The sequence below is a fragment of the Haloarcula sp. H-GB4 genome, from assembly GCF_030848575.1.
Lineage (GTDB): Archaea > Halobacteriota > Halobacteria > Halobacteriales > Haloarculaceae > Haloarcula.
This window is the reverse complement of sequence record NZ_JAVDDX010000002.1, coordinates 1054467-1109151: the sequence shown is the minus strand read 5'-3', so window position 1 is coordinate 1109151 and position 54685 is coordinate 1054467. Positions and strand designations below refer to the sequence as shown.

General features: G+C 63.4%; 60 protein-coding genes and 3 tRNA genes (2 of these 63 only partly in view). 32 read left to right on the top strand and 31 right to left on the bottom strand.

The annotated features are described in order from the left end of the window. A protein-coding gene (locus tag RBH20_RS14290) for a glycoside hydrolase family 97 catalytic domain-containing protein (protein WP_306709724.1) crosses the window boundary here: on the top strand, positions 1-2856 show its 3' portion. The gene continues 843 nt to the left of window position 1, outside the view; the window shows 2856 of its 3699 coding nt (coding positions 844-3699); the start codon falls outside the window, past its left edge; the stop codon is at positions 2854-2856. On the opposite strand, the gene hisA is transcribed toward RBH20_RS14290, so the two are convergent. Further along, entirely contained in the window at positions 2853-3587 is a 735-nt protein-coding gene (hisA, locus tag RBH20_RS14285) for a 1-(5-phosphoribosyl)-5-[(5-phosphoribosylamino)methylideneamino]imidazole-4-carboxamide isomerase (protein WP_306709722.1), read from the bottom strand. The two genes, RBH20_RS14290 and hisA, sit on opposite strands and share 4 nt — an antisense overlap. 110 nt (positions 3588-3697) lie before the next feature. Here hisA and RBH20_RS14280 point away from each other — a divergent pair, with 110 nt between their 5' ends. The 7 genes from RBH20_RS14280 to RBH20_RS14250 all read left to right on the top strand — a co-directional run bounded on the left by RBH20_RS14280 (position 3698) and on the right by RBH20_RS14250 (position 10347). Then, positions 3698-4570, top strand: coding sequence for a hypothetical protein (locus tag RBH20_RS14280; RefSeq protein WP_306709719.1), 873 nt, complete (start codon positions 3698-3700; stop codon positions 4568-4570). Positions 4571-4722: 152 nt separating this feature from the next. Continuing rightward, positions 4723-5880 (top strand): inorganic phosphate transporter, encoded by a 1158-nt coding sequence (locus RBH20_RS14275; RefSeq protein WP_306709718.1) that lies wholly within the window; start codon positions 4723-4725, stop codon positions 5878-5880. Positions 5881-5934: 54 nt separating this feature from the next. Further along, positions 5935-7143 carry an inorganic phosphate transporter gene (locus RBH20_RS14270; protein ID WP_306709717.1) on the top strand — a complete coding sequence of 403 codons (1209 nt, stop codon included), beginning with the start codon at positions 5935-5937 and terminating at the stop codon, positions 7141-7143. 125 nt (positions 7144-7268) lie between these two features. Continuing rightward, positions 7269-7658, top strand: coding sequence for a ferredoxin Fer1 (gene fer1, locus RBH20_RS14265; RefSeq protein ID WP_306709715.1), 390 nt, complete (start codon positions 7269-7271; stop codon positions 7656-7658). Positions 7659-7760: 102 nt separating this feature from the next. Beyond that, entirely contained in the window at positions 7761-8786 is a 1026-nt protein-coding gene (locus tag RBH20_RS14260) for an A24 family peptidase (RefSeq protein ID WP_306709713.1), read from the top strand. Between the two features lie 47 nt (positions 8787-8833). Then, positions 8834-9196, top strand: coding sequence for a phosphoribosyl-AMP cyclohydrolase (gene hisI, locus RBH20_RS14255; protein WP_306709711.1), 363 nt, complete (start codon positions 8834-8836; stop codon positions 9194-9196). Then, the gene (locus tag RBH20_RS14250; RefSeq protein ID WP_306709709.1) at positions 9196-10347 is read left to right on the top strand and encodes a hypothetical protein; all 1152 of its coding nucleotides are present in this window, start codon (positions 9196-9198) and stop codon (positions 10345-10347) included. Before hisI ends, RBH20_RS14250 begins: the two co-directional genes overlap by 1 nt. Here the strand turns inward: RBH20_RS14250 and glmM are convergent. Next, positions 10332-11711, bottom strand: coding sequence for a phosphoglucosamine mutase (gene glmM, locus RBH20_RS14245; protein WP_306709707.1), 1380 nt, complete (start codon positions 11709-11711; stop codon positions 10332-10334). The two genes, RBH20_RS14250 and glmM, sit on opposite strands and share 16 nt — an antisense overlap. A gap of 86 nt (positions 11712-11797) precedes the next feature. On the opposite strand from glmM, the gene pyrE reads away from it, so the two are divergent. Next, positions 11798-12349, top strand: coding sequence for an orotate phosphoribosyltransferase (gene pyrE, locus RBH20_RS14240; protein WP_306709705.1), 552 nt, complete (start codon positions 11798-11800; stop codon positions 12347-12349). Between the two features lie 85 nt (positions 12350-12434). Then, entirely contained in the window at positions 12435-12683 is a 249-nt protein-coding gene (locus RBH20_RS14235) for a glutathione S-transferase N-terminal domain-containing protein (protein ID WP_306709703.1), read from the top strand. A 58-nt stretch (positions 12684-12741) separates the two neighbouring features. Here the strand turns inward: RBH20_RS14235 and RBH20_RS14230 are convergent, their stop codons facing one another. Beyond that, entirely contained in the window at positions 12742-13710 is a 969-nt protein-coding gene (locus RBH20_RS14230) for a transcriptional regulator (RefSeq protein ID WP_306709700.1), read from the bottom strand. Between the two features lie 129 nt (positions 13711-13839). Between RBH20_RS14230 and RBH20_RS14225 the strand changes: the two genes are divergently transcribed. The 3 genes from RBH20_RS14225 to RBH20_RS14215 all read left to right on the top strand — a co-directional run bounded on the left by RBH20_RS14225 (position 13840) and on the right by RBH20_RS14215 (position 15829). Then, positions 13840-15105 (top strand): tRNA(Ile)(2)-agmatinylcytidine synthase, encoded by a 1266-nt coding sequence (locus RBH20_RS14225; protein ID WP_306709698.1) that lies wholly within the window; start codon positions 13840-13842, stop codon positions 15103-15105. 257 nt (positions 15106-15362) lie between these two features. Continuing rightward, entirely contained in the window at positions 15363-15569 is a 207-nt protein-coding gene (locus RBH20_RS14220; RefSeq protein WP_306709696.1) for a hypothetical protein, read from the top strand. 56 nt (positions 15570-15625) lie between these two features. Beyond that, entirely contained in the window at positions 15626-15829 is a 204-nt protein-coding gene (locus RBH20_RS14215; protein ID WP_306709694.1) for a hypothetical protein, read from the top strand. Here the strand turns inward: RBH20_RS14215 and RBH20_RS14210 are convergent. Continuing rightward, complete coding sequence (locus RBH20_RS14210; RefSeq protein ID WP_306709692.1) at positions 15826-16890, bottom strand: pyridoxal-phosphate dependent enzyme; 1065 nt, start codon at positions 16888-16890, stop codon at positions 15826-15828. The two genes, RBH20_RS14215 and RBH20_RS14210, sit on opposite strands and share 4 nt — an antisense overlap. A gap of 195 nt (positions 16891-17085) precedes the next feature. Continuing rightward, positions 17086-18042: a succinylglutamate desuccinylase/aspartoacylase family protein gene (locus RBH20_RS14205; protein ID WP_306709690.1), complete on the bottom strand. Its 957-nt coding sequence runs from the start codon at positions 18040-18042 to the stop codon at positions 17086-17088. Between the two features lie 135 nt (positions 18043-18177). Between RBH20_RS14205 and RBH20_RS14200 the strand changes: the two genes are divergently transcribed. Next, complete coding sequence (locus tag RBH20_RS14200; protein WP_306710469.1) at positions 18178-18402, top strand: hypothetical protein; 225 nt, start codon at positions 18178-18180, stop codon at positions 18400-18402. On the opposite strand, the gene RBH20_RS14195 is transcribed toward RBH20_RS14200, so the two are convergent. Next, the gene (locus tag RBH20_RS14195; protein ID WP_306709688.1) at positions 18399-19622 is read right to left on the bottom strand and encodes a potassium channel family protein; all 1224 of its coding nucleotides are present in this window, start codon (positions 19620-19622) and stop codon (positions 18399-18401) included. The two genes, RBH20_RS14200 and RBH20_RS14195, sit on opposite strands and share 4 nt — an antisense overlap. 234 nt (positions 19623-19856) lie before the next feature. On the opposite strand from RBH20_RS14195, the gene citZ reads away from it, so the two are divergent. After that, positions 19857-21002 carry a citrate synthase gene (gene citZ, locus RBH20_RS14190; protein WP_306709686.1) on the top strand — a complete coding sequence of 382 codons (1146 nt, stop codon included), beginning with the start codon at positions 19857-19859 and terminating at the stop codon, positions 21000-21002. A gap of 193 nt (positions 21003-21195) precedes the next feature. Here the strand turns inward: citZ and RBH20_RS14185 are convergent, their stop codons facing one another. Further along, positions 21196-22830, bottom strand: a complete 1635-nt coding sequence (locus RBH20_RS14185; protein WP_306709682.1) for a TrkA family potassium uptake protein — start codon at positions 22828-22830, stop codon at positions 21196-21198. A gap of 287 nt (positions 22831-23117) precedes the next feature. Between RBH20_RS14185 and ilvA the strand changes: the two genes are divergently transcribed. The 5 genes from ilvA to RBH20_RS14160 all read left to right on the top strand — a co-directional run bounded on the left by ilvA (position 23118) and on the right by RBH20_RS14160 (position 27034). Next, positions 23118-24329, top strand: coding sequence for a threonine ammonia-lyase (gene ilvA, locus RBH20_RS14180; protein WP_306709680.1), 1212 nt, complete (start codon positions 23118-23120; stop codon positions 24327-24329). 253 nt (positions 24330-24582) lie between these two features. After that, complete coding sequence (locus tag RBH20_RS14175) at positions 24583-24792, top strand: DUF1328 family protein (protein ID WP_004590543.1); 210 nt, start codon at positions 24583-24585, stop codon at positions 24790-24792. A gap of 99 nt (positions 24793-24891) precedes the next feature. Continuing rightward, positions 24892-25095 (top strand): hypothetical protein, encoded by a 204-nt coding sequence (locus tag RBH20_RS14170; RefSeq protein WP_306709678.1) that lies wholly within the window; start codon positions 24892-24894, stop codon positions 25093-25095. A gap of 29 nt (positions 25096-25124) precedes the next feature. Continuing rightward, positions 25125-25206: transfer RNA gene (locus RBH20_RS14165), tRNA-Ser, on the top strand. A gap of 349 nt (positions 25207-25555) precedes the next feature. Further along, positions 25556-27034, top strand: a complete 1479-nt coding sequence (locus RBH20_RS14160) for a transporter (RefSeq protein WP_306709676.1) — start codon at positions 25556-25558, stop codon at positions 27032-27034. Between the two features lie 33 nt (positions 27035-27067). Here RBH20_RS14160 and RBH20_RS14155 read toward each other — a convergent pair whose 3' ends face one another. Both RBH20_RS14155 and RBH20_RS14150 read right to left on the bottom strand, forming a co-directional pair. Further along, on the bottom strand, positions 27068-27439 hold the full coding sequence (locus tag RBH20_RS14155; RefSeq protein ID WP_306709674.1) for a VOC family protein: 372 nt from the start codon (positions 27437-27439) through the stop codon (positions 27068-27070). A gap of 59 nt (positions 27440-27498) precedes the next feature. Further along, on the bottom strand, positions 27499-28377 hold the full coding sequence (locus tag RBH20_RS14150; protein ID WP_306709672.1) for a PhzF family phenazine biosynthesis protein: 879 nt from the start codon (positions 28375-28377) through the stop codon (positions 27499-27501). A 108-nt stretch (positions 28378-28485) separates the two neighbouring features. Here RBH20_RS14150 and RBH20_RS14145 point away from each other — a divergent pair, with 108 nt between their 5' ends. Next, positions 28486-29097: a DJ-1/PfpI family protein gene (locus RBH20_RS14145; protein ID WP_373567959.1), complete on the top strand. Its 612-nt coding sequence runs from the start codon at positions 28486-28488 to the stop codon at positions 29095-29097. Between the two features lie 9 nt (positions 29098-29106). Here the strand turns inward: RBH20_RS14145 and RBH20_RS14140 are convergent, their stop codons facing one another. After that, positions 29107-30180, bottom strand: coding sequence for a Gfo/Idh/MocA family protein (locus RBH20_RS14140; protein ID WP_306709667.1), 1074 nt, complete (start codon positions 30178-30180; stop codon positions 29107-29109). Between the two features lie 42 nt (positions 30181-30222). Then, positions 30223-31158: a ribonuclease Z gene (rnz, locus tag RBH20_RS14135; protein WP_306709665.1), complete on the bottom strand. Its 936-nt coding sequence runs from the start codon at positions 31156-31158 to the stop codon at positions 30223-30225. A gap of 379 nt (positions 31159-31537) precedes the next feature. On the opposite strand from rnz, the gene RBH20_RS14130 reads away from it, so the two are divergent. The 3 genes from RBH20_RS14130 to RBH20_RS14120 all read left to right on the top strand — a co-directional run bounded on the left by RBH20_RS14130 (position 31538) and on the right by RBH20_RS14120 (position 34261). Continuing rightward, positions 31538-32677, top strand: coding sequence for a hypothetical protein (locus tag RBH20_RS14130; RefSeq protein ID WP_306709663.1), 1140 nt, complete (start codon positions 31538-31540; stop codon positions 32675-32677). Between the two features lie 57 nt (positions 32678-32734). Then, complete coding sequence (locus tag RBH20_RS14125) at positions 32735-33400, top strand: TrkA family potassium uptake protein (protein ID WP_306709661.1); 666 nt, start codon at positions 32735-32737, stop codon at positions 33398-33400. 384 nt (positions 33401-33784) lie between these two features. Further along, positions 33785-34261: a hypothetical protein gene (locus RBH20_RS14120; RefSeq protein ID WP_306709659.1), complete on the top strand. Its 477-nt coding sequence runs from the start codon at positions 33785-33787 to the stop codon at positions 34259-34261. Positions 34262-34277: 16 nt separating this feature from the next. Here the strand turns inward: RBH20_RS14120 and RBH20_RS14115 are convergent, their stop codons facing one another. From RBH20_RS14115 to RBH20_RS14070, 10 genes are all read right to left on the bottom strand, one after another. Next, a complete protein-coding gene (locus RBH20_RS14115; RefSeq protein WP_306709657.1) occupies positions 34278-35981 on the bottom strand; it encodes a methyl-accepting chemotaxis protein in 1704 nt (567 codons plus the stop codon). 132 nt (positions 35982-36113) lie between these two features. Beyond that, positions 36114-36911 (bottom strand): SDR family oxidoreductase, encoded by a 798-nt coding sequence (locus tag RBH20_RS14110; protein ID WP_306709655.1) that lies wholly within the window; start codon positions 36909-36911, stop codon positions 36114-36116. Beyond that, positions 36901-37023 carry a hypothetical protein gene (locus RBH20_RS14105; protein ID WP_306709653.1) on the bottom strand — a complete coding sequence of 41 codons (123 nt, stop codon included), beginning with the start codon at positions 37021-37023 and terminating at the stop codon, positions 36901-36903. Before RBH20_RS14105 ends, RBH20_RS14110 begins: the two co-directional genes overlap by 11 nt. Continuing rightward, complete coding sequence (locus RBH20_RS14100) at positions 37013-37684, bottom strand: non-canonical purine NTP pyrophosphatase (RefSeq protein WP_306709651.1); 672 nt, start codon at positions 37682-37684, stop codon at positions 37013-37015. Before RBH20_RS14100 ends, RBH20_RS14105 begins: the two co-directional genes overlap by 11 nt. A 114-nt stretch (positions 37685-37798) precedes the next feature. Further along, positions 37799-38074: a DUF5808 domain-containing protein gene (locus RBH20_RS14095; RefSeq protein WP_004590574.1), complete on the bottom strand. Its 276-nt coding sequence runs from the start codon at positions 38072-38074 to the stop codon at positions 37799-37801. A 198-nt stretch (positions 38075-38272) separates the two neighbouring features. Further along, complete coding sequence (locus RBH20_RS14090) at positions 38273-39934, bottom strand: bifunctional N(6)-L-threonylcarbamoyladenine synthase/serine/threonine protein kinase (protein WP_306709648.1); 1662 nt, start codon at positions 39932-39934, stop codon at positions 38273-38275. A 9-nt stretch (positions 39935-39943) separates the two neighbouring features. After that, positions 39944-40078: a 30S ribosomal protein S27ae gene (locus RBH20_RS14085; protein ID WP_004590578.1), complete on the bottom strand. Its 135-nt coding sequence runs from the start codon at positions 40076-40078 to the stop codon at positions 39944-39946. Beyond that, on the bottom strand, positions 40079-40387 hold the full coding sequence (locus tag RBH20_RS14080; protein WP_004516108.1) for a 30S ribosomal protein S24e: 309 nt from the start codon (positions 40385-40387) through the stop codon (positions 40079-40081). Between the two features lie 185 nt (positions 40388-40572). Then, positions 40573-41580: an AAA family ATPase gene (locus tag RBH20_RS14075; RefSeq protein WP_306709642.1), complete on the bottom strand. Its 1008-nt coding sequence runs from the start codon at positions 41578-41580 to the stop codon at positions 40573-40575. Between the two features lie 151 nt (positions 41581-41731). Beyond that, a tRNA-Gly gene (locus tag RBH20_RS14070) sits at positions 41732-41802 on the bottom strand. Positions 41803-42008: 206 nt separating this feature from the next. Between RBH20_RS14070 and RBH20_RS14065 the strand changes: the two genes are divergently transcribed. Continuing rightward, positions 42009-42842, top strand: a complete 834-nt coding sequence (locus RBH20_RS14065) for an NAD+ synthase (protein WP_306709640.1) — start codon at positions 42009-42011, stop codon at positions 42840-42842. 22 nt (positions 42843-42864) lie between these two features. Here the strand turns inward: RBH20_RS14065 and RBH20_RS14060 are convergent, their stop codons facing one another. Beyond that, positions 42865-43635 (bottom strand): DUF3105 domain-containing protein, encoded by a 771-nt coding sequence (locus RBH20_RS14060; protein ID WP_306709638.1) that lies wholly within the window; start codon positions 43633-43635, stop codon positions 42865-42867. 38 nt (positions 43636-43673) lie between these two features. Continuing rightward, positions 43674-44348 (bottom strand): enoyl-CoA hydratase/isomerase family protein, encoded by a 675-nt coding sequence (locus RBH20_RS14055; RefSeq protein WP_306709636.1) that lies wholly within the window; start codon positions 44346-44348, stop codon positions 43674-43676. 60 nt (positions 44349-44408) lie between these two features. Between RBH20_RS14055 and RBH20_RS14050 the strand changes: the two genes are divergently transcribed. The 5 genes from RBH20_RS14050 to RBH20_RS14030 all read left to right on the top strand — a co-directional run bounded on the left by RBH20_RS14050 (position 44409) and on the right by RBH20_RS14030 (position 46319). Continuing rightward, positions 44409-45065 (top strand): hypothetical protein, encoded by a 657-nt coding sequence (locus RBH20_RS14050; RefSeq protein WP_306709634.1) that lies wholly within the window; start codon positions 44409-44411, stop codon positions 45063-45065. 67 nt (positions 45066-45132) lie between these two features. After that, positions 45133-45204 (top strand) — tRNA-Thr (locus RBH20_RS14045). 340 nt (positions 45205-45544) lie between these two features. Then, entirely contained in the window at positions 45545-45742 is a 198-nt protein-coding gene (locus tag RBH20_RS14040) for a hypothetical protein (protein ID WP_306709632.1), read from the top strand. Positions 45743-45822: 80 nt separating this feature from the next. After that, positions 45823-46059 (top strand): hypothetical protein, encoded by a 237-nt coding sequence (locus RBH20_RS14035; protein WP_306709630.1) that lies wholly within the window; start codon positions 45823-45825, stop codon positions 46057-46059. Beyond that, a complete protein-coding gene (locus RBH20_RS14030; protein WP_004959237.1) occupies positions 46056-46319 on the top strand; it encodes a hypothetical protein in 264 nt (87 codons plus the stop codon). The genes RBH20_RS14035 and RBH20_RS14030 overlap by 4 nt, the downstream gene beginning before the upstream one ends. Positions 46320-46391: 72 nt before the next feature. Here the strand turns inward: RBH20_RS14030 and RBH20_RS14025 are convergent, their stop codons facing one another. The 8 genes from RBH20_RS14025 to RBH20_RS13990 form a co-directional block, all read right to left on the bottom strand. Then, positions 46392-46832 (bottom strand): acyl-CoA thioesterase, encoded by a 441-nt coding sequence (locus RBH20_RS14025; RefSeq protein ID WP_306709627.1) that lies wholly within the window; start codon positions 46830-46832, stop codon positions 46392-46394. Between the two features lie 127 nt (positions 46833-46959). After that, positions 46960-47508 (bottom strand): KH domain-containing protein, encoded by a 549-nt coding sequence (locus RBH20_RS14020; protein WP_005537076.1) that lies wholly within the window; start codon positions 47506-47508, stop codon positions 46960-46962. 118 nt (positions 47509-47626) lie between these two features. Beyond that, a complete protein-coding gene (locus RBH20_RS14015) occupies positions 47627-48760 on the bottom strand; it encodes a hypothetical protein (protein ID WP_306709622.1) in 1134 nt (377 codons plus the stop codon). Between the two features lie 231 nt (positions 48761-48991). Then, positions 48992-50041 (bottom strand): nitrogen regulation protein NR(II), encoded by a 1050-nt coding sequence (locus RBH20_RS14010; RefSeq protein ID WP_306709620.1) that lies wholly within the window; start codon positions 50039-50041, stop codon positions 48992-48994. A gap of 275 nt (positions 50042-50316) precedes the next feature. After that, positions 50317-51252, bottom strand: coding sequence for a serine/threonine-protein kinase Rio1 (rio1, locus tag RBH20_RS14005; protein WP_306709618.1), 936 nt, complete (start codon positions 51250-51252; stop codon positions 50317-50319). Positions 51253-51294: 42 nt separating this feature from the next. After that, positions 51295-51582, bottom strand: a complete 288-nt coding sequence (gene eif1A / locus RBH20_RS14000; protein WP_004516096.1) for a translation initiation factor eIF-1A — start codon at positions 51580-51582, stop codon at positions 51295-51297. Positions 51583-51704: 122 nt separating this feature from the next. Then, positions 51705-51833, bottom strand: a complete 129-nt coding sequence (locus RBH20_RS13995) for a hypothetical protein (protein WP_306709614.1) — start codon at positions 51831-51833, stop codon at positions 51705-51707. Next, entirely contained in the window at positions 51826-53349 is a 1524-nt protein-coding gene (locus RBH20_RS13990) for an aldehyde dehydrogenase family protein (protein ID WP_306709613.1), read from the bottom strand. Before RBH20_RS13990 ends, RBH20_RS13995 begins: the two co-directional genes overlap by 8 nt. A 190-nt stretch (positions 53350-53539) precedes the next feature. On the opposite strand from RBH20_RS13990, the gene RBH20_RS13985 reads away from it, so the two are divergent. Next, positions 53540-54256: a helix-turn-helix domain-containing protein gene (locus tag RBH20_RS13985; RefSeq protein WP_005537081.1), complete on the top strand. Its 717-nt coding sequence runs from the start codon at positions 53540-53542 to the stop codon at positions 54254-54256. Between the two features lie 220 nt (positions 54257-54476). Further along, positions 54477-54685, top strand: partial view of a hypothetical protein gene (locus tag RBH20_RS13980; RefSeq protein ID WP_306709612.1) — the start only. Its footprint extends 439 nt past the window's final position; only the first 209 of its 648 coding nucleotides appear in the window; it begins with the start codon at positions 54477-54479; its stop codon lies beyond the right edge, outside the window.

The following is a 54685-nucleotide window of genomic DNA, read 5'->3' as shown; positions in this document are numbered from 1 at the left end:
GTTACCCCGTGGCGAACGGTACAGGTCGGGACCAGCGCCGGCGACCTCATCGAGTCGAACCTCGTCGTCAATCTCAACGAGGACTACGACGAGGCGGTGTTCACGCAGGGTGTCGACTGGATTGAGCCGCAAAAGTTCATTGGCGTCTGGTGGCTGATGATTACCGGCCGAGCACAGTGGGAGTATCAGGGTCCACAGACCGGCAACCACGGCGCACAGACCGGGCGCGCCACGCAGTACATGGACTTCGCCAGCGAGCACGACATCCCCGGCGTCCTCGTCGAGGGCTGGAACGAGGGCTGGTCGAGCTATCCGGGCGATGGCAGCAGTTTCGATTTCTCCACACCGTATCCGGACTTCGATCTGGCGGCAGTGACCGACTACGGCGCGAGCCTCGACCCGCCGACCCAGATGACGATGCACAACGAGACGGCCGGTGACTTCCGGAACTACGAATCACAGCTCGACGAGGCATTTTCGTTGTACGACGAGCTGGGCATCCGAACGATCAAGAGCGGCTACGTCTCCGACAGCGGCGACCTTGCGGGCGAGAGTTACAGCCACCACAACCAGATACTGGTCAACCACCACACGCTGGTCGCCGAGACGGCGGCGGCCAACCGACAGATGCTCGATATACACGAGCCGATTCATCCGACCGGCCGCCGGCGAACCTACCCGAACCTGATGACCCGCGAGGGCGTCAAGGGCCAGGAGTACGACGCCTTTGGCGACGTGAGCCCCGAACACCACGTCACGTTCCCCTTCACACGGATGCTGGGCGGGCCGGTGGAGTACACGCCGGGCATCTTCGACATGGATTCCGGTTCTGGCGGCATCGAGACCACCCGTGCCAAGCAACTGGCGATGTATCCGACGTACTTCAGCGGCCTCCAGATGGCCGCCGACCTGCCCAGTTCCTACCTGGCCGACCAGCCGTCGATGACCGCTGTCGGCGAGGTCGCCCAGGCCGAATGGGGGGACCTCGACGGGTTCTCGACGGCCGCCCGCTGGGCCAACGCCCAGGGCGAGCAGTACGTCGCCATCGATCCCAACAGCGCCGCGCCCGGCGCGACCGTCTCATGGACCGTCGAGGACGCCAGCGAGGACGAGTACGACATCCACTTCCGGTACGCCAGCGATGCCGAGGAGAACGCCGTCGGTCCGGATACTGACCGCACCGCAACGGTGCTGGTCGACGGCAGCGAGGCCGGCCAGCTAACGTTCCCACCCACCGAGTACTGGGACATCTGGGAGAGCGTCTCGACGACCGTCTCGCTGTCCGGCGACGAGGACGAAATCGCGCTCTCGCTGACCGCCGAGGACACCGGTGGTTTCAATCTCGACTCGGTGGCCGTCACCGAGTCCGGCGAATCGACGCCCGAACCCGAGACCGCTCCCATCCGCGGTGAGACCGTCGACGCGTTCCAGTTCATCGAGGACGTGCCGGCCGCCGGCTGGGACGACACGCGCGTCATCGACGCCGAGATCGGCGACTACATGCTCACTGCACGGCAGAAAGACGACGAGTGGTACCTCGGCGCCATGACCGACGAAGGTGGCCGTGCTATCGACGTGCCTCTGTCGTTTCTCTCGCCCGCGTCAGACAGCAACGGGCGGGGGCCGGGGAACGACAACGGCGAGAAGAACGGCACGGGCAACGGGAACGGATCCAACGGCCCGAAGTACGTCGCCGAAATCTATGCCGACGGCATCGACGCGGCCTACGACGAGAACCTGACCGACGTTCGCGTCGACGAGACCATCGTCACACCGGGCACGACCCTGCTCGCGTCGATGGTCGGCAGCGGCGGGACGGCTGTCCGCTTCCGGCGCGCAACAGGTCAGGAGATCAACGACCTGCCCGAGTACGAGCGGCCCGAACAGGATATCGATGTCCATATCAGCGACGAAGTGTTCATTCAGGAGCCGTTCATCCGAGCCACCGGGCGCAACGACGGGGCGTTCATTGGCGGGACCACGGTGACGCTCCGCGTCGACGGCGAGGCCGTCGGGACAGAGAACGTCCGCTTCCCGCCCAACGCCAGCGACGCCACCTACGACTTCGGCTACAGCATCGACACGGCCGGCGACTACGACGTGGCGGTCACGCTCCCCGACGGCACGACGCTCGCAAGCGGGACAGTGACGGTCAAACCGCCGGCGACGGTGGCCGAACTCGCCGACCCGTCCGGCGACGACACCGGTCCCGGCGGGTACACGTATCCGACCAGCGGTGACTTCGAGGACGGCGCGTTCGACTTGGAGTCGCTGACTATCGAGCAGACGCCGAGCCTCCACCGCTTTACTTTCGAGGTGGCAACCCTCTACAACGCCTTCGGTAGTAGCCGCGGCTTCTCGCCGCAGTGGTTCGTCCTCTGGCTGCGCGACCCGACCGCCGACAGCGGGTCGACGAGCAGTCTTGCGGACCTCGGCGCGAACGTCAACTTCGAGTCGCCGTGGCAGTACCGCCTGGAGATCAGCGGCTTCTCCAAGAGCGCGACCGACGCCAGCGGTGCCACACTGACCGATGCTGACGGAAACGCGGTCTCACTCGCCGAGGCCGTCGATGTCGACGCGGGAACAGTCACACTCTCCCTCGATAGAGAAGCCGTTGGCGGCGCAGACGCGGCGGACCTGGAAGTCGTTGCGATGGTGCAGTCCGAGGACCGCGGGTCGCTGCGCCCCGTCGCCGAAAAAGCCGAGGGCTACGTCTTCGGCGGTGCCAAGCCGGATGCAGTTGAGAATGCCCCGCGTATCATGGACCTGACGACGCCGGAGGGCGTCAGCCAGTCCGACGCGCTGGCTTACAGTGCCGACTCGCGGGCGACGCTGCCGTTCGTCTCGCTCGATTAGTCCTCGGCGAGCGCGTCAATCGCCGCGTCGAGCGTGAACTGCCCCTCGTAGAGGGCGCTCCCGACGACGACGGCGGCGGCCCCGGCTGACCGAAGCGCAAGTATGTCATCGATGGTCGCGACGCCGCCGCTGGCGATGACGGGGATATCGACGCTGTCGACCAGCCGGCGGACCGGCTCGGTCCGAACCCCGTCGAGCTGTCCCTCCACGTCCACGTCGGTAAACAGGATGCCGCCGGCCCCCAGGTCGGCGTACCGCTCGGCGGCCTCAGCGGGGTCCAGCCCAGTGCCCTCGGTCCAGCCCGACACCACGACCTCACCGTCCTTCGCGTCGAGACTCACGAGGACACTGCCGGGGTGTTCGTCGCTGATTTCGCCGACGATTTCCGGCGTCTCGACGGCTGCTGTGCCGAGGATGACGCGGTCCAGCCCGCGGTCAAGCAGCGAGATGGCGTCCTCGGCGGTCCGGATGCCGCCGCCGAGCTGCACGTCCACGTCAGACCCCACCGCGTCGAGGACGGCGTCGATGGCCGCCGCGTTCTGTCGCTCGCCCTCGAACGCGCCGTCGAGGTCGACGAGATGGAGTGTCCGCGCACCGGCGTCGACCCATCGCTGTGCGGCCTCGACCGGGTCACCGTAGGTTTTCTCGGTGCCGCGTTCGCCGCCGACCAACTGGACCACCTGTCCGTCCTGCATATCGACCGCGGGAACGACCTCGAACTCGGGATACATGGCCGTTGCTCCGGTGGCAGCCGTCGAAAGCGTGTCGGTCCGATACGTACAGCCGGCTGCCTGACCCAGTGTACCCCCATGCTTTTACGCTGTGATAGGAAAGGTCAGCTATGGTTATGGCAACAGCTGTCCTCACACCGCTCGCCCGTCGGCTCGAAGCAATCATGTTCGGGCGGTACGAGCGCGAATACCAACTCTTCGAACAGGCCGTGCTGGTCGTCGCTGTCGGGCTGGCGCTGGCCTGGGGACTGGCCGCGTTCGGTGTTTTGCCGCTTGGTGCCGGCACGGAGTCACTGCTTGCGACCGCTGCGAGCATCGCTATTTCGGCGTTCGTCGTTGTCGGCTTGCTACAGTTCCTCGTCCTCGCGAACGTTCTCGAGCGGACGAACGAGGATGTCGCCACCAAGGCCGCTGAGCTCGAAGAGGCAGCCGAGCAACTAGAGACGACCGCCGAAGAGCTGGAAACGACCGCTGACGAGGTCGAAACCGCCGCTGAAACGGTTGACGAGGCTGCAGAGGACGTCGAGCAGACAGCGGACGAAGTCGAGCAGACGGCCGACGAGGTGGAACAGACCGCGGGCGAGGTCGAAGAAACCGTCGACGAAGTCGAACAGACAGCCGAGGAGGTCGAGCAGACGGCCGACGAAGTCGAACAGACTGCGACCGAGACCGGCGATGAGGACGCTGCCGAGAAGGTGACCGAAGTCAAGGACAAGACGACCGAAGTCAAGGACAAGACAACGGAAGTGAAAGACAAGACGACTGAGGTCAAGGACAAGGCGACGGACGCGAAAGACAGGACGACCGAAGTGAAAGACAAGACGACTGAGGTCAAGGACAAGACCAGCGACGCGAAACAGACCGCTGAATCAGTCACTGACGAGGTCGAAGCGGCCAAAGAGACGGCGAGTGAGGTCGAGGAGACAGCGTCGGAAGTCGAGGAGACGGTGCCGGCTGACAACGGCGATGACGACCGCGACTGAGTGGCTGTGACGCCCGGCTATCCATTGGATAGCGAGGATTGTCTACGGGATGTCTGCGGTCTGAGATGACGAGACATCGCGACGCGAACCGTTTGACCCCGAGAGCGGTCACGAACGGTATTGTTTAGACCCGTCGGAGTTTGCTGTTGGACATGGTTTCGATTCTCTTCGCTGTTGGGCTTCTGGTTGCCATTTTCGTCGGTTTCAACATCGGTGGGTCCTCGACCGGTGTCGCCTTTGGTCCGGCAGTGGGGTCGGACACCATCGGGAAGGTCACGGCTGCCGCCCTGATGTCCTGCTTCGCGGTGCTGGGCGGCGCGACCGTTGGGACCGAGGTCATCGACACGATGGGTGGGCAGATTGTCCCGAGCAGCCAGTTCACGCTGCTTGCCAGCGTGACGGTCCTCTTCTTTGTGGGGCTGGCGCTGCTGGTTTCGAACCTCTTCGGTGTGCCCGCCTCGACGTCAATGACCGCCGTGGGCGCTATCGCCGGCCTCGGCGTCGCGAGCGGCACCATCGACTGGGACGTGATGGGGCGCATCGTCTCTTGGTGGCTGGTCGCCCCCATCATCGCGTTCTGGCTATCGGCGGTCGTCGGTCGCTACCTCTACCCGCATCTGGCGGCCCGCATTGTCTTCGAGACTGACGGGCCGGAGACGACCCGACGCGAGCGTATCGGGCAGTTCCTCGTTGTCGCCATTGGCTGCTATATGGCCTTTTCGGCGGGGGCGTCGAACACCGCAAACGCCGTCGCACCGCTGGTGGGTAACGGCTCGCTGGGACTGTACCCCGGCGTGCTTCTGGCCGGCGGTGCCATCGCCGTGGGCGCGTTCACCATCGCCCGGCGGACCCTCGATACGGTCGGCAACGACCTCACCGAACTGCCGATTCTCGCAGCGCTCATCGTCGAGACGGTAAGCGCGACAATCATAAGCCTGCTGTCGGCTGCGGGCATCCCCGCGAGTCTCGCGGTGTCAGCGACGATGTGCGTCGTCGGCCTGGGATGGGGCCGGGCGACCCGGACGACGACGTTGACCGACGCTGCCGGCGCGGCGGTCAAGGGCACGCCAGCCGCTAGCGGCGACGGCGGCGTCTCGGTCAACGCGCTCGCGGCCGACCACGACGAGGACAGCCCGTCGGCCGGCGGGGAGTCCGAGGTCCCAGGAATCGGCGAAGAGGCTCCCGAATCGGCGACCACCGCCGCCGACCTGTTCAACCCCGCAGCGACGGGCCGAGTTGTGATGCTGTGGATACTGACCCCAAGCATCTCGGCGGTCGCCTCCTATCTGGTCTTCCAGTACGTCCTCTAGTCGCCGCCGGACGCCAGACCGTGCCCTTTACTCCCCGCCACGTCTGTCCTACGTATGGTTGAGGTTCTCTTCGCGCTCGGCATCATCGTCGCTATCTTCGTCGGCTTCAATATCGGGGGGTCGTCCACGGGTGTCGCGTTCGGGCCTGCGGTCGGGTCCAACACGCTTTCGAAACTCTCGGCAGCGGCCCTGATGACGATATTTGCGATGGCCGGTGGGCTCATCGTCGGCCCGGCCGTCGTCCAGAGCCTGGGCAGTGACCTCGTCGCCACGCAGTTCTCGCCGCTGATCAGCATTGTTGTCCTGTTTTTCATCGGTGTCGCGCTGTTCCTTTCGAACGTGGTCGGGGTTCCGGCGTCGACGTCGATGACGGCCGTTGGCGCTATCGCCGGCCTGGGACTTGCCCGCGGGACGTTGAACGCCGCTCTGATGCTCGAAATCGTCTCATGGTGGCTCGTCTCGCCGATTATCGCCTTCTGGGTCAGCGGCGTTATCGGACGGTACTTCTACCCGACACTCGTCGAGTGGTTCGCCGTCTCACAGAGCGAAGGGTCGCTACTGGATTTCGATCGCTCTGGTGCGATTCCGCGGCCGGCGCTCGGCGAGAACACGACGCCACGTGAGTTCGTCGGGACCGTCGTCGTCATCGGTATCGGCTGTTACATGGGTTTCTCGGCGGGGGCGTCAAACGTCGCCAACGCCGTTGCGCCCCTCGTGGGCAACGGCTCACTGGAGTTGTACCCGGCTATTCTGCTCGGCGGCGGCGCTATCGGCCTCGGTGCGTTCACCATCGCCCGCCGGACGATGGACACGGTCGGCAACGACCTGACCGACCTCCCGCTGGTCGCTGCCATCGTCGTCGCGGCAGTCGCCTCAACCATCGTCACCTTCCTCTCTGCACTGGGTATCCCAGCGAGTTTCGTCATCATCGCCACGATGAGCATCGTCGGGCTCGGCTGGGGCCGTGCGACGCGAACGACGAGCCTTTCGGACACTGTGCAGGGCGAGTCTCCCGCCGCTTCCGTTGGTGCGCTGACCACTGACGCGGAGGCCGCGGACGCCCCGACTGTTGGCGGGAAAAAGGGGACGCCGAAGCAGGCAGAGACTGAGCCCATCGGTGAGGAGTCGCAGGAGGACATCCCGTCAGCGTCGGATCTGTTCGAACCCGGAACGACTGCCAGAGTGATCTTCCTCCAGAATGTCGTCCCCTCGATTGCGACGCTCGCGGCGTATCTGGTGTTCAGGTTTCTGCCGATCGCCTGAGCTAGAATCGGCCCCGAACAGCTGTCCTCGATTCACGACGAATCCCCGCGTTGTCCCTCATTATTTTGCACGATCTAAAACCGAAGGGCAAAGTCTAACAGGGCGGGGTTCGAACCAATCAGGTGATGCCCACGGTAGAGTACCTTAACTACGAAGTAGTGGATGATAACGGCTGGGACATGTACGACGACGACGTCTTCGCAGAGGCGTCAGATATGGACCTCGACGGTGAGGACTACGGGTCCCTCGACGTGAACGAAGGCGAGTACATCCTTGAGGCCGCTGAGGCACAGGGCTACGACTGGCCCTTCTCGTGTCGTGCCGGTGCCTGTGCGAACTGTGCTGCTATCGTCCTCGAAGGCGACATCGACATGGACATGCAGCAGATCCTCAGCGACGAGGAAGTCGAAGACAAGAACGTTCGCCTGACCTGTATCGGCAGTCCGGACGCCGACGAGGTCAAGATCGTCTACAACGCCAAGCATCTCGACTACCTGCAGAACCGCGTCATCTAACGCGGCTCCTGCAGCGCACTACACTTTCTTCTTCCAGCAGCAACTGCCACCGACAGCCGTCGTACCGGAACCATTAGGGGGGCCGCTGTACTGCCTATAGCCGTGCTCGGGTCGATACCGGACCTGCTTCGGCTGGTCGCCGTCCCGGTGTTCGGGTGGGCGGCCTACCGCGACGTGAAAACTCGCCGGGTGCCCAACCGGACCTGGACCCCGCTTGCCGTGCTGGCGGTCGTACTCCTGCTGTGGGACGCCTACACCGTCTGGACCGGCCCGACAGCAGTCGGCCAGCGGCTGTTTCTTATCAGGGTCGCGATCAGTCTCGGCTTCGTTATTCCGCTGTCGTACGGCTTCTGGCTCATCGGCGGCTTCGGCGGTGCTGACGCGAAGGCGTTCATGCTCATTGCCGTTCTCTTTCCCGTCTATCCGGTGTACTACCTGCCCATACCGAGCGTCGCCCTCCCGCTTCAGCAGACCGCTATCGGCGTCTTCTCGCTGACGATACTCTCAAACACCGTGCTTGCCGGTGTTGTCTACCCGCTGGCTGTCGCTGCCGGGAACCTCGCCCGGGGGCGATTTTCGCTGGCGATGTTCATCGGCCGGCCCGTCAATGCCGCCAACGTCACCGAGGAGTACGGTCGACTGCTCGAATCGCCCGATGGGTTCGACCGTGGTGGCCTCGATCTCGACGCCCTCCGGATGTACCTCCAGTGGCGCGGTTGCTCGCTCGCTGATATCCGTGCCGACCCCGAGCAGCATCGGCGTCCGGCCTCCCTCCCAGCGGTCCCGAACGACCCCGGCGACGGCTCTCTGGTGACCGATGACGGCGACCCGGCGTCCGGCGATGTGGCCGAACCGTCAGCCCACGTCGCCGGGGCCGATGGGGCGGCCCATCCCGACCAAACCGACGACCCGTGGGGTGCCGAGCGGTTCCTTGACGATATCGACCACTCGGCCTACGGTACATCGCCGGCCCAACTCCGCGACGGGCTGGATGTACTTGTCGAACAGGACGAGGTGTGGATATCGCCGGGGATTCCGTTCCTCGTCCCGATGTTCGCCGGACTGGTCGTCTCGCTCACCTATGGCGACGTGCTGTTCTCGCTGTTGCAGGCGGTCGGGCTGGCCTGACCCCTGACAGCAGAAGACCTATTTTGCGGACACACCTCGGCCCGAGTATGACCGACGTCGACCTCGCATTCGACGAGCAGGAGTACATCCCGGCGGTCGCGCAGGACGCCGACTCCGGTGAGGTGCTTATGCTCGCCTACGTCACCAAGGAAGCGCTCCGGAAGACCCGCGAGACGGGGGAGGCCCACTACTACTCGCGGAGCCGGGACGAACTCTGGCACAAGGGCGGGACGAGCGGCCACACGCAGGCCGTCGAAGAAGTGCGGGTCGACTGCGACGGGGACGCGCTGCTGTACATCGTTGACCAGACTGGCGGGGCCTGCCACACCGGCTACGAGTCCTGTTTCCACCGAACTGTCGATGGCGAGACGGTCGGTGAGCAAGTGTTCGACCCAGACGACGTGTACTAATGGCACGATCCGATACTGAGATCGAAAACGGCGCGGGACCCCCCGACGCCGTGGCGGAACTCGAACAGGCCGCTGATGCGTACGCCCGAGCACAGGCGCGCGTCGAGAAAATCGGTGCCGACGCACTCCGTGACTGCCGTGAGATCTACCGCGAACTGTGGAACCTGCTCGAAAGCTACGACGGTCGGGCGACCGGCGGTGGTGACTTCGAGGCGTTCATGGAGTTTCAGGGTCAGGTCGGAACGCTGACCGACGACCTCCCAGAGGACCTGCCCGAACGGGAGACCTTCGAAGAAATCGACGATTTCCTTCAGCAGCGGCGGCTCACCGAGAGCGACTTCGAGCAGGCTCGCGAGATGCTCTCCCCTATCGGCGACCTCGTCGGGCGACTCGACGAACTCGACGACACACGCGAGCAGTACAGGAAAGCCCGAACGGACGCTGGCCGTCGACGCGACGAACTGAGCGACCGCATCGATGACCTCGAACGCCTCCAGCGGCTCGGCGCCGCCGATCTCGATGCCCCGGTCGAGCACCTTCGTGAGCCAATCGAGCGCTACAACGACGCCGTCACCGAGGCGTTCACCGAATTTCGCCGCAACACGCCCGCCAGAGACGTGCTGGCGGTTATCGAGCGAGCGGACGCGTATCCGCTAGTCGAGTTCCGGTCCCCACCTGCGGAACTGCTGACGTACGTTCGTGAGCACGACGCCGGGACCGAGCCGATTCCGAAACTACTGGAGTACGCTGACTACTCCGCCTCAAAACTGGACCACTACGTCGACGACACCGCAGCGCTCCGCAGCACCGTCGCCACCCGGCAGACGTATCTCCGGCGGCTTGACGCCGAGCCGGTGCGGATCGACTGGCCGCCGCCATCGGCGACCGCTCTGCCATGGCTCTGCCAAGCGTACCGCTCGGTTGTTGCCCGCTTCGTCGATGAGTCGGTTGTCGCCGCACTCCGGGCGGTGCGTGGACTCGCGGAGCGAGACGACTACGAGCGGCTCCGGGAGAGCGCTCTCGCTCGCTCGGAACTCACAGAAGCCGAACGCGAGCGGCTGGCAAGCGGTGCTGTCGAACAGGAACTGTCGGCCGCCCACAAGGCCAGAGCGGCTATCGATGACGCGCTGGACACCTATTCGCCGCTGTAAGTATTCGTTTGCTGGGTCGCTCGGCTAACCATCGTTTCGGCGAGTTCCTCGGCGCGGTCAAGTGTGCGCGCTTCGGCGTAGACCCGGACAACGGGCTCCGTCCCGGACGGTCGGGCAAGTACCCAGCCGTCGCCGTAGTCGAGGCGGTAGCCGTCTGTCGTGTCGAGGTCGGCTGTCGCCTCGTTTGCATGGGCCTCGATGCCTTCGAGCATCGACTCGCGCTCTTCTTCGGTTTCGTATTCGAGGTTCCGCCGGACGTTGTAGTAGTCGTCGTAGTCCGCGGCAACCTCGCTTGCGGGCCGGTCAGCGACGAGTTCGAGGAACTTCGCGGCGGTGAACGCGCCGTCTCTGGCGATACGGTAGTCGGGGAAGAGGATGCCGCCGTTGCCTTCGCCGGCAATCGCGACGTGGGTCCCCTCGTTTTGGAGTTTGCGGATGCGACTGACGATATACGTCGAGCCGATAGGAGTCAGTGAGAGAGTCGCACCAGCGTCCTCGACGACGTCGACAAGTCGCTGGGAGGCATTGACCGCCGAGACGACGCCGTCGCCGGACTCGATTTTCGCCGCCGCAAGCGCGGCCAGCGCGGCGTCGCCTTCGATGTGTGTACCGGTCTCGTCGACGAACATCCCGCGGTCGGCGTCGCCGTCGTGGGCGAATCCGAGGTCGGCGTCGGTCGCGCGGACGAACGCCCGCAGGTCTTCGAGGTTCTCGGCGACGGGTTCGGGGTCACGGCCGGGGAAGTGGCCGTCGGGCTGGGTGTTGACGGTGTGGACTTCACAGCCGAGTTCGCGGAACAGGTCGGGGCTTGTAAGAGAGCCAGCTCCGTGGCCGGAGTCGACGACGATAGTGAGGTCGGCGTCGGCGATGCGGTCGCGGTCGACGGCAGCAAGCACCTGCTCGCGGTATCGGCGGCGGGCGCTCTCGATGGCGGTGTCTGACCCGACTGTCTCCCAGTCTGCGTAGTTTGGAGTGTCGTCCCGGAGCGACTGCTCGACGTGGTCGAGCGTGCTCCGTGTCAGTTCAACCCCGTCGGCGCCGATGAGCTTCACGCCGTTGTACGCGGCCGGATTGTGGCTCGCGGTAATCATCACGCCCGGGACGGCCTCACGCTCGCAGTAGGCCTGCAGTCCCGGTGTCGGCACGACGCCGAGGCGGTCGACATCGAACCCGACGGCCGTCAGCCCGCTTGTCGCGGCGTTGATAAACGTCCGCCCGGTCGTCCGCGTGTCCCGGGCGATCGCCACGCGGTCGTGGTCGTCACGCCAGACGTCCCCGGCGGCCTGTGCAACCCGAAGGACGTACCGCGGTGTCAGCTCATCGCCCGCGACACCTCGGACGCCGCTCGACCCGAACACTTGCATTCGAGCGAGTGTCTGAGGCGGAAGGGCTTAGGAATGTCGCTGTCTGAATCCAACAGTCATTAGCCCCGTGACCGTTCAGTGAGCGTATGGCAAACGACGAACTCATCGCGGCGCTACGAGACGCTGAAGCCGTCAAATTCGGGGAGTTCGAGCTCTCCCACGGCGGCACGTCGAACTACTACGTCGACAAGTATGTCTTCGAGACAAACCCGGACTGTCTGGACCTCATCGCCGGGGCATTCGCCGAGCGCATCGCCGACTGGGACACGGACGCCACCCTGGCCGGCGTCGCCCTCGGTGCGGTCCCGCTGGTCGCGGTCACTAGCGTCGAAACTGGGATTCCTTACGTCATCGCCCGCAAGCAGGCCAAGGAGTACGGCACGGGCAACCGAATCGAGGGCGACCTGACCGACGGCGAGGAGGTCATCATCCTCGAAGACATCGCCACGACCGGCCAGAGCGCGGTCGACGCCGCCGAGGCACTCCGCGAGGCTGGCGCTGTCGTCAACCGAGTGCTCGTCGTCGTCGACCGGGAGGAAGGGGCCAGCGAGAACCTCGCCGACCACGACCTCGAACTGTCCTCGCTCGTAACCGCGTCGGACCTGCTCGCCGACGCACCCGACGACATCGACGCGTAGCGCAGGTGGAACTGCTGCCGACGGTGCGCGGCTGGGACACACCACCGATGTGTTCTTGACGCTGGCTCGCCTATTTGCGTGTGCAATGGCCAATCTCGAACTCTACGAACTCGAAGGCTGTCCGTACTGTGCGAAGGTAATCAAGAAGCTCGACGAACTCGGACTCGACTACGAGTCCCACATGGTCCCGCGGTCCCACGGCGACCGGACCGAAGTCAAGGAGGTTTCGGGCCAGACCGGTGTTCCGGTACTCATCGACGAGGACAACGGCGTCGACGGAATGCCCGAATCCGACGATATCGTCGAATATCTCGAAGAGACGTACGGACAGTAAACCCGGCGCTTACGCTGTTTCTCGTTTTCATTTGGCAACGAAGACTGATAGCGCCCGCTCAGGCCACTTCTTCGCGGTCCTCGCCGCGCTCCATAATCAGGTCGCGCAGATCGATGGCGTCCTCGATGTTCTCCATCTCCTCTTTCTCGATGAGCGCGGTCCCTTCGACAGACTCCCGCCGGAGTTCGTCGACGACGTACACCGACCGGGTCCGGGTCACTTCACCGACCGACGACATGATTCGCGCTCGCTTTTCGGCGGTTTCGGTGAACGCCGAGTGACCGGCAAGGACCTGCCCATGCTCGTCGTCGCTCTCGTTGACGCTCTTGAACGGCGCGCGGTCCGTCGGGTGGACCTCGAACCCGATGCGGGTGAACACTGTCACAATCGGCTCGTCCTCCGGCGCGACATCAGGATCGTCCGGTGTCGGCTCGTCGTCACGAACTTCCTCGGCGCCTTCGAGGACGCTCACCGGCGAGGTCAGCGGCGCGTCGAACAGGTCTTCGAGTTCGGCGGCCACTTCGACGGAGGCGTCCATCCCGTCCTCGTATTTCGAGACTGTCCGCCGGGAGACGCCCAGCTCTTTCGCCAGACGGCCAAGCGACCAGTCGCGGTTCTCGCGCACGTCGGCGAGGATTTCGGAGTCGATGTTGACGTAGAGTCCGCCCGGCGCGGCGTAGATGAGTGGCGGGACCTCTTCGACGAACAGGTCCATCGCGGTGTCGGGTGACAGCACGGGGACGCCGTGCCGGAAGTAGACGACACCAGGTTTCAGTTCCTCGTCGCGCGTTCGGAGGCCAATCACGATCGGGGTAGCATTCAGATACGTGCCCAGTCGCCGCATCTCGCCTCCGGTCTGTGCGTCGAAGGCGTCGATGTTGCCCAGTATCTTCAGGAGCAACACGTCCTCACCGCGACGGGCAGCGATGTCGAAACTCTTCGGCCGAATCGCACAGCGGTCGCTGACGAGGAAGCCAGCGTCTTCGAGCATCGCCATGACGTTTTCCACCAGCGCCGACCGTGACATAGTACTCTGTACCTCTACTGAGTCTAGCCCGCTCACCCATTATATGTATTGCGCCGTCCGTTGACCTCTCAAGCCGAATCGAGGGCCCGTGACGAAAGGCGTTTGACCGCTTCGGGGCTACACCGTAGCGTGACCGTCGTCGGCCTCGATGATACGGACTCGCGCGAACGGGGAATGTGTACGACCTACGCTGCCGCGACCCTCGCCGAGTCGATCCGGAACGCTGGGGGGACTGTCGAGCGACTGCTCCTCGTCCGTCTGAACCCCGCCGTCGAACACAAGACTCGCGGGAACGCGGCGTTAGCGGTGCATACGGACCTCGACCCCGACAGAGCGCTTGGACTGGCCGAGGATGTGCTCGACATGGCTGAGACCGACGACCCACGGACCAACCCCGGCGCTATCGTCGCCGACTGCGACCCCGACGCTGTCCCACCGCAGGTCGCAACGTTCGCCCGTGAAACAATCCGGTCCATACAGGACCCGATGGCCGCGACGACGCTAGCTGACGTGGTGGGGTTCGCTCGCTGCCAGCGGGGCAACGGCCGCGGACTCGTCGGCGCGCTCGCGGCGGTCGGAGCCTGGGCCGCGCTGTCGGACTGGACCTACGAACACATCGCCTACCGGGAGCAAGACCGGTGGGGCACTGAGCGGGCGGTCGACGGCGAGAGCGTCCGCGCCGCGGCCGAGGAGTACTACCCGGACGTGTGGGACACTGTCGACCGAGAGTCGGGCTATCCGGTTTGTGTGCCGCGGACACCGTGTCCGATTCTCTACGGGATTCGCGGCGACGACTCAACCGCCTGCCGCGCCGTCGCGGATGCAATCGACAGCGAACCCATCGCCCGCCGAGCGATGTTCGTGACGAACCAGGGGACCGACGTACATCTACAGGATGCGACAGTCGACGCGGTCACGGCCGACAGCGCCTACCGCGTCACCGGCCATGTGGTCGAGGCCCCCGAAACGCGGGCGGGGGGACACGTGTTTTTCACCCTCGAAGGCGACGGCGCGACCCTCGACTGTGCGGCCTTCGAGCCGACAAAGGGCTTTCGCGACCGGGTTCGTTCGCTCAAAGCCGGCGACCGACTCACCGCCTGTGGTGAAGTGAGCGACGGGACGCTCAAACTGGAGAAGTTCGCGGTCCGGGACCTCGTTCGGACGGAATCCGTTACACCGGACTGCCCGGACTGTGGCCGGTCAATGAAATCCGCCGGCCGGAACCAGGGCTATCGGTGTCGGGACTGCGGGACCAGCGCTGATGGCAAGACTGAGGAGTCCATCGAGCGGGGACTGGAACGCGGGTGGTACGAAGTCCCGCCGGTCGCGCGCCGCCATATCGCGAAGCCGCTGGTCCGTGGCGGGTTCGATGCGCCAACCCACCCGTCTCGCTGAGACGGAGTTATCTCGGGTTACCGGTCCATCTGCACCTCGGGGCCGATACTATCCCGAAGTAGGCGCCACCAATTCGCACGCGACGTGATCTCGTCGTGTACACTTCTCGCCCAGCGATCGATTGCGGCTCCAGTTGTGTCTGCTATCTGGTTCGAACTGGCTACCGGTCAGTAAGCACCACGAATATTCCGGTAATACGGGGATATATCCCGATTTAGACTACGGATAACAATATTGCTATACTGTTATCTGCGGCCATGTGCCCTGAGCGGTCAGATGCCCGGCAGCAAAATACGACGGACGGCGAGGCCACCGAGAAACTATTGACTGTCGAACACGAGCCGGCTGCGGGTGGCGGCCAGCGTTCAATCTTGTATCCGCCCGGCAGTACGGGCTCCGAACTGGAAGGGAACTGGCTGGCTGTTTCGTCGGACCTTCTCGTCTCTCTCGACGACGTTCAGTAGCCCTTACACCCGATAACCGACAGGTAACAATAATAACACCTGTCGTGAATCGGAACATGGACTCCGATACCCGGTCGACGAGCGAGGTGACGGCAGCGGCTGACGCTGACGAGGAAACGCTGCCTGCCGTGGTACGCTCCCGTCCCGACGGCAGCGAGCGACTCATCTGCTACGCGCCAGATGTCGACACGACAAATGTAGAGGATCAGTGGCTCTCCGTTGATGCCGACTTTCCAGTATCGACGCTGTTGATGCGCTAGTCGTTTCGCCCGGTCAACGCGACAACCACGTCGTCACCGTCCTGGAGTTCTCCCCGCTCTCTGAACTCGGGTAGCGCCGCTGTCGCCGTCGCACACGTCGGCTCGACGTGAAACCCCGCTGCACCGAGCCGATCTCGTTCCCGCTCCGTTGCCGCCGCGGAGACGGCGACGGCGGCACCCTCGGTCTCGTTGATAGCGTGCCGTATTTGCCGGCCGCGTGGCGGGTCTCGGATGTGGATCCCGTCGGCGAGGTCATTGGCGGCAGCGTCATCGGGTGTATTCCCCTCTTCGTCAGCGATGGGACTGTACCCGACCGCTTGCGTTCCCAGTATACGCGGGATAGCGTCCGTCCATCCAGCTTGCTCCAGCGCCTGAAATCCGCGGTAGAGGCCGAGAAACAACGTCCCATGACCGAGCGGCGTGACGACGGCGTCCGGAACGCTCCAGTCCCGCTGGGCGGCGATTTCGTAGGCGGCTGTCGCTGTCCCGGCGAAGAAGGCAGGATTCCAGGCGTGGCTGGCATACCAGCCCGCCCCGTTCTCTACAGCGTCGATACAGGCTTCGGTTACGGACTCTCTACTCCCCTCAACTGGAACCACGTCCGCACCAGTCCGCTCGATGCGGCGAACCTTTGCGTCCTTCGCGCTCGTGGGGACGTATATCTCCGCGTCCAGCCCTGCCCGCGCCGCGTAGGACGCAACCGCCAGCCCGGCGTTGCCCGAGGAGTCTTCGAGCACGCGGTCGGTTCCGACGTCGAGCGCTTCGGCGATGACCGTCGCGGCGCCGCGGTCCTTGAAACTCCCCGTCGGGTGGAGATACTCTAGTTTGAACGTGGCGTCCCACTCGGGCGCGTCGACCAGCGGCGTCCAGCCCTCGCCGAGGCTGACTCGCTCATCCATCGGGAGGAACTCGGCGAAGTCCCAGACGCCGCTGGTCCGTGAGAACTGGCCCGGTCGGCTATCGGGCAGCGGCTGCGTGGCATAGTCGAGCGGTGCCCCGCAGGAACACCGCCAGGGTTCTGCACGCGGATACTCCCGGTCGCAGGCACTACAGGTGCGCATAGATGCACTGGAGCACCCATCGTTCAAAAACCGGCGGCATCTCCGGCCACAGTAGTCGGTGTCTGTGGCCGCGGCGGAGCGAACAGAGCGGCGGCCGGGCGGCCGTTCCGTCGGCCGCCACGGGGAAAGGCAGGTCTGTGAGCGGGCATACGCAGCGCTTTGTGCCACGCGAACCCCCGGATAAAAACGCGAGTCCTAGTAGGTATCGATGTTCGTCCCGACCGAGCAGACGTACTCGCCGGTCGCGACCTGCGGGAGCCGGCGGGCACGCCAGAACACGCCACTGGAGTCGGCGGTGATTTCGGCCTTCGGATCGCCGAACACATCGGTCACTTCGAACAGCGTCTCGCCGCGGGCGACGCGGTCCCCGAGGTCGGGTTTGAGGTCGATGAGGCCGCCGACGGGAGAGCCGTACTGTTCGAACCCGGAAGCGCGGGTCTGCGGGCGCGTATCGTGGTGGCCATCGAGGAAGCCGTAGTAGTGCAATACGTTGAAGATGCCGTCGACGCCGCGCTGGATGGAGTTTTCGTCCCACCCGACACAGCCGCCGAGTTCGGGGTCGATTGTTGGCACGCCCTCGTCAGGGGCAGCGCGAGCCAGCTGTCCATCGGGACCTTTCTGGTCGAGGATGTAGCCACAGCCAAACACTTTCGCGAGTTCGAGACACTCCTCGTGGAGGCGATGCCGGGTGCCACACCGGACCCGCACCTCGTCGATCATCTGCGAGGTCGACCCCTGATGCAGGTCGAGCACGTAATCAGCGCTGATGGCGGCGTTGAACGTCGCCGCGGCGATGCGCTCGCTCGATGTCCCTGTTTTATCGCCCGGATACGCCCGATTCATCTTCGTGTCGTCGACCGGGTTGCGGTGCTCGGCGACTTGGAACGCGTGGTAGTTGACGACGCCACAGACCAGAATCGTCCCCGATAGCTCCATCGGGTCGAGCTGTGGGAGCGTCCGCTGGATGACGCCGACACCGTTCAGCTCGTCACCGTCGCTGGCCGCCTGTATGTAGAGCGTCCGTCCGTCGTCGACACCGTTGACGACGGCGACCGGTAGCCCGAACGTCGACCCGTCACGGGTCTCACCGACCTCCAGCCGCCCCGTGTCTTTCTCACCGGGAGCGGCGGTCGCCGTACCGAAAGTAACCATTGTTCCCACGTTTGCCTTGGGAGCCTTTACTGGTTCGGATTTCGCCAACAGTTGCGCCGGACCGACGGCATCTTGGGGCCGCCGACCCTATCGGCAGCTGTGTCCCAGTCCGAGCCACAGAGCGGCAAAGCGGCGATGGTCGCGGCGCTGAACGTGCCACGCAACGCGAAAATCGGCTTTGTGCTCGCTGGCCTGTTCACGGCGGGGCTCTTCGCCCTGTTCGTCCTGCCAGGGGCCCAGCGGCCGATTGGATTCTACGTGGCGCTGGCGTTCGTTCTCGTGACGTCGCTTGGTGGGCTGCTGACAGCGCTGTTCACGGCCGTATCGGCCGTGCGACTCGCCAGACAAGTAGAGAGCTAGGCGTCCTTTGCTAGGTCCGTAAGCCGGTCGCCGCCGGTTCGAGTCCCCTTTGCGATGAGTACGTCGCCCGTCTGAATCTGCGTTTCCGGGCCCGGTGAGACGACCCAGTCGCCTCCCTCGCGGCCGGTCCGCTCGCTCTCCCCGGCGCCGCGCCGTATCGCGATGATCCGCATGCCCGTCGCCGTCTTAACTTCCGCGTCGCCGATGGTCGTCCCCGCAAGGTCGCTATCGGGGTACACCGTCGTTCGGACGATGATCTCGTCGGATTCCTGAACAGCTTCAGCGACGACCGGATGCGTCGACAGCCCTCGCAGGACACCCTCGCTCATTTCCAGCGCGGCGTCGGAGACGACCTCCGTCGACCGGGCCAGATGGACGAGGCCCCGCAGGGAGACTGGGTCGTCGATGTCGGCGGCGGCCCGGAGCGTCCAGGCCTCGAACCGTGACTGCAGCGCATCGACCTCGGCTTCGAGTTCGACGACTTCCTCGGCGACCTCCGTGCTGTCGAACAGAACCGCGCCGTAGGCCAGGTCGACGGCCAGTTCGCCCATGTCTTTCATCAACACGATGGAGTCAACGGCCCGCTCGAGGTCTCGAACGCCTCCTTCCGGTGGCTCCGGCGGTTCGTACACCTCGCCCATCGCGTCCTGATACACTTCGGAGATACCGTCCTCCGGCCCCCGGAACAGCACCACGTCGCCCGTTTCAAGGCGCGTCTCCCGGTCGGGGTTGAGCAACCAGTTCCCCTGCCGTCGGATCGCCAGCGCCCGGACACCCGTCTCGGTTTCGAGATTCAAGCTCCCCAACGTCTCATCGGCTAGCGGAGAGCCTGAACCGATCGTCGCCCGCACGAGCGTCTCGACGGCCTCGGGCAGGGCCGCCCGCATTGTATCCGGCAGGCCAATATCTTCTAGCACTATTTTGGCGATGTCGCCGGCGGCGTCACTGATCTTCTCAGCGGCCCCAACCATCCCCAGAACCGGGGCGAGCGATTCCGCGTCCGCCGTCGACCGGCAGGCCATCAGGAGACTCATGCGCGCGCGCAACTGGAGCACGTCCATTTTCTCCTCTAATTCCAGCACCTCCGCAGCCACGTCGTCGCTACCCAGCAGAACAGCCGAATACGAGAGGTCAATGAGCAACTCGGCAGTGTCTTTCATCTCGGCCAGCACCTGCTTGACGCTGACCGGTTCGTACTCGACCGTCCCTGTCGGGTCCATAGCCGCCGGTTCGATGGCCCCGAGCAAAAACGTTCCTCACTGTGTGGCGAGATAGCGCGCCCCGATATGTGTCGTGACTGGCCGTTTGCACACAAGTGTGGGTGATATGCTGGGACACCAGCCCGGATTTGACGGGAAGCTGCTGGACAGTCGTCCAATAACTGTTCTCTGACATTGTGCCACACACGCTCAGAAAGAAAATGTTTTTCCCGGAAGGTAGGGAACTGATTGCGTATGTCCGACGACCTCAAGAAGGGACTCGAGGGTGTCATCGTCGCCGAGTCCGAACTCAGCGTTATCGACGGCGACGCTGGCAAACTCGTGTATCGGGGGTACACCATCGAGGACCTCGCAAAGGGTGCCAGCTACGAAGAGGTGCTGTACCTGCTCTGGCACGGCCACCTGCCGAACCGGGACGAGCTCTCCGAGTTCAAGCAGGCAATGGTGGACGCACGCGGCGTGGACGACAATGTCATCTCGACCGTGCGACAGCTCGCCGAAGCGGACGAGAACCCGATGGCAGCGCTCCGGACTGCGGTGTCGATGCTCTCGGCGTTCGACCCTGCGCCCGAGGACGCCGAACCGACCGACGAGACGGTCAATCTTGAAACTGGACGGCGGATCACGGCTAAAATCCCGACAATCATCGCGGCGTTCACGCGCATCCGCGACGGCAAGGAACCCGTCGAACCCCGCGACGACCTCGACCACGCGGCGAATTTCCTCTACATGCTCAATGGTGAGGAGCCGGACGACGTGCTCGCCGACGTGTTCGACCAGGCGCTTGTGCTCCACGCAGACCATGGCCTCAACGCCTCGACGTTCTCGGCTATCACGACGGCGTCGACGCTGTCGGACGTTCACAGCGCGGTCACCTCTGCTATCGGGACGCTGAAGGGACCGCTGCACGGCGGGGCCAATCAGGACGTTATGGAGATGCTAAAGGAGGTCGACGACGCCGAATCCGACCCGCTCGACTGGGTCAAGAACGCCCTCGACGAGGGCCGCCGCGTCTCCGGCTTCGGCCACCGCGTCTACAACGTCAAGGACCCGCGCGCGAAGATTCTCGGCGAGCGCTCGAAGGAACTCGGCGAGGCCGCCGGGACGCTCAAGTGGTATGAGATGTCGACCACCATCGAGGACTACCTCATGGAAGAGAAGGGACTGGCCCCGAACGTCGACTTCTACTCGGCGTCGACCTACTACCAGATGGGTATCCCCATCGACATTTACACCCCCATCTTCGCGATGTCCCGGGTCGGTGGCTGGGTCGCCCATGTCTTCGAGTACATCGAGGACAACCGCCTGATCCGACCCCGCGCCCGCTACGTCGGCAAGAACACCGACGAGACGGAGTTCGTGCCGCTGGACGAGCGGTAGGACGCCCCCGCTGTCAGTCGTCACTAACCTGTTACTACCGCGTGGCCGCTTGCGAAGGCGAAGAAGGGAAGCGAGACTAGTATACCGCGGCCTTGGTCGCGGTTTCACGCGAATCGCGAGGCGATTCGCGCTTTTTTCGCCCACGTTTTTCGAGGAGTGGTCGCCGAAGGCGACCCGACGCTGAAAAAGGTGGTTAGCCAAACACCGACTTGAACCGCGTCACGCCGTCGTCGGTGCCGGCGATGACGAGCTTATCGCTCGGTTCGATAGTCACGTCAGGACCGAGGTCGGTGATGACGGCGCCGTTGCGCTCGATGGCGACGACTGTACAGCCTGTCCGTGAGCGGACATCGGCCTCGCCGATCGTCGTATTTCCGAGGCCGTTAGCGGCGACGCGGATGACCTCGACTTGCTGGTCCATCGAGATAACGTCCTCGTCTTCGAGAATTGTGGAGGCAAGCATCCGGCCGCTGACCGTTGACAGCGCAAGGACGTAGTCAGCGCCCGCCCGGTACATTTTCTGGACGTTCTCGCTTTCCTCGGCACGGGCGATGATTTCGACGTCCGGGTTGAGGTCACGGATGACAAGTGTCGCGAACTCGGTATCGGTGTCCTCCGACAGGGCGAGAATAACCGTTCTGGCTGTGCCAACGCCAGCGTGTCGTAGCTCTTCGGGATCTGTCGCGTCGCCGACGACATCGACGCCCTGTGCGTCGGTCTGATCAAGCACCGTATGCGGCACCCCGGCGTTCGTAAGCGCTGACGTGATCGTCTGGCCGACCTCGCCGGCACCGATGATTACCGTCTCTCCGCGGCGGAAGCCACGCACGCTGGAGAGGGTCAGCTGTTTGAGCTGCTCCAGTTGGGACTCAGTCCCCGACACCAGTAGGACTGTACTACCGTCAAGCTCGGCGTCGGGGTCGGGCGGACTCACGAACTGGCCACGGAACCACGCGCCGATGACATTGACGCCGGTCTCCTCGCGGATGCCGCTGTCGGCCAGCGTCGTTCCGACGAGATCGCTCCCGCGGTGGATTGGCAGTTCGGCGATGTCGAAGTCCTCGCCGATCTCTATCGAGTCCCCGAGCGTCGTCGAGACGCCGGTCGTCACCTTGCTCGCGAGGCTCTCGCCGAGCAGTCCGCGCGGCGATAGGACGGCGTCGGCGCCGGCGAGGTCGTGGTACTTCGCGCGGTCGGGCTCCTTGACAACGCTGACGGTCTGGACGGACTCGTCGACCTCGCGGGCAGTGAGGATGATACTGGTGTTGACTTGGTCGGACGCGTCAGCGACCAGTGCGCGGGCGGATGACAGATGGGCTCGTTCGAGTCCATCGACGGACTGTGGGTCGGCGTGGATGACATAGTACCCGTCTTCATAGAGGTCGTTAGCCCGGTCCCGGTCTGGTTCGACGATGACGTAGTCAACGTCCCAGGTGTCGAGTTCGGTGACGAGCGTTTCACCGCGGGGGGAGAACTGACAGATAACGACATGATCGCTGAGGCCGTTCTCGACGGTGTTCGGAGCTTTCGTCGCCATCGCCTCTTCGAACAGCGGAAACAGCAACACCGGAAGTGCGAGGAAAATGAGCACGACGCCGGTGATATCCATCACGATGACGAGCAGCCGCATCTCCGTGGTGCTCCATGGTGCGTCCGAGCCGTACCCGGTCGTGGTGAACGTTTCGACCACGACGCGAAGCGACCGCAGGAACGGTTGCGGATCGTTTTCAAACGCCACCATTCCGTAGTCGTATGCAAACGCATACCCCAGAATGATGCCGCCAAGCGCGACGATATACAATAGCGTCCGTCGCAGCCAGGTATCCATCTACTACGTTCTGGGATACCGAGTGTAAAACAGTTCTGTCCGGCTAGCCGACGGTCGCGTCCTGTGACGAGCAGTAGCGGTGCGCAACTCTACCCGGATGCTGTCTTGCACTTTCACTTTCACCGCGCTACGACGGGATTTAAGTCAATCGCGTTCGTTCTCCCGCGTGCAGTCACACGCTCCCCCTTTCCGTTTCAGGCCACTACCCGTGTAGTTGCAACTGTAACATCTGCCGAGACTGCATAGTCGGCCCACAGTATAACATGGTCCGGTGAATAGCCACTCGCATGCTCTCATTTGAGGATGTCCTCGCGGCACAGGACACCGTCTCCGAGACGGCCAGACACACACCGCTTGATTACTCGCACACGTTTTCCGCGATGACGGGCGCGGATATCCATCTCAAACTCGAACTGTTCCAGCGCACGGGGTCGTTCAAAATACGGGGTGCGACCAACCGTATCGCGTCGCTCTCAGACGCTGAACGGGAGGCTGGTGTCGTCACAGCGAGTGCCGGCAACCACGCTCAGGGGGTCGCGCTGGCCGCCACGCGAATCGGCGTTGATTCGAAGATCGTGATGCCGGAACGAGCCCCGGTTTCGAAAGTGAAGGCGACCCGGAGCTACGGCGGCAACGTGGTCCTCCACGGCCGGGACTACGACGCAGCCGCCGAACACGCCCACGAACTCGAACGCGAGGAGGGCCGAACCTACGTCCACGCCTTCGACGACGAGAAAGTAATGGCGGGACAGGGGACCATCGGACTGGAGATCTACGAGGATCTCCCCGGCGTTGATACGGTCGTCGTTCCTATCGGCGGCGGCGGGCTCATCAGCGGCATCGCCACAGCGCTCAAAGGCAAGGACGAACGCATCCGCGTCATCGGCGTGCAAGCCGAGGGGGCCTCCAGCGTGGCCGAATCCCTGGAGAAGGGCCACCGCATCGAGCGTGATAGTGTCGAGACCATCGCCGACGGCATCGCCACCCGTACTGTCGGCGAGCAGACGTTCGACGTCATCAGCGATCGCGTTGACGAGGTCGTGACGGTGTCAGACTCGGAAATCGCTGTCGCGCTGACGACGCTGTTAGAGCGCTCGAAAACGCTTGCTGAGGGCGCGGGTGCCGTTGCGCTGGCTGCTGTCATGGAGGAGAAGTTCGACTTCGAGGACGACGAGACGATCGTCCCCGCGCTGTGTGGCGGGAATATCGACCTGAACATGTTGACCAACGTCATTATGCGCGGCCTCGTCGAGACCGGTCGCTATCTCAAAATCCGAACCGTCCTTCAGGACCGCCCCGGCGCGCTGGAAGAACTCGTCGAGGTCCTGTCACGCGAGCAGGTCAACATCTACGGCATCGAGCACGACCGGACCAGTCGCGACGTGGCGATGAGTTCGGCCGAGGTCGAACTGGACCTTGAGACCCGCGGCCACGACCACGTCGACGAACTCATCGACGCGCTCACCGACGAAGGGTACGAGGTCGACGTGCTCGTCTGACTGCTCCGCCCGAGACACCAGATGGCCTGCATATGAAGGCCCTGCTGGACCAATAGGGCCTGACCTATCAACGCCCGCGTCATCGCAACCCAACGGGACCGTTTCTGACCGGTTCCACTGCACACTGTCTCGCCCTCGCAAGCACAACACTGGCGCTGCAACGGCCGGAACAGGTGTATATGTCATCACTGGCATCGCTGCACGCTAGTACTGTGCTCCAGATCTCTCGACATCCCCGTAACCGGTGGTCTGGATGGTAGCACTCCCGTTCGCTGCGCCATCGACTGTGACCGTGCCGCTGCAGTCCGGTGGCGGGCTGTTGTACTACGCGGTCGTCTTGGTGATTCTCGCCGTCGTCGCTGGGATTGCCGGGTTCCGTGGCATCGCCGGGCTGAGCTTCCGCGTCGCGAAGTTCCTCATCGTCATCTTCCTCGTGTTGGCGCTCGTCACGCTCCTGCTCTGATTCCGGCGATGTTTTAGTCGCAGCGACCACCATTTTGTGTATGCGATGGTCTGCACGTACAGTACCTGCCGACACAACAGCACGGAGCGGGGAGAGCTGATGGACCCACGAACGAAGGGTAGCCTTCTGTGGGGCGTCGTTGGGACCCTCGCGTTTCTGGTTCTCATCCAGGGCTACGAACTGCTGGCCGGGACGCCGGTGTCGATATCGGCCAAAGCTGGTGTCGCTGTCGCCGTCGGTGTCGGGGCGACGCTCGCCTCATACCGTATGCAACCCCGGCTGTTCGGAAACGAAAGCCCTTAATCGCCCGCCCTCGCACTCTTGAAGTACGTGCCAGGATGGCCGAACGGTAAGGCGCACGCCTGGAAAGCGTGTTCCCTTTCGGGATTCTGGGTTCAAATCCCAGTCCTGGCGTCTTCTGCGACTGACTGCGAGTGAGGAGCGACAGCGACGACCGAGCCAGCAGTCGTGAAACGCTGACAACTGGGATTTGAGCACGGTAGTCGCAGCCCCGGAACGGCCGAACGAAGTGGAGGCCACACGCCCGGAACGTCTACCATCTGTTCAAATCCCTGTCCTGGCGTAGCGAGGTTCGAACGACGTGAGAACCTCGGAAAACGCAAACGGTGAACGAAGTGAACCGTGAGCGGGCGTCTTCTGCGACTGACTGCGAGTGAGGAGCGCCCGCTTCTGGCACATCGGTGCGTCTCTCCCCATCGACCCACCCCACCGTTTTCACGCCCCCAGCACTGATACTTGGTCGATGGTCGAACAGCGCGACGGTGACGAAATAGACCTGCTGGACTCCTCGATTCGGACGACCAGTGGAGCGTTGCTCTCGACGACGCTGTTCGTTCTCAGCGGCATCGTCTACGCATTCGTCACGTCGCCCGGGGCGACCGGCACGTATTTTTTCATCAGCATCTCGGTCTCGCTCATCCTCCGCCCGATTCGGGGCATCAGCCAGACGCTGCAGAAGGTCGGCAGCGAACGGGGCGAAGCCGTCGGCCCGTACCTCGGACTGGCACTGCTATTCGCCCTCGGCTATCTCCTCATCGCCGGTGTGGCCGTGGCTGCGCTGGCCGGTGTCATCGTCCGCAATACGGTGGTGTCACCGGGACTGCTCGCCCCTGTCGGACTGTACGCCCTCGCGGTCGCGCTGTCGATGATTGTGACGAGTTTAGTCGGTGCCATCGGCTATCCGAGCGTGGAAACATGGCTTACCAGTACGCAGAGCGCTATCCAACTCGTCATCTTGCTGGCGCTGGCCTCGACACTGGCGACCGCTGGCGATTTGCTGCTCGTTGTCGCTGGGGTTCGGCTGGCAGTGCTCGTCCCCGTTGCCGTCGCGTTGGGCGTTGTCCCGACGTTGCCGGGCCGACACGCCGCCGAACGCGCGTGGCACTTCGCCAAGTGGAGTGTCCCGGACCAGGTCTTCGACCGCCTGTCGTACAATATGCCGGTGTACGTGCTGGGCATCGTCGCGACCCCGGCGGCCGTCGGCATCTACGAGGCCGCCGACCGGTTCGCCGACTTCGGCGCGACGATTTCTTGGCGGCTCTCCTCCCCGCTGCTCACGAAGGTCAGTGGGGATTCCTCCGCTGGCGATATGCAGCTCGCATATCTCGACGGCGCGGTCACCGGCGGGACGGGTGTCACCTTCGTTGTCTTCGGCTACTTGCTGGCCGCCCACGACGTGGTCGCGCGGATCGCCTTCGCCGGTTCGGAGACCGTCTTCTCGGCGACCGTCCTGCTCGTCGGTGGCGTGAACATCCTTCGGGGTTTCTGGACGCTCACCTCACACGCCATCGAGGGTGTCGGGAAACCGAGCGTGAGCTTTCGCACGAAGCTCTACGGACTGGTGTTCAGCGTTCCAGTCCCAGCGATATTTGGTGCGGAGTTCGGAGCGGTCGCCGGGGCCGCCGGATACGCCGTGATGAATCTGGTCATCTTCGGGTACGTCCTCTACTACTCCCGGTCTGTCTTCGGACGGATTCCGATCGAACCCAGGGTGGCGGCAGCCCTCACCGTCGGCCTCGGCGTCTCGTTCGCACTCACGACCGGAACGGTCGCCGGCCTCACCCGTGCCGGCCTCTCCCCGATTGTCGTTGCTAGCCTGGCCGCCGCGACGTGTCTCGTCGGCTTCGGCGGCTTCCTTGTCGCCGTGTCCACACCGGCCCGACTCGTCGCCGCCCGGACGGCAACGCTGTGGCGCAGTCGCGCTCGCTCCCTGTTCGGGTGACCATCACCTGCTCGTTCCTACGGATGCCGTTACTCAGAGCCAGCGGTAGAACTCCAGCGTGTACCCTTCGGGGTCCTCGACGAAGGCGGCGAAGGCATCGGCAGCATCAATCTGTGTCGGTTCGAGCACCGGCGCAGCGCCGGCGTTGATGGCTGTCTCGAAGGTTTCCTCAACATCATCAACGGTGAACGCGATGTGGTCCACGTCGGCGCGGTTCGGCGCGACCGGGGTGGTCCGGTCGGGGTCGTGGCGCAGTTGCAGATCACCGTCGCCGTCCCGGCCGAGGTAGACGTTATCGACGCCGTCGAGCGTGAAGCGGTTGGTCTCCTCGAAGCCCAGCGCGTCGTAGAATGCCATCGCTCGGTCGAGGTCCGAAACGCAGATCGCGGTGTGTGCAAGGTCCATGCCGCGGCGTTATGGACGGGGCGAAATGAGTGTGCCGGTAACCCAGCTATCGCGGCCGCTTACAGCAGGTCGCCGCGAGCGACGGGAACGACGCTGCCGCCGACCCGGACGCTGATATCCTCGCCGCTACCGTCAGTGGAGAGATGCAATAGCGACGGTCGCCCCATCTCGTAGCCCTGCTCGACACGGGCCTCGACGGCAGGGCTGCCGAGCATCTCGTGGCGGGCGAGATACGCGGCCAGGCAGCCGTTCGAGGAGCCTGTCGCGGGGTCCTCCAGGACGTTGTAGAACGGCGCGAACACGCGGACGGCGAGATCGTTGTCGTCGCTTCGGGGCTCTCGGCAGACGGCGAGTACGTTCTTTGCCTCTCGGTCGCCGGTCACGGCGTCGTAGGCGTCCCGGTCCAGGTCGATGGCTTCCAGCGCCTCGCGGTCGGCCACCGGGACGACAATCGTCGCCAGCCCCGTGGAGACGATTTCGACTGGCCAGTCGTGGTCCAGTCGGTCAGCCGGCAGACCGAGCACGGCGGCGAGGTCCTCGTGGGCCAACTGCTCGCCGAACTCGGGGGCCTGTTGCGTCATCCACAGGGTTTCGCGCCCGTCGCGCTCTCGCACTTCGACCGGGACTTCACCGACGGGCAAGTCCAGCGTCACTGTTTCGGGGTTCCCGTCGGCCAGGTGGTCCCGGATGACTTGTGCCGTTCCGAGGGTCGGGTGGCCGGCGAAGGGTATCTCGGCGGCGGGAGTGAAGATGCGGACCGGCCACGCACCGTCGGTCGGCTCGCCAGTAACGAACGTCGTCTCGGAGTAGTTCATCTCGGCGGCGATGGCCTGCATTTCGTCCTCGTGGAGGTCGCCGGCGTCGGTCACGACGGCGAGTTGGTTCCCGGCGTATCGCTCCTGTGCGAACACGTCGACGATGTGAAACGGGTGGGACATACCTATTCGCTCGGCGTCGCTCCCAAAGAACACTCCGAATACCTGTCAGGTGGTACCGAGTCCCTCGAAGCCACCGGGCTATTTCTCGCTGTCAGCCGTGTTATGGGCATGGACACTGTTGCAATCGCCTGTTTCGACGGGTTCGACGAACTGGACGCCATCGGGCCCTACGAGGTGTTCGAGAACGCGGCGCGCTTTGGCGCATCGTGGGATGTGACGCTTCGCTCGGTGAGCGAGTCGGACACGGTCACTGCGAGCCACGGACTCCGGGTCGAACCCGACGGCCCGCTCGCCGACGTGACCCCAGACCTGCTTGTCGTGGCCGGCGGCGGGTGGAACGACCGAAGCGAGGCCGGCGTCTGGACGGAGACCGAACGCGGGGACCTGCCCGACGCTGTCGCAGCGGCACACGACCGAGGTACGACTGTCGCCGGCGTCTGTACCGGCGGGATGGTTCTCTCCCGGGCCGGCTTGCTCAAGGGTCGACCCGCAGTGACACATGGCGGCGCAATCGAGGACCTGCGAGCGACCGATGCGACGGTGGTTGACGCCCGGGTCGTCGACGACGGCGATGTTCTAACCTGTGGCGGTGTCACGTCCGGGCTAGACCTCGCCGTCCACCTCGTCGAACGCGAGTGGGGCGCGGATGTGGCCGAAACTGTCTGTGATGAGATGGAGTACGAGCCCCGCGGTGACGTGTTCCGGGGTGAATCGGCGTAGCGCCTGAAATCAGGCGTTCGCGCGGGCGTCGTCGAGCAGCGCCTGCACGTCAACGGCCTCGCCGGTCTCGCTGCTCTCGATGGCGGCGAAGACGATGGCCATCGACTGGAGGACGCTGTCGACGTTCGTCGGCATCGGCTCGCCGCCGTCGATCCAGTCACAGAACTGCTCGATGAGCCAGGCGTTCTTCCAGTGGGGCCGTTCGGCCAGCGGCACCGTCTTGCCGTCGCCCTTGCCGATGCTCTCGAAGTTTCCGGTGTCGTACGCGTCGGCATGGAACCGCTCGACATCGCGGCGGTCGAGGAGGACCGTCTGATCCGAACACTCGGCGCGGAACTGTTCGTGTCCCCAGCCGTTCAGCGTCGTCGCGTTGGCGTAACTGCCCTCGTACTGGGCGCGGGTCCCGTCGGCGAAGTGTAGCGTCACGAGGCCGCTGCAGTCACCGTCGTAGTCTGCTTCCTCCGGCGTCCACGTCTCGGCGTACACCCGCTCGCAGGGCGAATCGGCCAGCGACGCGAGGATATCGAGGTGGTGAATTGCGCCGTCGAGCAGGAGCATATTGTCCATCTCGTAGACGTAGTCGGCGTAGAAGCCGCGCTCGCGGACGTTGCCCGTGTACCGGGCCGTCAGATAATCGATGTCGCCGGCTTCCTCGACGGCCCGGCGGAACGTCGTCTTGTCCCGGTCGAACCGGTGGCTCATCGTGACGCCCATCTTCTTGCCGGCTTCCTCGACCTTCTCGGCGACACGGACCGACGCTTCCAGTGTATCAGCAATTGGCTTCTCCGAGATGATATGCAGGTCGTGGGCGAGTGCCGTCTCCACGACGGCCTCGTGGGTCGACGGCGGTGTCACGATAGAACAGATATCGGCCGGCCGCTCCGAGAGCGCGGTTTCGAGGTCGGTGTAGCACTCCTCGGGCGACAGTCCGAGTTCCCGCTCGGCCAGTTCGTGTCGTTCCGGGTCGGTATCGACCGCGGCGACGACCTCGATTCGGTCGTCGTGAACGTTCGGCGGAATCGCGTCTGTTGCCCAGGTGGACCCCTGGCCCCCCAGACCGACGTGGACTAATCTGTGTGTCATGGCTTCGTTATCGCTTCGAGGAATAAATGCTGCACTATCTCATCAGTACTCGTCCGCGTCCGGGAACTCGACGCGGCGCTCCATCCCGTCTTCGGCGAGCACGACCTCGCCGTCGAACGCGTCCTGGGCTTCGTCGACTAGCTCGTCGGCGCTCGCGGCGTAGCGCGTCGAAATATGGGTCAGCGCCAGCGTTGACGCGCCGGCCTGTCGCGCCACGTCGGCGGCTTCCCGGGCGGTTGAGTGCGCCGTCGCCTTCGCTCGCTCTTTCCGGTCCTCGGCGAAGGTAGCGTCGTGGACGAGCAGGTCCGCGTCCTCACTCGCCTCGATGACGTTCTCCGTCGGCAGCGTATCGCCGGTGTAGACGAATCGCCGGCCGGGGCGGGCCGGACCGACGACAGCCTCTGGTTGGATAGTCTCACCTTCGTGTTCGACGGCCTCACCGCGGTGGAGCTTGGAGTACTTCGGCCCCGGCGGGATGCCGAACTCCTCCTCGGCTTTCTCCCTGTCGAACTTCCCTTTCCGGTCGTCCTCGTCGAGGACATACCCAACGCTAGCACAGCGATGGGCCGTCTCAATTGCCCGAATCTCGTACTCCGACCGATCGAGGACTACGTCGCCGGCCGACACTTCGTTGATGCGGACGGGAAACGAAGGCGTCGTCCCGTTGGCCTGAATGAGCTGTTTGATGTTCCCGCGCGTGCCCGCCGGTGCGTGGATGGCGATGGGGCGCTCGCGCTCGTTGAAATCCCACGTCTGGAGCAGCCCCGGAATCCCGAGGACGTGGTCGCCGTGGAGATGCGTGACGAACAGGTGGTCGATAGCGAAGCCGGTGCCAAAGCGCATCATCTGTCGCTGTGTGCCCTCGCCGCAGTCGAAGAGGAGGTAATCGCCGTCGCGGTTGACGAAGATGCTGCTCGTGTTGCGCTGGGTCGTCGGCACGGCCCCACTCGTCCCGAGAAACGTCACGCGCATGGTCATCGCATCCTCTACTGTCGACGGGTAAACCGGTGTCGAAAGGGCGGCGCCACGGGTGTGGTAGCACCCTTCGCCCGATGCGGTCGGGTCGCTGGGACGGGCGTATGTGTATCCAGTGGTGACACAGCTATTCGCACTGACCGACACCAACGGCCGCTTTCCGCCTTCTCAGACCATCTTGCCTCCTCTCTGTCAAGAGCTTAATCACCAGCAAAACAATTTAATACTGGGTAAGTGTCGGTCAGTCTTACTTTCCCGATCCGGCGGTAACAGGGGGCTGACTTAGCAGGTGGTTATATTCTATTGAACTGTCTCGCCGGTTTATGTGTTACTCACCCGTCGAATCGTTCGCATTGTCGTCCGATCATTCCAGAACCAAATTATGATAAACACTCGCACACTCGCCGTTTTCGCTGCGCTACTCGTCGTCGGCGGCCTCACCGCACAGGTCGGGGCTGTACCGGGCGTGACAGCGCAACAGGAATCGCCGTTGGAACAGGCAGGGAACACAGGAGTCACCGTCGACTCCCTGACCGCACCGCAGAGCGTCGCCCCGAACTCGACTGCTGACGTGGCTGCGACGGTCACGAACAACGAGAACACCTCGGTGACTGAATCCGTGGCGTTCCGGTTCGATGGAGCTGTTGTCGACCGGACGCTGGTCACGCTTGCGCCCAACGAGAGCGCAACCGTCCAGTTCTCCGCGGACACGACGGACATCGAACCTGGGGACTACCGCCACGGTGTCTTCACCAGCGATGATGGGCAGGTCGCTCCCGTTACCGTCTCCGATTCGTTCACGCTGGATAGCCTCGACGCGCCGACGAACGTCACTGCCGGTGACAACGTCACCGTCAACGCGACCGTCACCAACCCGAACGGCTTCAACACGACACAAACCGTCGAGTTCCGACTGGGTGGCCAGCCGCTCGCCTCTGAGTCCGTGACCCTTGACGCGAACGAATCCACGGACGTGACGTTCACAGTCGACACGACTGATATCGAGCTGGATACGTACACCCACAGCGTCTTCACGCGCGATGACGGTGCGTTCGCCGAGATTACCATCGAGTCTGCTATCGATGTACCTGAAGAGCCGACCGAAAACGAGACCGAAGAGCCGGCAGAGAACGAGACTGAGGAGCCGGCAGAGAACGAGACTGAAGAGCCGCCAGCGAACGAGACTGAAGAGCCGCCAGCGAACGAGACCGAGGAACCGCCAGCGAACGAAACTGAAGAACCACCGGTTAACGAAACCGAAGAGCCGGCAGAGAACGAAACTGAAGAGCCGCCCGCGAACGAGACTGAGGAACCACCAGCAGACGAAACCGAGGAGCCACCAGCGAACGAGACCGGGGAGCCGACCGCGGACGAGACCGAGGAACCACCAGTAGACGAAACCGAAGAGCCGCCCGAAAACGAGACGGAAGAACCGCCAGTGAACGAGACCGAAGAGCAGTCAACGGACGAGACTGACGAAACGGACAACGCGACTGAAGAAAACGCGACGACAGAAGCCTAACCCGCACCACCCTGTCACCCGTTCACATTTTTAATGGTGGCCGTCGTACCGTAGTCCATGAAGTTCGTTATCGTTGGCTATGGCCGCGTCGGCATCCGGACCGCACGGATTCTGCAGAGCGAGGGTCACGAAGTCGTTATCGTCGATAACGACCCTGTGAAGTTCGAACGGGCCACGGAAACCGGATTCGAGACAATCCAGGGTGACGGCAACGAGGAGAGCGTCCTTGTCGATGCCGGCATCGAAAGTGCGGACGCTATCGGTGGTCTCACGGGCGATCTGAACACGAATTTCACCGCCTGTATGATCGGCAAGGAGTTCGGCTGTCGGACCGTCCTGCGGATCGACGCCGACTACCGCGAGGAAATCTACGAGAAGTACGCCGCTGACGTGGACGAGATAATCTACCCCGAGCGACTCGGCGCGGCCGGCGCGAAGACGGCACTACTGGGCGGTGACTTCAACGTCCTCGCTGACCTGACCGAACAACTCTCGGTCGCCAGTATCCGCATTCCCGACGGTTCCCCGTTCATCGGGAAACGGGTTGTTGAGGTGGACCTTCCCGGCGACGCGCACATCTACGCACACGGCACGGACCACGAACCCATGACGATTCCGCTCCCACAGACCGAAATCGAACCCGGCGACAGTGTCGCGATCATGGCTGATCCCGGCGGGCTGGACGACATTCGAGCGACGCTCCGGGGCGACGCGTCTGCCTGAGATTCCGGGATGCCATCCCGCGTCGTCGTAGTCTCTTTTAAATCGACAGCACCCGCCGTCTTCGACGAAGGCCGGGGGGAGTAGAATATGAAAGGGAGGATCGCGGTGTCCGGGCGCGCCTGGGGAGGATAGGATGGCACGCAGTGTCACCGACATCCACTGGAGCCGTGGAAGCGCGCCCGTACCGGTGGAATGCTATCGGTAAGCATAAATGCCCGTCAGACAAGCGACAGACAGACGACAGACGGCACGGATTTTTGCCTGTTCAGCCACTGCCTCCTGCTATGACTTGGGCGACGCTGTTCGAACGTGCGGCGGACCACCAGACCACGGTTGAGGGTGTCTGTGCGGCCCTCGAAGAGCACCGTGCGGAGGACAACGGCGATGCATGAGCCGTCGCCGGCGCGTGTCGTCGCTGATGCCGATGTCCTCGCCGCCGACTTACTGTGTGGGCCAGAGAGCGATGCACGTGCTGCTATCGACCACATCCGCCGGCATTCGTGGGTCACGCTTGTCGCGAGTGACCACCTATTAGACGATGCCAGCGCTGTTATCGCGGACCTCGCCGATGAGGACCTGGCAACTGCCTGGCGGGCACGGATCGAGTCCGACTGTGACATCGTGGATCACCCGGCCAGCGACCATCCTGCGCTGGCCTCGGCCTACCGGGGTGGCGCACAGCACTTGCTTTCATATGCGGACGACCTGCGCAGCGCTCGGACCAGCGCGTCACTCAACCGTCATATGTCTCTGAGTGTCAGACCGCCGGACGCCTTCGCTCGCCTGTTCGACCCGGAGTCACTGTACCCCGTCGTCGAAGATGGCGAGTATCCCGGCCCAGACTTGGACCCACGTGCGTAGCAAGTGATTTTGCTGCTTAGTCGTCAGCCGTCGTTACCGTGGTTGCGGAGACCGACCCTGATGGCCCAGTAGCGCCCTCATCGATGTCGAACACCGCAAGCACCTCACGCAGGTCATCGGTCTGGGCTGCCATCTCCTGTACTTCGGTGGTCACTTCGGTAATCGTCGCTGTCTGCTCCTCGGTGGCGGCGGCAACGGCCTCTGACTCCTCGTTGGTCTGTTCGCTCACTGCCGCGACCTCGTCGACCATATCGACGACCTCCTGCGTGGTCTCTGCCTGTTCGGCGGTGGCGCCCGATATCTCCTGAATCGAGGCGTTAACTTCGCCGAGCACGTCGACGATATCCTCGAAGTCCCGGAGCGCCGACTCGATGGTCGCAACACTATCTGTCACCTGCTGGTTTGTCGCTTCCACGTCGCTGACGGTTTCGCCGGCCTCGTTCTGGACCGCTTCGATGCGGTCCGACACGTCCGTCGCGGCGTCGTGGGTCTCCTCTGCGAGTGTTTTCACCTCGTCGGCGACGACGGCGAATCCATCACCGCTTCCGTCCGCACGAGCCGCCTCAATGGAGGCGTTCAGTGCGAGCATGTTGGTCTGCTCGGCGATGTTCGTGATGACCTCGACGATGTCGTCGATCTCGCTGATCTGGTCGACCAGACTTTCGACCGCGACGGCGATGTCGTCGATACGAGCTTCCATCTCGTCGAGTTCGTCGATCGCCTGCTCGGCGTCCGCACGTCCCTCGCGGCCACGCCGTGTCGCCTTCTCGGCAGTGTCGGCTGCGTTTTCCGCGGTCGCGGCGATCTCTTCGACGGTGGCAGATAGTGTGTTCATCTCGGATGCGACGTCGTCGTGGCGCGACGCCTGCTGGCTGGCTCCAGCCGAAATCTCCTGCACCGACCGGGAGATCTCGTCGCTCGCGTCGTCTATCTCCTTGACGCTCCGGGTGACGTGATCGCTCGTCTCGTCGACGTCCTCTGCGAACGTGGCGACGGTTGCGACCGTCTCTCCCAGCGTCGTCACGAGGTCGTTGTAGTTCTTGACGACGGCGTCGAACTGCTCGTCGTCGGCCGCGAAGTCATCGTCGATAGTGGCCGTCAGGTCCCCGTCTTTCGCTTGTTCGGCAGCGTCACCGAATGCGACGACGAGATTGTTGAGCGCCTGGGAGCGCCGTTCGAGGTCGCTGGTCATCGTCTGGAGTTCGGTCGTGTAATCGTCCATACTGGCAGCCATCTGCTCCAGTGACTGACCGAAAGCTCCGGGCACGTCCTCATCGAGAATATCAGCGTCGAACTCCTGCCGGGAGAGCGCGTCGGCCTGCTCGGACACTGTCAGCAAATAGGATTGCATCGAGCGAAACGACGAGAGCAATTCGGCAACCTCGTCGTCACGCTCGCTCTCGGGCAGTTCTACATCGAGCTCGCCAGAGGCGATATGGTCCGCACCTGCGGCCATCGCTGTAATTGGCTCGACGAAATCCTCGCGGGTGATGAACACCGTGTTGGCGAACGCAACGATAGCGCCAGCGAGCAATACGCCAGTGACGACGAACCTGACGGTCCCGGTAGCGACAAGCGAGACAACTGCCAGTGCGACCGAGGCGACAAACTGCAACCCGACGGCCGCGAGCACCTTCCGTTCGACTGAACCGGAGACGCCAAAAACATCAAGCGATCCACGTATCACCGCTTTGTATTGTCTGACGGGGTCTGTGAGCATACGCACCTTTTTTTTACAGTGTATAATAAGGTTCGAGTCTAATTCTCGGAGATTGAAAAGGGGTTAGTGGCCAAAAAACAGTTTGGAGACGATATGGATGCTGTAATCAAGAGCAGTTTCGGAACTGATTCTCTATCTGTCCCGATTGACCAGCGCTGCAACGCGCCGGACGACCCAGCGGGGTGTCACCCGTACCAGTCGGTCGACAAGCCGCATCGACCGCTGTGGAATGACGACTGTCTCGCCAGCGGCGGCCCCTTCGTAGGCTGCCGATGCGACTGCTTCGGGCGTATTCGAGGCGACGTACCCGACCGTCGAATCCTCCATCCCGGCTCGTTCCTGAAACTCGGTGTCGACCGGGCCGGGACAGACCACCGTCACGTCGACTGGTGTCCCCCGAAACTCCTCGGCGAGCGCCTCGCTGAAGCTGTTGATGTACGCCTTGCTCGCGTAGTAGCCGGCGAGGTTCGGCCCCGGCTGGAACCCGGCGACTGACCCCATGTTGATAACCGCGCCACCGTCGTCGAACTCGTCGATGAACAGCCGCGTCAGCTCGACGGGGAGCATGACGTTCAGCCGCAGTTGCGTTCGCTCCGCGTCGAGGTCGCTTTCGGCGAACGGTCCGTAGGTCCCCACGCCGACGTTGTTGACGAGGACATCGATGTCCAGACCGCGCTCGGTCACCTCCTCGTACAGATCCTCGGCGGCCGTCGCATGGTCGAGATCCATTGCGACGGGCGTCGCCGTGATTCCCCTCGTTTCGAGGTCGTCGGCCAACCGCTCCAGTTTCCCCTCGCTCCGGGCGACCAGCACTACGTCGTGTCCGCGTGCGGCGAACTCGCGTGCCAACGCTTCGCCGATGCCCGCTGACGCACCGGTTATCAAGGCGGTGCCACCGGTCCCGACGACCGGTACGTCGCTACCGCTCACCGTACCACTCCGCGACCGTTGTCGCTTCGGGTTCCAGCACCGTCGGCCCCCCGTCGCTGGAACTTCCGAGGGATGCACTGCATCTCTCGACGGACGGTTCGCTACCGCTCACCGTACCACTCCGCGAACTTCGCCAGCGCCCGCCCGCGATGAGAAATCGCGTTCTTCTGCTCGGTGCTCATCTCCGCGAACGTCGCTCCGTCGTGCTCGAAGATGGGGTCGAAGCCGAACCCACCCTCGCCGCGCGGGGCGACGATGTCGCCGTTCACGCGCCCCTCAAACAGTTTGACCGGCACTGTCTCGCTGCTCTGCGCCGCGCTCCCGTCGTGAACCTGCTCGTCCGTCGTTGCCGCACCGCGGTCGTCGGCTGACAGGTCCTGTCCGCGCCGGTCCTCGCGGTCGATACCGTCCGGATCCGGCGTCGCCTCGAAGCCCTCGCCGTCACAGTAGGCGATGACCGTTTTGAACGCCGCACCGCGGTCGTCCTCCAGCTCGGTCATGCGCCAGACGCGATCAACGCCGACGGTGTCCTCGACGTACGAGGAGTAGGGGCCGGGGAACCCATCGAAGGCGTCGATGAATAGTCCCGCGTCATCGACGATGACTGGCCCGCCAGCCGCCCGATAGGCCGCTCGCGCGCCCTCGGCTGCGACCGTTCTCAGGTCGTCGGCCTGCACTTCCGGGTAGTCGAAGTCGAACTGCTGGACATCGTCGTCGAGATACTCGGCCGCCTCCCGGACCTTCCCGGGGTTGGTCGTGACAAAATTGAGCATACCGGCACACGGCGACCGGCGATAAAAGAGCCGTCGAAACTCCGCGCAGGCGGACTGCTGTAGATTATTTCCGGGCCGTGCCAGGTACGTACCGGACCCTCGCTACACCCCGTCTCAGTCGACGACGACTTCGACCGGTTCGTCCTCGCTCTCGGACTCGAATTCCTCGCTGCTGCCGCCGCGTTCGAGATACAGCATCACGCCAGCGACCGCCAGCACGACCCACGAGCGCCAGTTCGCCAGGTTCAGGGTGTAGCCGATCCCGAATGGCTTTTCGACCAGCATGTCATCGCCTGGCTTCCAATAGGCCGACACCAACCGCTTGAGGCTCGGTCGTTCGAAGTTGTACGGCACGCCGAACAACGTTCCCGACTGGGGTTTTTCTGCCATACTGCGTTCTATTCGGGCCGAGGTTAAACCATTTGTCCACCACCTTTTTGCTGCGAGGGGTGTCCTCGGCCCCGGTGCGGCCTGCGGGTACCCCCGCTTGCAAAAACGTGGGCGAAAAAGGCCGGAATCGCCAGTAGCGATTCCGGGGAACCGGCGGCTTCGCCGCCGGACTCTAACCGCTGCTGCCACCGCACAGCCCTACTGGTACCGACCTCGACCCTCGATATCGTCGAGGCTGGCGAACACCGCGTCGGCGTGGTCGCTCTCAGTCCGGTAGGCGTCTTCAGCGGCCGACAGCAGCGCCTCGGGGTCGTCCGCGGTTCCGGCGAGCGACTGGGCGAGGACGTGGAGGTCCATCGCGTGGTCCTCGGCCTCCTGTGTGTAGTAGCCGAGACCGAAGTCGATGAGGAACGTCCGGTTGGCCTGGTCGTTGTGGCTACCCACTCGGACGTTCCGCGTCGTCGGGTCGCCGTGGACGAAGCCGGCGTCGTGGATGCGAGCGAGCCAGCGGCCAACGTCCGCGACACGCGCCTCGGACAGCCCTTCGCGGAGATCCATGTCGCCCACGCGCTGGAAGACAATGCGCGACTCTTGAGGGTCCACATCTCGGACCAGCGGCGTCGGGACGCCGTGTCGGCGCGCCTCGCTGGTGAGCCGGGTTTCCTGCCTGGTCCGCTCAATCCTGAGGCGCTCGTCCAGCGTCGGATGGCGATAGCTCCGCGGCACGCGCTCCTTGATAACTCGATCACCGTCGAAGCGGACGGTCGCCTCCGCGCCTTGGACTTCGTTGGCTGCCACCCGATAGCTGTCCACCGATTCCTCGGTCCCGCGCCAGGTGACGGCCACCTCGTCGGGCCGGAAGTTCGAGTCGATTCGGGAATCCTCGATGGCGATGGTGTCGCCGGCCGCGTACATCTTCGCGCCGAGCATCGCTATCATCCCCGCGTTGTCCCGCAGGAAGCGGCTTTCCGGAGCGTAGAATTCTGCCCCGCGTTGCTCGCACATCTCGCCGAGCATCCGCTGGAGGCGGTCGTTCTGGCCGACGCCGCCGCCAAGCACCAGCTCGTCAGCGCCGGTCAGCGACAGCGCCCGCTCGGAGACTTCCGTCAGCATCGCGAAGATGGTCTCCTCCATCCCGCGACAGACATCGTCTATCGGGACCCCGTCGTCGACGGCCTGCTTGGCGGCGCTCATAATGCCCGAGAAGGAGAAGTCCATCCCCTTGACGACGTAGGGCAGTTCGTGGTACTCGCCGTCCCGGGCGTGCTGTTCGACCTTCGGTCCGCCGGGATGGGACCAGTCGATATGGCGCGTGAACTTGTCGATGGCGTTGCCAACGCCGGTGTCCATCGTTTCGCCCAGCACGCGGTACCGGCCGTTCCGGTAGCCCAGAATGTGGGCGTTCGCGCCGGAGGCGTTCAGACACACCGGGGAATCGAAGCCCGAGCGATGGCGGCCCACTTCGAGGTGGGCGACCATGTGGTTCACGCCGACCAGCGGCACGTCGAAGCGCTGGGCGACCGCCCGAGCGGCTGTGGCGACGATTCGCAAGCAGGGTCCCAGTCCAGGGCCACGAGCGAAGGCGACGGCGTCGATTGGTGCACCGGTTTCGCCGCTCCCGTCCACCCCGCCAGCAGTCGCTCGCTCGTGTGCGTGCTTGATGGCCGTCTCGACGACGGTCGGGATGGCTTCACCCATATGCTCGGCGGCCTCGCGCGGGTGGATGCCGCCGCTGTCTGGCGCGTACGCGTCAGTTTCGATGAAAACGTGGTCGTCGTTGGTTACCTGCGCTGGGTCCGGCGTCTCAAACACCGAAGCACTGGCTGCCCAGGCAGTACCTTCGATACCCAGAATACGCATCGGGCGGCCTTACTTCCACTCGGTGTAGCCGCACTTGCCGCAGTGCTGGCGGTCCTCGTGCTCGGCGAGGACGGTGTCACCGCACCGAGGACAGGTCTCACGGTCGAGTTCGCCGTCGTCGCTGTAGTACTCGTTGTGTGGCATCTATGCTTCCTCCGCTTCCTCTTCGCCGTCAGCGACGATCTTGTTGCGTTCGAGCATGTGGTCCTGCTCGACGTCGCGGGCGTACTCGGGGTTGTCGTAGACCTTCGCGTAGCCGACCGTCTTCCGCATCCCGAACTTGGTGTCGAGCTTGTGGATGACGACTTCTTCGGCGTCCTTGTTCAGCGTGGCCGCAAGAGAGTCGCGGACAGAGAGACGGGAAGGGGTGGCTTCGTCGTGGACGACCTCGAACCGGACGTCCGTGCGGTGCAACATGGGATTCTCGTCTTCTTCGATGATGTCGATATCCATGGTTCGTTGTCCGTATCTACCCGCCGAAGCGCGTAAAAGGATTTCGAAGCGGCTGACGCCGTCTCCGTCCGCGATTCCGTGTGGCCGCGCCGTGCCGTGGTTCGGTGATGGAACGAGAACGTGCTGTAGCGCTTAGCTGTGTCCGGTACAACACTGCCAGAGCGATAGCGGCTGGACGCCGGCCCTTACTGCCCGCCCAGCTGTGTGAGGAGGTGTGAGAGATGGATTCGCTCGTTTGCCGCGTCGACGAGCGCCATATCCGTCTCGCCGGCCATCGTGTGGATTTCGGCCAGCCGGTCCCCGGAGTAGCGTGACCGGGCCACTTCCAGCATGTCATCGAGGATGTCGGACGCACCGTACCCTTCGTCGACGAGCAGGTCATCGAGCGTCGATCGAGCGTCGGTAAAGCGCCCGTCTTCGGCCGCGTCGATCATCTGCTCGACCTGGTCGTCGGCTTCGACGGCGTTCAGCGTCTCGAAGGCGGCGTCCATCGTCACCTCACCCTCGGCTTCAGCGGTAGTCTGGGCGGCCAGTACTGCTGTCCGGAGGTCCCCCTCCGCGTAGCCGGCGACGTACTCGATACCGTCGTCGTCGTGATCGACGCCCTCTGCGGTGACGATATCCTCCAGTACCGAGGCTGTTTCCTCGTGGGTCGGCTCGCGCATCACGACCGGGAAACACCGCGAGCGAATCGGCGGGATAACAGCCGAGGGCTGACGCGTCGCGATGACGAACTGCGTCGCTTCGTAGTACTGCTCCATCACCCGACGCAGTGCCTGCTGGAAGTCCTCGCGCATCCCTTCGGCGTTGTCCAGCAGAATGGTCTTGTAGCTGCCTGACACCGGCGAGTAGCTCGCGGACTCCTTGAGCACGTGGTTGATGAGGTCGGCCTTCGAGGACTCGCGCCGTCGCTTGCTGTCGATGAACGACGCGAACCGCGGGTCGTTCGCGACCTCTTTTTTTGTCATGCCGAACACATCGGCCATGTTGAGTTCGGTAAAGTCCGCGTCGGGATTCTCGTGGACCTCCCGGGCAAAGGCCCGGACAGCGGCCGTCTTCCCGCTTCCTTTCGGCCCGTGGACCAGGAGATTCATCGGCTCCTCGATGGCTCCCTGCAGGTGCTCGCGAGCCTTTGGCTGGCGGATATCCGACAACTCCGGGGCGTGTGTCTCCGTCCACAGCGGCGCGTCCATCTGTTGGCTCTGGATATGCCCGGCCCCAACAAGTATCCCGCGGTCCGCGGGTTGTGTCGCTCACAGTGGCAAACGACAGAAGGGAGTGCGCCGGCCGGGAGTGAGCGAACCACTGGTTCGCGAACATCGGGCGGCGAATGAATGCAAGGAATGCGCCGGCCGGGAATTGAACCCGGGCTATTGCCTTGGGAAGGCAATGTCCTACCACTGGACCACCGGCGCTCGTTGCAGTCGCGCCGAGGCTCGCGGTTCCTTCGGAACCGCTCACCACCGGCGCGTTGTGGTAGACTGCAGGTCAGTCGGACCTGCGAACCCCGTACCGAACTGTCAACAGTGACTGCACTTGAACGTAGCGTTTTGACTGGACGCGTGTCCGAAAATATCACGTCGATAGATGGGTATTAGTTCCGTCCGTCCAACTAGAAGACATGGCAACGGCCGAATCCATTGTCCGTGCCGATGAGCCGCTGAACCTGACGTTCTCCGAGGCTGAGTTGGAGGCGCACCGCGACCATATCACCTCGTTCATCGAGGCACAGGTCGACGCCGCCGGTGTCGACACCGTGGTGATGGGGCTCTCGGGCGGCATCGACAGCACGCTCGTCTCGCATCTGGCCGTCGAAGCGCTTGGCCGTGACGCCGTTCACGGACTCGTAATGCCCAGCGAGGTCAACCGTGCTGACAACATGAGCGACGCCGAGCGGGTGGCAAACGACCTGCTTGGGATTGAGTACGACGTCATCGCGATCAATCCGCTGGTCGACGCGTTCCTCGACGCCTACCCCGACGCCGAGGGCGACCAGCTCGCCGTCGGCAACCTCCGGGTTCGCTGTCGGGCGGTGCTGAACTATCTCGTCGGCAACCACGAGCAGGCGCTGGTTCTGGGCACCGGGAACCGGAGCGAGGCACTGGTCGGCTACTACACGAAGTACGGCGACGGTGCGGTCGACTGCCATCCCATCGCGGCGCTGTACAAGCAACAGGTCCGGCAGCTGGCGAAACACGTCGGCGTTCCCGATGACCTTGCGGAGAAGACCGCCAGCGCCGAGATGTGGGCCGGTCAGACCGACGCCGACGAGATGGGGATGGACTACGACACACTTGACTCCATCCTTGCTCTGCACATCGACGGTGGTGTTCCGGCGGCCGCGACAGCCGACCGGCTCGGTGTCCCGATCGATGTCGTCGAGACTGTTCGCGAGATGTACGAATCGAGCGCCCACAAGCGAGCGATGCCGCCGGGTCCGGACCCGCTGTACTGATCCTTTCCCCTCGTTTTAGCCGCTAGCGAACCGGGTTCTCCGGGCCGCGACCCAGATACTCCGAGAGGAATGCGTGGATCGTTTCGGCGTCGTAGCTGTCCATCGTTAGTTCGTGCTGCCATGCCGTCACAACGTAGGTCGCTCGTGGGTCGTCGTTGGGGTTCGGGACGGCGACGACGCTCCGCCAAGTGCCGGTATGGACACTGGAGAATTCTCGAAGGCTCTGTCTGGCTGCAGGCGAGACCTCGTCGGGGTCGTAGTAGACGATAACCGCGCCGTGTTCGAGCGTGTGGACGAGCGAGCCAAGCAGTGGTGTCGCCTCGTAAAAGCCTGCCTCCTCCGCTGAGGCGTAATGTGTCCCAGAGAGCGGCGGGAACCGCTGGTAGTCGATCGCACTCCCGTCTTCGACGTGATTGTTCCCCCGGTTCGGGAACTGTTCGACACCGGCCAGTCGGTCACTGTCGCCGGTGTCGTCCAGTGACGACGCTTCGACCCCAGTGGCTTCGACTGCCGAAAGCGGCTGTGCGCCCGCTGTCCCAATGAGGTCTGCGTCGCTGCCGCCGTCGCCACCGCTCAACTGAGTCACGTACACTGTGAGCCCGATAGCAAACACCACGACAACGCCGATAACAATCGGCCCGACCGGGAGGGCATTCCCCGCCTCATCACCGGTGTGCTCCTCGACGCGCCGTCGGTCAATCGCACCCAGCTCGCCGTCGTGGGTCTCGGCGAGGTGGTCGAGATAGGCGTCGTCACCGTCGAACGATTCCGCGCAGTACTCACAGTCGACCATTGGCGGTCCGTATGCGAGGCGTCGTCTTGTACCCTTTCCTACTCAGGCTTCGCGTTGAGGTCGGCGAAGGCCTGTTGTTCGCGGCGCTCCTGTGTTTCCCTGTCCGCATCGTCTCGCATCCGTGCCTTCAGCACTCGAAGCGCGTCCGCATCGACAGCCGCCACCTCTTCAGCGACAGCCCGAGGCTCCGTAGCCACCCGCGAGACCAGCCCCATCTGTAGCGCCGTCTCGGCGTCGAGCGTTCGGCCGGAGAGCGCGATGTCGAGCGCATCGCCGGTCCCGACGATGTCGGGGAGCCGCGCTGTCCCGCCCCACGCACCAAAGAGGCCGAGTTTGACCCCTGTTTCCGCCAGCGTCGTGTCTGGCGTCGCGACACGGATATCACAGGCCAGCGCCAGTTCGACGCCGCCGCCCCGTGCTGCGCCGTCGATACCGGCGACGACCGCTCCGTCGTAGGATTCGAGCGTCCGGGCGACCCGCTGACCCAGCGCTGCGAACGCCTCAGCGCTCTCTGAATCGAGAGCCTTGACCTCGTCCAGGTCCGCGCCGGCACAGAACGCCTCGCCAGCGCCGTGGAGATACAGCACTGGCTCGGTCGCTGACTCGACTGCCGCTTCGAGGTCACGCAGCGCCGTGCTGGTCAGCGCATTACGCTGGTCGGGCCGGTCGAGCGTCAGGGTCCGGATATCATCGCCGCTCGTGGTCTGTACCATGGCTGCTGTGACTCTGCGGTTTCCAAAGGTCTTTGCCCTTCCCGTCGCTAGACCCTCATAATGGAGGAAGTGGCGGCAGTTCGCCGAGCGGCGTTGGCGGCGGTCGACGATGTCGAGCCTGACCGGCTTCACGAGCGGATCGACGCTCGCCTTGACGACGCGTCGCTGGCGCCAGGCGTCCTCACGCTCGTCAGCGCGGGCGCAACCAGCGACCCACCGGTTGACTTGGCTGACGGCGTCGCTGACAGAGCCGCCGGCGTCCAACTCATCTACGAGGGGCTCTCGCTCACTCGCCAACTGGCCCACGACGACCCCTGGGTCAACGGCGACCGCGACACAGCCGACCTGGATATCCTCATCGCCGATATCCTCGTCTCGCGTGGGTTCTACCTACTTGCCAGAACCGAAGCTGCCGACGCCGCTGTCTCTGTCGTCCGTTCGTTCGGCCACGACCAGACAGTCCGTCAGACGACTGACGATGAAAGCCTCGACACCGCGCTCGAAACGGACATTCTGGAGCTCGCCGTGGTCGCCGGTGTTACCGCCGCAAGCATCCGACCCACCCCGACACTCCGCGAGTACGCGACTGAACTGGCCGTCGACGGCCTTCCACCGAACGACGAGTTGCTCGGTGAGGAGGTCGCCGATGCGCTCCGAGCGCGGGCAGGGGCCGAACAGCCATCCGGGGACGGAACCGAGGCCGCCGCCGACCACTGATACTAATCGACACACCGGCCCCGAATCGAAACGACTTTAGACAATTGCCGGATACACATTGATGCGTGCCTGGGTAGCTTAGCGGTAAAGCGCGTCCTTGGTAAGGACGAGACCCCGGATTCAAATTCCGGCCTAGGCTCTTCTTGGAGACAACCTGCAAGTAGCGCGTCTCGTCGCGCCACGTCACGTGTCGATGTGAGAGACTGCTCCAGGATTTGAATCTCTGGTTCAAATTCCAGCCTATGCTTTCTGCGACGAACGAGCTTCGTGGAGTTTCATCTCTGCGCAATCCCGCCGCGTGTGTTTCAATGAGACTTTCTCCAAGAGAACCAACCGCGCAGGCTCCTAGTGGTTCGTAAGTGGATAGTGTTGCTAGTGGCAGTTGCAATCCCGACGGTTGACCGACTGGGGACATTTGAGGTCGCCAGTTCTGCTGACCCCTTGCAAAGGGATATACCGGAGTAGGCCTAACATTGCATGTGAGTACCACGCAGGGAAAGATAGACGCGGCCTCGCAAGCTGAAGCGACCGCCGCTCCGGCGTCCGTTGCGCTGACGCTGTATTTCTACGCCCTCCGCGGCGACAAACAGTCGGACCAGTTTATCGGTTTCTGGCCCACACATCCGCGGCCTCACTTCGCACCGCGAAATCAAACGGCTGCTCCAAGCGGACGCTAACTGCCCAGGTGTTGCCGTCGATTCACATCATGTATCAACCGCCGCGTAATCACGTCCCGACCAGCCACCACCACCGCCATATGAGCTCAAGCTTCACGCAGACCATTGCACGCATTGACCTCGACACAAGAATCCAGTACGGCATGATGCTCCTCTTCGGAGCGCTCTGTCTGGTAGCGGCAGCCTCTCCGCTTGGCACCCTCACCAAAGCCGTCGTCGTCTCCGCACTATTCGGATTTACCGGCGGACTCTGGGTATCGCATCTCGTACAGATTATTCAGGAGGCAGCGACGGCACAGTCTGAGGCCGACCAATGAGTGAGGACGTCGTTGAGGAACAACAGCCACAGACGTCGGGCTTCCTCAATGGCCTCGAATTTCTCACCGGTGAGGACCCAAGCGCAGGGTCGTTTCTCTTGGTCGTCGGGATGGTTACCTGCGTTTTTATCGCTGGCTTCCAGTTTCTGCTGAACCCTCCGATTTCGACACTTCTCACTGGGCTTGTTCTGGTCATCAGTGTCATCAGTTTCATCATGGGCGCGGTGCTGGATATGCTCGATTACTTTGAAACACCGTAGCAGTCGCTACTTGACTACAGAGAGCCGCAGTTAGTGGCCAGGCGGTGACGTTATGCTACCGGTTGTCGACTGCTACTGATCCGGCTCTTCTGCAAGTGCCGTTTCGCGCAACCGTTTGCACTCCTCGCTCTCGGCAGTCAGTTCGGGGACGGGCGTCGGTTTCCCGTCGTCGACGGCGACGAAGGTGGCGTACGCGCTGGTCGTCTCCTCAGTTTCGCCCGTGTGTGGCTCCTCGCGCGCGACCTCTATGCGGACTCGGACGCTGGTTCGGCCCGTAGCGTAGGCGTAGGAGTCGATGAGGGCAGTGTCGCCGATTGGAATCGGTCGTTCGAAGTCGACGCGAGACATCTGCGCGGTCACGCAGGATTCTCTGGCGGCCCGCATGGCCGACATAGCGCCGATCTCGTCCATCCACTTCATGACGATTCCCCCGTGGGCGCTGTTGTAGTTGTTGGCGTGGGTCGGTTGGACGCGCTCGCGGTTGACGATGTGCGTCTCGGCGATGGTCGGCATACCTCCTCGTAGAGCCTGTGCCGGCAAAACGGTGTGGTGCGCCCCTGATGGGACCTGACGGCAACCGTACGTGCTTATACTGTCGCCGTGAGGCGCAAGCGCCAGTCACGCAGTCGAACTACCGGAATTACCCGGTGAACTGGTGATATTCGAGGCCTTTGTGCTTCATCTCGTTGTGTTTGCGTTCGAGGAACGAGTAGACGGAGCCGTGGGGCGCGCCGTCAAGAATCATCTCGGCGGCTTCTCGCACGGCGTCGACCTGTTCGGGGCCGCCGATGATCCCAAGCGTCGACCCGTAGATGACCACGGCGGCGCCGGAGAGTTCCTGCATGAGCTCCCGCGTCCGGCCGCCCTCGCCGATGAGACGACCCTTCTGGCGTCGGAAGTCGTTCTTGTTGCGGGAGGCGGCCTCGATGTCGATGAGTTCGAACATCATCATGTCGTCTTCAAGCAGCGCCAGCGCGTCGTCGGGCGCAAATCCGCGGCCGATGGCCTTCACGATGTCGGGGCCTTTCAGCGCCGTCACGGGATCGCCGACGGACTCGACTTTCACCGTGCCGTCCTCGGAATCGATATCCAGCCGGACTTCTGCGCGCGACTCGATTTCGCGCATGGTCTCACCGCCCTCGCCGATCAACACACCGATACGGTCCTGCGGAATCTTCACGTGTTGCATAAGTATACCTCTCTGTAGGAGGGTCTGCCTGTTTAAAACTTCGGCGTCCGGAGCCTTCGGCACCGTACCTCACCGTCGGCCGGTTCGGACTGCAGACTACACGGCGAGGTGTGGCCGGTCAGCCATCAAATACCGTGGTGAGAAACCAGATGAGGCCGAATATACTCCCGGCCGCACCGACCAGTTTCGTAAGCACGACGTTCCAGTCGGCGGGTTCGACCTCGCCGGAGCGGGTTGTGCTCCCGATGGCGTCCATCTGTTCGTTGAACTTCGTGACACCGTATGCATACCGGTACATGAGTGCCCCACCTATCGCTATGAGTGGACCCAAAAAGAGGCCGGACTGGGATTCTTCGGGCTCGCTTTCCTCGGGCCCGACATTGTAACTGAAGGTTTCCGGTGTCCCTGTTTCATCACTCTGCGCCGCTGAGGCTGTGGACTGGACGGGCGTTGCTGCTGACTGCTCGCTGTCTTCGGTGTCAGCCTCTCCGTTGTCAGCCTCCCCGGTGTCGGCCGGCTCCGTGTTGTGGGACCCAACTGCGATTTCGTCGAGATACGCCCGGCCGTCGAGCTGGACTTGCCAGAAGGAGGTTTCAGCGCTGGTCGAAACCGTTCTGGTCACGCGTTGCTGGCGCTGCCGGTCAGTATCCCACAGCGCGACCTGTGCGGTCCCGTTTGGATACCACTGGATTTCGACCACGAAGAACCGACCGGTAGGAGCTGTGACGCGCTCGGAAGTCACCATTGTTCCGCTCTCGTTCGTCGAGACAATGTCGACACGGTCGTTATTTTCCCGGCCGACATTCCGGATGGAGACTGACGCTGTGGTGTTTCCGTCAGGGCGCTCGACAACCCGAAACGCTCCGCCGCGACCCACGTCGACGACACCGGTCACAGTCCCCTGACTGGTGTTGACTGTCGCCGCGGTCAGTGTCGCGGTGTCGTTGGCACGGACGCCGAGCGAACAGTCCCCGTCTGCGCCGATACGCAGGGTTTCACCGGCGGTCCAGTTGGTTGTCGATGCGGCTCCAAGTCCATCGATATAGTGGGATGCCGAGCCTGTATCCGGCATGTCTGGGTGCTCGTCTTGCACCGAACACGCTGGCTGTGGCGTCGCTGCCTCGGTTGTGGTGGCGTGGCTGTGTGTGGTACTCCCCGAGTGTGTCTCATTGGGTACCGCGTTGCTGAAGCCGGTGGCGACTCCGGAGACGGCAACAAGGGCGGCTATCCCGAGCAGGACAACGAGCGGCACTATCTGTCCGGTCGTGGGGGTTGGAGGGCGTCCCATGGGTGGATGGCGGGGGTCGTGTAGCCGTGGCGGTCTCTCGTCGTTGGGCATCACTGCCCCATCGGTTATTGTTCTTCTGCTTCTGTGGGATACTCACCCACGAGGAGAACGCTCGAACGGGGGGTCTCGTCCACAATAGACGAGTGAAGCGGGGACCGGACACCGCACCGGAACAGCGGTCTGCCGATCCCGCTGTCAGCCCAGAAACTCGACACCGGTGACTTCGAACCGTGCCCCGCCCATGTTGCTGTCGGTGACGAGGATGTCCCACCCGTGTGCGCCTGCGATGGTTCGGACAATAGAGAGTCCGTAGCCACTCCCGTCCTCGGCAGTGGTGAATCCATGGTCGAACACATCGTCCTTGATTTCTGCTGGGATCCCCGGGCCGTCGTCTTCGACGTAGAAGCCGTTCTCAAGCGGACCGACGCGGACGATAACGGCCCCATCGCCGTGTCGAATGCTGTTCTGAAAGAGGTTCTCGAACAGTTCGATGAGGCGGTCGGCGTCTGCGCTCACTGCGCCGATATCCGCGTAATGGAGCGTGGCTCGGTCGGTGCTTTCGCCGCTCCCCTCCCAGGCGGTGTCAACAACGGCCCGTACGTTCGTTGTCTCTGGGTCGGTGACGACGTTTCCCTGCTTGGCAACACGGAGCAGGTCGTCGACGAGGCGGGCCATCCTGTCGCTTGTTTCTTCGAGCGCGTCGAGGTGTTCCTCGTCACCGGTTTCGCGGGCCAGATGTACCCGTGAGGAGATAACACTGAGTGGACTCTTCAGGTCGTGAGCGAGGATGTCGGTGAACTCCTTGAGCCGATCGTTCTGGCGTTCGAGCATCTTGTCGTACTGGTGTTTCTCGGTGGTATCCTGGCTGACTGCGACGAACCCCTCCGGGTCTCCGTCCCCGAGCGGCGAGAGCGAGAGGGTTGCCCAGAACACGGACCCATCAGCCTGCCGGTGCCAGTGCTGTGTCTCGACGGGGCCGTCAGCCGCCTCCGTCAGCAGTGACTCAACGGTTGTCTCTATCTCCTCAGGGTCGGCAAACAGCATGTCGACGTGCTGGCCGACCGTCGCGACCCGGTCGTAGCCGTACAGCGACGCTGCTGGCTCGGGCCACGTCGTAATGGTACCATCTGTATCGAGCATGAACACAGCATGCGAAGACAGTCCCTCGATGAGGCGCTCAGACACCGAGTCGCCGCTGTGTGCTGTCTGCTGGTCCGAACTGCTGTCTGCTGGGTCGGTGTCCATCAGTCGCACCTACTTGGGCTAGGCCAATGGCGACTCAGCCAGCATGAAAAGCACTGTGACACGCAACTCATGCTGATATATTCAAGAGCTAACAGTTTACGCACTGTGGTTTTCACAATCAAATGAGTTGTGAGAAACCGGGTGAAAGACGCGCAGTACTGTGGATATCTCTCCAGAAACCGTCGGCATGACTGGTACTAATCGCACTTCACCTATAGCCACGGAAACACGTTCTCACTTGCAAAAATCTCTCCATGCGAGCAGAACGATGGTGACTACTCGTCGTCGCGACGGTCGGCCGGTGTTCCTTGCGGAACGGCGTCATCGTTGCTCCCCGGCGCGGTGTCGGCCTTGTCTTTCGGCGTCGCGTACTCTCGGACGTACGCGAGCAGTTCCTCTGGCGTGGCGTCGACGCCTTGCCTAGCGAAGAAGTTCGCGACGTTGCGGCAGTCCCGTTCCAGAAAGTCGTCGGCGTTAGGATGGTGGATGGTCACCGCTTGCCCGAGGTCGATGATATACAGCTGACCCTCGTGGAAGACGATGTTGTACTCAGAGAGGTCGCCGTGGACGAGGCCGGCGTCGTACAGCCGGCGGGTGTACTCCTTGACGACCTCGTAGGCTGTCTCGGGGTTCTCGATGTGGACCTCACTGAGACGCTTGCTACGGCCTTCCTCGGTCCCGAGATACTCCATCACGAGGACGTTCCGCTCGACGGCGATGGGCTCCGGCGTCCGAACGCCGGCCCGACGGGCACGCTTGAGGTTCGACGATTCCTTGCGGACCCACGCGGTGACGACCTTCTTCTTGTCCGAGCCGATCCCTTCGAAGCGGGGGTCGCCGTCGAGATAGCTCCGCATATCCTTGAAATCGGAGGCGTTGATGCGGTACACCTTGACGGCGACCTCTGTCTCGCCCGATAGGGCCGTGTAGACGTTGGCTTCCTTGCCGGTCGAGATCGGCCCGCCGAAGGCGTCGATGTGGCCGTCCTGCACGAGCTTGTACAGTGCGCCGTAGGTCGCGTCGTCGAAAACGCTGGCCTCGACTTTGAACTGGTCAGCGTCCTTGATGCGCTCACGGAACTCGCTGAACTCGCGGTCCCGTTTGCGGGCGATGCGGTCGGCTTCCGTGTCGGAAACGTCGACCTCTTCCCACTCGTCACCCGGTGAGTCGACGTCGTCCGTATCGAGCAGGCCGAACTGCCCCTCTGTCACGCTTGTGCCTCCGTCGAGCGCGCAGCCAGATACATAATCAGGCTACTCCTGGATATGTCCCTCCTCGCGTAGCTGGTCGGCATCCTGTTTCTCATAGCGCCACGTGATGTCGGCTTTCTCGTCCTGCCAGTCCCAGGGTTCGACGAGGACCACGTCGTCCTCGCGTATCCAGATCCGCTTTTGCATCTTGCCCGGAATCCGGGCTGTGCGCTCGACGCCGTCCATACAGCGTACCTTGACGCGGTTCGCGCCAAGCATGTCCATGACGACGGCGAACACCTCGTCCTCTTCCGGCATCCGCAGGTTCTTTCTGCTGTCGTTGTCGCTCATATTCGGTACTTCGACGGGGAGAGGTTTAAGGTTTGGAAAAGTTGGACCATGAACCCGGTCCGTGGCCCCCGTCACGGCGTGGGACAGACGCTGGGGCCGTATAGAAAACCGCGGTCGTCGCGTCAGTCAGCGCCGAGGCAGCCGACCCACGAGCAGTCGGTGCAGGTCTCGATGCCTTTCGCCGTCGTCGTCTCGCCGCGACAGCGCGGGCAGATGGAACCGATCTCCGGCGACTGGACGGACTTACTCATCGGTGATGATGTCCGCCGACAGACCCTGTGCCATCTCGATGTCCTTGGAGTTGTTCAGCGTCCAGGCGGTGCGCTCGGTGACAGCCTCGATGACCTCGCGGCCGCTCGGGAGGCCGTTGCCGGACTTCTTGACGCCGCCGAAGGGCAGGTGGACTTCCGCACCGATACACGGGAGGTTGCCGTAGGCGAGCCCGATTTCCGCCTCGTCGCGGAACTGGTTGATCTGGCGGTAGTCCTCGGAGATGATGGCGCCGGCGAGGCCGTAGTCGACGCTGTTGTGCATCTCCAGCGCCTTGTCGAAGTCACCCGAGTACTCAAGTAGCGCGACGTGGGGACCGAACACTTCCTCGTTGATGCACCGCAGGTCCTCGTCGTAGTCGACTTCGTAGACGAACGGGCCGACCCAGTGGCCCTCCTCGTGGCCATCGGGAATCTCCTCGGCACCGAGGTCGGCGCGGTCGACGAGCACGTTCGCGCCCTCCTCACGGGCGAGGTCGTTGTAGCGCTTGAATTTCTCGACTTGGTCGTCCTCGATGAGCGGCCCCATGAAGGTGTCTTCCTCCAGTGGGTCGCCGACGGCGATGTCCTCGGCAACGTCGACAAACCGTTCCTTGAATTCGTCGTAGAGGTCTTCGTGGACGATGAGGCGCTCTGAGGAGACACAGCGCTGGCCGGTCGTCTTGAAGCTAGACATCACTGCCGAGTGAACGGCGATGTCGAGGTCGGCTTCCTCCGTGACGATGACGGCGTTCTTCCCGCCCATCTCGCAGGCGGCGATCTTGCCGGGCTCGCCACCGACCTTGGAGGCGATCTTGTGACCGACTTCGGCGCTCCCGGTAAAGAGGACCGTCTCGACGCGGTCGTCCTCGACGATAGCGTTGCCGGCGTCGCCGTAGCCCTGCACGAGGTTGAACACGCCGTCCGGGATGCCCGAGTCTTCGAACATCTCAGCGATGATGTGGGCACACCACGGGGTCTGTTCGGCGGGCTTCCAGACGACGGTGTTGCCCTCGACCAGTGTCACTGCGAGGTGCCAGAACGGGATGGCGACCGGGAAGTTCCACGGGGTGATACAGCCGACGACGCCCTTCGGCTTGCGCCGCATATAGGCGTCCTTGCTGGCGATTTCCGACGGTACCACGTCGCCGTGGGGGTGGCGGGCGTTGCCAGCGGCCCACTCGACCATATGCCAGGACTCGGTGACGTCGGCCAGCCCTTCGCTGATCTCCTTACCACATTCCATGGTGACGATTTCGCCGAGTTCCTCGTGGCGGTCACGCAGTTCGTGATAGATGTCCCAGAGGTATTCCGCGCGGTCGATGTGCGAGAGCGAGCGCCACTCGTCGTAGGCGTCCTCTGCCGCGGCCAGTGCGCGGTCGACATCGGCCTCGGTTCCGCGGTGGAACGAGGCGAGTGCCTCGCCGGTGGCCGGGTTCTGACTTGTGAACGTTTCGTCGCCGGTGCCTGTCGTCCATTCACCGTCGATGTAGTGTCGACGTGAGTCGTCTGTACTCATGATAGGTACTGTACGCGTCCCCTACCAATATGTTCCACCGTCCATGGTCAGGGGGGACGGCAATAACCTGATATGTCATACATAATCAGGCATTATCTCCCATGGTCGGTGTTCCCCTTATGAACCGCACCTTTATTTGCATCCACATCGTGGCTATCCCTAGCATCCCTTCATACGGAGGGCGCTCAGTATGAGTAACGCACAATCACAACACGGGGGACTCCAGCTTACCCTGAGCATCTGGCATCCGGACTGCTGGACGCTCGAAGTCACCGACAAGACGGCGGCTGGGCTACTGGCCCACGGCGTGTACAACACACAGAACGGTAGCGTGAAGGGCCTGTTCACCGCATACGCCGACAGTATTAGCGACGTTGAGGCTCTCATCGATGCGACTCGCGACTCGTCACTGACCGACTCTGTGCTGGAGTTGCGCGAGCGCCACGGCGCGACCGGCACAGGCTCGTCGCCGGGGAACACGACCCGTGAATTGTTCGTCGAGTACGACCCGGACAACACCATCAGCGACAGCCTGCTCTCGCGGGGGTTCATCCACAACGATCCGGTTCGGGTCCGGCACGGTCGCGAGCACTGGCCGGTGTTCTTCCCGGACTCCCGCGACGAAGCCGAGTCACTTCTCGACGAGATCCGCGAGGAGCAGTCGGCCGATATCGAAGTCACACGAATCACATCCGCTGGCGGCGGCAATCCGAAGCAACTCCGGCGGATGGACCGGCTTTCGGACAGCCAGCGCGAGGCGTTCGAACTTGCCCGACAGGAGGACTACTACGCGTGGCCACGGGGTATCTCGACGCGCGAACTCGCATCGAAACTTGGCGTTTCGAAGACGACGCTGCTCGAACACCTCCGGAAAGCAGAAGCGAAACTGCTCGATCCGGACCAGTAACACAGGAGGAGGTGTAGAGCCGCTGGCACCCGGTTCTCTGTCAATCGACCCAGAGCGTTGACAACGGGAATTCGACTCTCAGTGGGGACCGCTTGCTTTCGGATTGACTGAGCAGAATAGGTCACTCTGTTGCACTCAGATCAATGAGAGGGGTGGCTCAAACGTGTTCTTGAACGTCCTGAAACCGTTTACTACCGGAGATGCTACTGCCACGTGTGCTATGGAGATAACACGCCGTCATCTCGTGAAGGCACTCAGCACCAGTGGGGTGGGGCTTTCCACAGCCGGATGTCGCACTCTCGACGGGACTGACTCAACTGAGACGTTGACAGCCACAGAGACGCCGACGCCGGCCACTGGATGGGCAACCCAGATTCCGGAAACGCCCCCGAACGTGTCCTGTTCGGCCGTTTCGAGACCGATTGCTGA

Bases quoted from the DNA above. Each gene is read 5' to 3' on its own strand.
- hisA (WP_306709722.1), bottom strand. From the start codon at position 3,587: ATGTATCCCGAGTTCGAGGTCGTTCCCGCGGTCGATATGCAGGACGGA.
- RBH20_RS14280 (WP_306709719.1), top strand. From the start codon at position 3,698: ATGGTTATGGCAACAGCTGTCCTCACACCGCTCGCCCGTCGGCTCGAA.
- RBH20_RS14275 (WP_306709718.1), top strand. From the start codon at position 4,723: ATGGTTTCGATTCTCTTCGCTGTTGGGCTTCTGGTTGCCATTTTCGTC.
- RBH20_RS14270 (WP_306709717.1), top strand. From the start codon at position 5,935: ATGGTTGAGGTTCTCTTCGCGCTCGGCATCATCGTCGCTATCTTCGTC.
- fer1 (WP_306709715.1), top strand. From the start codon at position 7,269: ATGCCCACGGTAGAGTACCTTAACTACGAAGTAGTGGATGATAACGGC.
- hisI (WP_306709711.1), top strand. From the start codon at position 8,834: ATGACCGACGTCGACCTCGCATTCGACGAGCAGGAGTACATCCCGGCG.
- RBH20_RS14250 (WP_306709709.1), top strand. From the start codon at position 9,196: ATGGCACGATCCGATACTGAGATCGAAAACGGCGCGGGACCCCCCGAC.
- glmM (WP_306709707.1), bottom strand. From the start codon at position 11,711: ATGCAAGTGTTCGGGTCGAGCGGCGTCCGAGGTGTCGCGGGCGATGAG.
- pyrE (WP_306709705.1), top strand. From the start codon at position 11,798: ATGGCAAACGACGAACTCATCGCGGCGCTACGAGACGCTGAAGCCGTC.
- RBH20_RS14235 (WP_306709703.1), top strand. From the start codon at position 12,435: ATGGCCAATCTCGAACTCTACGAACTCGAAGGCTGTCCGTACTGTGCG.
- RBH20_RS14230 (WP_306709700.1), bottom strand. From the start codon at position 13,710: ATGTCACGGTCGGCGCTGGTGGAAAACGTCATGGCGATGCTCGAAGAC.
- RBH20_RS14220 (WP_306709696.1), top strand. From the start codon at position 15,363: ATGTGCCCTGAGCGGTCAGATGCCCGGCAGCAAAATACGACGGACGGC.
- RBH20_RS14215 (WP_306709694.1), top strand. From the start codon at position 15,626: ATGGACTCCGATACCCGGTCGACGAGCGAGGTGACGGCAGCGGCTGAC.
- RBH20_RS14210 (WP_306709692.1), bottom strand. From the start codon at position 16,890: ATGCGCACCTGTAGTGCCTGCGACCGGGAGTATCCGCGTGCAGAACCC.
- RBH20_RS14205 (WP_306709690.1), bottom strand. From the start codon at position 18,042: ATGGTTACTTTCGGTACGGCGACCGCCGCTCCCGGTGAGAAAGACACG.
- RBH20_RS14200 (WP_306710469.1), top strand. From the start codon at position 18,178: ATGGTCGCGGCGCTGAACGTGCCACGCAACGCGAAAATCGGCTTTGTG.
- RBH20_RS14195 (WP_306709688.1), bottom strand. From the start codon at position 19,622: ATGGACCCGACAGGGACGGTCGAGTACGAACCGGTCAGCGTCAAGCAG.
- citZ (WP_306709686.1), top strand. From the start codon at position 19,857: ATGTCCGACGACCTCAAGAAGGGACTCGAGGGTGTCATCGTCGCCGAG.
- RBH20_RS14185 (WP_306709682.1), bottom strand. From the start codon at position 22,830: ATGGATACCTGGCTGCGACGGACGCTATTGTATATCGTCGCGCTTGGC.
- ilvA (WP_306709680.1), top strand. From the start codon at position 23,118: ATGCTCTCATTTGAGGATGTCCTCGCGGCACAGGACACCGTCTCCGAG.
- RBH20_RS14175 (WP_004590543.1), top strand. From the start codon at position 24,583: ATGGTAGCACTCCCGTTCGCTGCGCCATCGACTGTGACCGTGCCGCTG.
- RBH20_RS14170 (WP_306709678.1), top strand. From the start codon at position 24,892: ATGGACCCACGAACGAAGGGTAGCCTTCTGTGGGGCGTCGTTGGGACC.
- RBH20_RS14160 (WP_306709676.1), top strand. From the start codon at position 25,556: ATGGTCGAACAGCGCGACGGTGACGAAATAGACCTGCTGGACTCCTCG.
- RBH20_RS14155 (WP_306709674.1), bottom strand. From the start codon at position 27,439: ATGGACCTTGCACACACCGCGATCTGCGTTTCGGACCTCGACCGAGCG.
- RBH20_RS14150 (WP_306709672.1), bottom strand. From the start codon at position 28,377: ATGTCCCACCCGTTTCACATCGTCGACGTGTTCGCACAGGAGCGATAC.
- RBH20_RS14145 (WP_373567959.1), top strand. From the start codon at position 28,486: ATGGACACTGTTGCAATCGCCTGTTTCGACGGGTTCGACGAACTGGAC.
- RBH20_RS14140 (WP_306709667.1), bottom strand. From the start codon at position 30,180: ATGACACACAGATTAGTCCACGTCGGTCTGGGGGGCCAGGGGTCCACC.
- rnz (WP_306709665.1), bottom strand. From the start codon at position 31,158: ATGACCATGCGCGTGACGTTTCTCGGGACGAGTGGGGCCGTGCCGACG.
- RBH20_RS14130 (WP_306709663.1), top strand. From the start codon at position 31,538: ATGATAAACACTCGCACACTCGCCGTTTTCGCTGCGCTACTCGTCGTC.
- RBH20_RS14125 (WP_306709661.1), top strand. From the start codon at position 32,735: ATGAAGTTCGTTATCGTTGGCTATGGCCGCGTCGGCATCCGGACCGCA.
- RBH20_RS14120 (WP_306709659.1), top strand. From the start codon at position 33,785: ATGCATGAGCCGTCGCCGGCGCGTGTCGTCGCTGATGCCGATGTCCTC.
- RBH20_RS14115 (WP_306709657.1), bottom strand. From the start codon at position 35,981: ATGCTCACAGACCCCGTCAGACAATACAAAGCGGTGATACGTGGATCG.
- RBH20_RS14100 (WP_306709651.1), bottom strand. From the start codon at position 37,684: ATGCTCAATTTTGTCACGACCAACCCCGGGAAGGTCCGGGAGGCGGCC.
- RBH20_RS14095 (WP_004590574.1), bottom strand. From the start codon at position 38,074: ATGGCAGAAAAACCCCAGTCGGGAACGTTGTTCGGCGTGCCGTACAAC.
- RBH20_RS14090 (WP_306709648.1), bottom strand. From the start codon at position 39,934: ATGCGTATTCTGGGTATCGAAGGTACTGCCTGGGCAGCCAGTGCTTCG.
- RBH20_RS14085 (WP_004590578.1), bottom strand. From the start codon at position 40,078: ATGCCACACAACGAGTACTACAGCGACGACGGCGAACTCGACCGTGAG.
- RBH20_RS14080 (WP_004516108.1), bottom strand. From the start codon at position 40,387: ATGGATATCGACATCATCGAAGAAGACGAGAATCCCATGTTGCACCGC.
- RBH20_RS14075 (WP_306709642.1), bottom strand. From the start codon at position 41,580: ATGGACGCGCCGCTGTGGACGGAGACACACGCCCCGGAGTTGTCGGAT.
- RBH20_RS14065 (WP_306709640.1), top strand. From the start codon at position 42,009: ATGGCAACGGCCGAATCCATTGTCCGTGCCGATGAGCCGCTGAACCTG.
- RBH20_RS14060 (WP_306709638.1), bottom strand. From the start codon at position 43,635: ATGGTCGACTGTGAGTACTGCGCGGAATCGTTCGACGGTGACGACGCC.
- RBH20_RS14055 (WP_306709636.1), bottom strand. From the start codon at position 44,348: ATGGTACAGACCACGAGCGGCGATGATATCCGGACCCTGACGCTCGAC.
- RBH20_RS14050 (WP_306709634.1), top strand. From the start codon at position 44,409: ATGGAGGAAGTGGCGGCAGTTCGCCGAGCGGCGTTGGCGGCGGTCGAC.
- RBH20_RS14035 (WP_306709630.1), top strand. From the start codon at position 45,823: ATGAGCTCAAGCTTCACGCAGACCATTGCACGCATTGACCTCGACACA.
- RBH20_RS14030 (WP_004959237.1), top strand. From the start codon at position 46,056: ATGAGTGAGGACGTCGTTGAGGAACAACAGCCACAGACGTCGGGCTTC.
- RBH20_RS14025 (WP_306709627.1), bottom strand. From the start codon at position 46,832: ATGCCGACCATCGCCGAGACGCACATCGTCAACCGCGAGCGCGTCCAA.
- RBH20_RS14020 (WP_005537076.1), bottom strand. From the start codon at position 47,508: ATGCAACACGTGAAGATTCCGCAGGACCGTATCGGTGTGTTGATCGGC.
- RBH20_RS14010 (WP_306709620.1), bottom strand. From the start codon at position 50,041: ATGGACACCGACCCAGCAGACAGCAGTTCGGACCAGCAGACAGCACAC.
- eif1A (WP_004516096.1), bottom strand. From the start codon at position 51,582: ATGAGCGACAACGACAGCAGAAAGAACCTGCGGATGCCGGAAGAGGAC.
- RBH20_RS13995 (WP_306709614.1), bottom strand. From the start codon at position 51,833: ATGAGTAAGTCCGTCCAGTCGCCGGAGATCGGTTCCATCTGCCCGCGC.
- RBH20_RS13990 (WP_306709613.1), bottom strand. From the start codon at position 53,349: ATGAGTACAGACGACTCACGTCGACACTACATCGACGGTGAATGGACG.
- RBH20_RS13985 (WP_005537081.1), top strand. From the start codon at position 53,540: ATGAGTAACGCACAATCACAACACGGGGGACTCCAGCTTACCCTGAGC.